At 57.6% G+C, this 57,671-nt stretch carries 52 protein-coding genes (1 of these 52 running past the window's edge); 25 read left to right on the forward strand and 27 right to left on the reverse strand.

Features of this window, described 5'->3' with window-relative positions; all coding sequences use genetic code 11:
* Positions 1–209: 209 nt before the first annotated feature.
* The gene (locus FJ145_00005) at positions 210–1,292 is read left to right on the forward strand and encodes a hypothetical protein (GenBank protein ID MBM4259804.1); all 1,083 of its coding nucleotides are present in this window, start codon (positions 210–212) and stop codon (positions 1,290–1,292) included.
* Positions 1,293–1,498: 206 nt separating this feature from the next.
* On the opposite strand, the gene FJ145_00010 is transcribed toward FJ145_00005, so the two are convergent.
* Positions 1,499–2,350 carry a hypothetical protein gene (locus FJ145_00010; protein ID MBM4259805.1) on the reverse strand — a complete coding sequence of 284 codons (852 nt, stop codon included), beginning with the start codon at positions 2,348–2,350 and terminating at the stop codon, positions 1,499–1,501.
* A 133-nt stretch (positions 2,351–2,483) separates the two neighbouring features.
* Here FJ145_00010 and lspA point away from each other — a divergent pair, with 133 nt between their 5' ends.
* Positions 2,484–2,978, forward strand: a complete 495-nt coding sequence (gene lspA / locus FJ145_00015; GenBank protein ID MBM4259806.1) for a signal peptidase II — start codon at positions 2,484–2,486, stop codon at positions 2,976–2,978.
* 6 nt (positions 2,979–2,984) lie between these two features.
* Here lspA and FJ145_00020 read toward each other — a convergent pair whose 3' ends face one another.
* The 4 genes from FJ145_00020 to FJ145_00035 all read right to left on the reverse strand — a co-directional run bounded on the left by FJ145_00020 (position 2,985) and on the right by FJ145_00035 (position 7,092).
* Positions 2,985–3,329 carry a pentapeptide repeat-containing protein gene (locus FJ145_00020; GenBank protein MBM4259807.1) on the reverse strand — a complete coding sequence of 115 codons (345 nt, stop codon included), beginning with the start codon at positions 3,327–3,329 and terminating at the stop codon, positions 2,985–2,987.
* A gap of 55 nt (positions 3,330–3,384) precedes the next feature.
* Positions 3,385–4,473, reverse strand: a complete 1,089-nt coding sequence (ddlA, locus tag FJ145_00025; protein MBM4259808.1) for a D-alanine--D-alanine ligase — start codon at positions 4,471–4,473, stop codon at positions 3,385–3,387.
* A gap of 118 nt (positions 4,474–4,591) precedes the next feature.
* Positions 4,592–5,728: a branched-chain amino acid ABC transporter substrate-binding protein gene (locus FJ145_00030; GenBank protein MBM4259809.1), complete on the reverse strand. Its 1,137-nt coding sequence runs from the start codon at positions 5,726–5,728 to the stop codon at positions 4,592–4,594.
* 275 nt (positions 5,729–6,003) lie between these two features.
* Positions 6,004–7,092, reverse strand: coding sequence for a zinc-binding dehydrogenase (locus FJ145_00035; protein MBM4259810.1), 1,089 nt, complete (start codon positions 7,090–7,092; stop codon positions 6,004–6,006).
* Positions 7,093–7,332: 240 nt separating this feature from the next.
* On the opposite strand from FJ145_00035, the gene FJ145_00040 reads away from it, so the two are divergent.
* The 13 genes from FJ145_00040 (at position 7,333) to FJ145_00100 (ending at position 21,739) form a co-directional block, all read left to right on the forward strand.
* Entirely contained in the window at positions 7,333–8,292 is a 960-nt protein-coding gene (locus FJ145_00040; protein MBM4259811.1) for an extradiol ring-cleavage dioxygenase, read from the forward strand.
* Between the two features lie 62 nt (positions 8,293–8,354).
* Entirely contained in the window at positions 8,355–9,020 is a 666-nt protein-coding gene (locus tag FJ145_00045) for an RraA family protein (GenBank protein ID MBM4259812.1), read from the forward strand.
* Positions 9,021–9,028: 8 nt separating this feature from the next.
* Positions 9,029–9,676, forward strand: a complete 648-nt coding sequence (locus FJ145_00050) for an RraA family protein (protein ID MBM4259813.1) — start codon at positions 9,029–9,031, stop codon at positions 9,674–9,676.
* Between the two features lie 75 nt (positions 9,677–9,751).
* Entirely contained in the window at positions 9,752–10,378 is a 627-nt protein-coding gene (locus FJ145_00055) for an RraA family protein (protein MBM4259814.1), read from the forward strand.
* Positions 10,379–10,409: 31 nt separating this feature from the next.
* Positions 10,410–11,561 (forward strand): aromatic ring-hydroxylating dioxygenase subunit alpha, encoded by a 1,152-nt coding sequence (locus FJ145_00060; GenBank protein MBM4259815.1) that lies wholly within the window; start codon positions 10,410–10,412, stop codon positions 11,559–11,561.
* Between the two features lie 178 nt (positions 11,562–11,739).
* A complete protein-coding gene (locus FJ145_00065) occupies positions 11,740–12,882 on the forward strand; it encodes an extracellular solute-binding protein (GenBank protein MBM4259816.1) in 1,143 nt (380 codons plus the stop codon).
* Positions 12,883–12,899: 17 nt separating this feature from the next.
* Entirely contained in the window at positions 12,900–14,066 is a 1,167-nt protein-coding gene (locus FJ145_00070) for a Rieske 2Fe-2S domain-containing protein (protein MBM4259817.1), read from the forward strand.
* 137 nt (positions 14,067–14,203) lie between these two features.
* Positions 14,204–14,929 carry a class II aldolase/adducin family protein gene (locus tag FJ145_00075; protein ID MBM4259818.1) on the forward strand — a complete coding sequence of 242 codons (726 nt, stop codon included), beginning with the start codon at positions 14,204–14,206 and terminating at the stop codon, positions 14,927–14,929.
* Positions 14,930–15,136: 207 nt separating this feature from the next.
* Positions 15,137–16,861: an iron ABC transporter permease gene (locus FJ145_00080; GenBank protein ID MBM4259819.1), complete on the forward strand. Its 1,725-nt coding sequence runs from the start codon at positions 15,137–15,139 to the stop codon at positions 16,859–16,861.
* A 139-nt stretch (positions 16,862–17,000) separates the two neighbouring features.
* A complete protein-coding gene (locus tag FJ145_00085; protein ID MBM4259820.1) occupies positions 17,001–18,092 on the forward strand; it encodes an extracellular solute-binding protein in 1,092 nt (363 codons plus the stop codon).
* A 64-nt stretch (positions 18,093–18,156) separates the two neighbouring features.
* A complete protein-coding gene (locus FJ145_00090) occupies positions 18,157–19,089 on the forward strand; it encodes a hypothetical protein (protein ID MBM4259821.1) in 933 nt (310 codons plus the stop codon).
* 122 nt (positions 19,090–19,211) lie between these two features.
* Positions 19,212–20,660, forward strand: a complete 1,449-nt coding sequence (locus FJ145_00095; GenBank protein ID MBM4259822.1) for a biotin carboxyl carrier protein — start codon at positions 19,212–19,214, stop codon at positions 20,658–20,660.
* A 77-nt stretch (positions 20,661–20,737) separates the two neighbouring features.
* Positions 20,738–21,739: a homogentisate 1,2-dioxygenase gene (locus FJ145_00100; GenBank protein MBM4259823.1), complete on the forward strand. Its 1,002-nt coding sequence runs from the start codon at positions 20,738–20,740 to the stop codon at positions 21,737–21,739.
* Between the two features lie 92 nt (positions 21,740–21,831).
* Here FJ145_00100 and FJ145_00105 read toward each other — a convergent pair whose 3' ends face one another.
* Positions 21,832–23,328 (reverse strand): amidase, encoded by a 1,497-nt coding sequence (locus FJ145_00105; protein MBM4259824.1) that lies wholly within the window; start codon positions 23,326–23,328, stop codon positions 21,832–21,834.
* A gap of 459 nt (positions 23,329–23,787) precedes the next feature.
* Here FJ145_00105 and FJ145_00110 point away from each other — a divergent pair, with 459 nt between their 5' ends.
* Positions 23,788–24,960, forward strand: coding sequence for an aminotransferase class I/II-fold pyridoxal phosphate-dependent enzyme (locus tag FJ145_00110; GenBank protein MBM4259825.1), 1,173 nt, complete (start codon positions 23,788–23,790; stop codon positions 24,958–24,960).
* 121 nt (positions 24,961–25,081) lie between these two features.
* Here FJ145_00110 and FJ145_00115 read toward each other — a convergent pair whose 3' ends face one another.
* The 12 genes from FJ145_00115 to FJ145_00170 form a co-directional block, all read right to left on the reverse strand.
* A complete protein-coding gene (locus FJ145_00115) occupies positions 25,082–26,023 on the reverse strand; it encodes a hypothetical protein (GenBank protein ID MBM4259826.1) in 942 nt (313 codons plus the stop codon).
* Between the two features lie 205 nt (positions 26,024–26,228).
* The gene (locus FJ145_00120; GenBank protein ID MBM4259827.1) at positions 26,229–27,263 is read right to left on the reverse strand and encodes an LLM class flavin-dependent oxidoreductase; all 1,035 of its coding nucleotides are present in this window, start codon (positions 27,261–27,263) and stop codon (positions 26,229–26,231) included.
* Positions 27,264–27,351: 88 nt separating this feature from the next.
* Positions 27,352–28,098, reverse strand: coding sequence for an amidotransferase (locus FJ145_00125; GenBank protein ID MBM4259828.1), 747 nt, complete (start codon positions 28,096–28,098; stop codon positions 27,352–27,354).
* An 84-nt stretch (positions 28,099–28,182) separates the two neighbouring features.
* On the reverse strand, positions 28,183–29,280 hold the full coding sequence (locus FJ145_00130) for an amino acid ABC transporter permease (protein MBM4259829.1): 1,098 nt from the start codon (positions 29,278–29,280) through the stop codon (positions 28,183–28,185).
* A complete protein-coding gene (locus FJ145_00135) occupies positions 29,277–30,251 on the reverse strand; it encodes an ABC transporter permease subunit (protein MBM4259830.1) in 975 nt (324 codons plus the stop codon). The genes FJ145_00130 and FJ145_00135 overlap by 4 nt, the downstream gene beginning before the upstream one ends.
* Before the next feature lie 164 nt (positions 30,252–30,415).
* Positions 30,416–31,426, reverse strand: a complete 1,011-nt coding sequence (locus FJ145_00140) for an amino acid ABC transporter substrate-binding protein (protein MBM4259831.1) — start codon at positions 31,424–31,426, stop codon at positions 30,416–30,418.
* A 140-nt stretch (positions 31,427–31,566) separates the two neighbouring features.
* Positions 31,567–32,604, reverse strand: a complete 1,038-nt coding sequence (locus FJ145_00145) for an amidohydrolase (protein MBM4259832.1) — start codon at positions 32,602–32,604, stop codon at positions 31,567–31,569.
* A gap of 156 nt (positions 32,605–32,760) precedes the next feature.
* Positions 32,761–33,780, reverse strand: coding sequence for an amidohydrolase (locus FJ145_00150; GenBank protein MBM4259833.1), 1,020 nt, complete (start codon positions 33,778–33,780; stop codon positions 32,761–32,763).
* Between the two features lie 44 nt (positions 33,781–33,824).
* Positions 33,825–34,793, reverse strand: coding sequence for an SDR family oxidoreductase (locus FJ145_00155; GenBank protein MBM4259834.1), 969 nt, complete (start codon positions 34,791–34,793; stop codon positions 33,825–33,827).
* A complete protein-coding gene (locus FJ145_00160; GenBank protein MBM4259835.1) occupies positions 34,759–35,592 on the reverse strand; it encodes a methyltransferase in 834 nt (277 codons plus the stop codon). Before FJ145_00160 ends, FJ145_00155 begins: the two co-directional genes overlap by 35 nt.
* Before the next feature lie 255 nt (positions 35,593–35,847).
* On the reverse strand, positions 35,848–36,894 hold the full coding sequence (locus tag FJ145_00165; GenBank protein MBM4259836.1) for an extracellular solute-binding protein: 1,047 nt from the start codon (positions 36,892–36,894) through the stop codon (positions 35,848–35,850).
* 19 nt (positions 36,895–36,913) lie between these two features.
* Positions 36,914–39,145, reverse strand: a complete 2,232-nt coding sequence (locus FJ145_00170; GenBank protein ID MBM4259837.1) for a xanthine dehydrogenase family protein molybdopterin-binding subunit — start codon at positions 39,143–39,145, stop codon at positions 36,914–36,916.
* A gap of 377 nt (positions 39,146–39,522) precedes the next feature.
* On the opposite strand from FJ145_00170, the gene FJ145_00175 reads away from it, so the two are divergent.
* Positions 39,523–39,930: a CoA-binding protein gene (locus tag FJ145_00175; protein MBM4259838.1), complete on the forward strand. Its 408-nt coding sequence runs from the start codon at positions 39,523–39,525 to the stop codon at positions 39,928–39,930.
* Positions 39,931–40,112: 182 nt separating this feature from the next.
* Here FJ145_00175 and FJ145_00180 read toward each other — a convergent pair whose 3' ends face one another.
* Positions 40,113–40,964, reverse strand: coding sequence for an alpha/beta hydrolase (locus FJ145_00180; protein ID MBM4259839.1), 852 nt, complete (start codon positions 40,962–40,964; stop codon positions 40,113–40,115).
* Between the two features lie 151 nt (positions 40,965–41,115).
* Complete coding sequence (locus FJ145_00185) at positions 41,116–41,691, reverse strand: methyltransferase domain-containing protein (protein MBM4259840.1); 576 nt, start codon at positions 41,689–41,691, stop codon at positions 41,116–41,118.
* Between the two features lie 348 nt (positions 41,692–42,039).
* On the opposite strand from FJ145_00185, the gene FJ145_00190 reads away from it, so the two are divergent.
* From FJ145_00190 to FJ145_00200, 3 genes are all read left to right on the forward strand, one after another.
* The gene (locus FJ145_00190) at positions 42,040–43,185 is read left to right on the forward strand and encodes an amidohydrolase/deacetylase family metallohydrolase (GenBank protein MBM4259841.1); all 1,146 of its coding nucleotides are present in this window, start codon (positions 42,040–42,042) and stop codon (positions 43,183–43,185) included.
* Positions 43,186–43,393: 208 nt separating this feature from the next.
* Positions 43,394–44,098 carry a dienelactone hydrolase family protein gene (locus FJ145_00195; protein ID MBM4259842.1) on the forward strand — a complete coding sequence of 235 codons (705 nt, stop codon included), beginning with the start codon at positions 43,394–43,396 and terminating at the stop codon, positions 44,096–44,098.
* 270 nt (positions 44,099–44,368) lie between these two features.
* The gene (locus FJ145_00200; GenBank protein ID MBM4259843.1) at positions 44,369–46,015 is read left to right on the forward strand and encodes a hypothetical protein; all 1,647 of its coding nucleotides are present in this window, start codon (positions 44,369–44,371) and stop codon (positions 46,013–46,015) included.
* 64 nt (positions 46,016–46,079) lie between these two features.
* Here FJ145_00200 and ettA read toward each other — a convergent pair whose 3' ends face one another.
* A complete protein-coding gene (ettA, locus tag FJ145_00205; protein MBM4259844.1) occupies positions 46,080–47,759 on the reverse strand; it encodes an energy-dependent translational throttle protein EttA in 1,680 nt (559 codons plus the stop codon).
* Here ettA and FJ145_00210 point away from each other — a divergent pair.
* Positions 47,758–48,492 (forward strand): tetratricopeptide repeat protein, encoded by a 735-nt coding sequence (locus FJ145_00210; GenBank protein ID MBM4259845.1) that lies wholly within the window; start codon positions 47,758–47,760, stop codon positions 48,490–48,492. The genes ettA and FJ145_00210 overlap by 2 nt on opposite strands.
* Positions 48,493–48,584: 92 nt before the next feature.
* Here the strand turns inward: FJ145_00210 and FJ145_00215 are convergent, their stop codons facing one another.
* The 4 genes from FJ145_00215 to FJ145_00230 form a co-directional block, all read right to left on the reverse strand.
* Positions 48,585–49,802: an HD-GYP domain-containing protein gene (locus FJ145_00215; GenBank protein MBM4259846.1), complete on the reverse strand. Its 1,218-nt coding sequence runs from the start codon at positions 49,800–49,802 to the stop codon at positions 48,585–48,587.
* Positions 49,803–49,931: 129 nt separating this feature from the next.
* On the reverse strand, positions 49,932–50,432 hold the full coding sequence (locus FJ145_00220; protein MBM4259847.1) for a hypothetical protein: 501 nt from the start codon (positions 50,430–50,432) through the stop codon (positions 49,932–49,934).
* A 462-nt stretch (positions 50,433–50,894) separates the two neighbouring features.
* Entirely contained in the window at positions 50,895–51,704 is an 810-nt protein-coding gene (locus FJ145_00225) for an enoyl-CoA hydratase/isomerase family protein (GenBank protein MBM4259848.1), read from the reverse strand.
* Positions 51,705–51,764: 60 nt separating this feature from the next.
* Positions 51,765–53,756 carry an amidase gene (locus tag FJ145_00230; GenBank protein ID MBM4259849.1) on the reverse strand — a complete coding sequence of 664 codons (1,992 nt, stop codon included), beginning with the start codon at positions 53,754–53,756 and terminating at the stop codon, positions 51,765–51,767.
* 196 nt (positions 53,757–53,952) lie between these two features.
* On the opposite strand from FJ145_00230, the gene FJ145_00235 reads away from it, so the two are divergent.
* The 3 genes from FJ145_00235 (at position 53,953) to FJ145_00245 (ending at position 56,281) form a co-directional block, all read left to right on the forward strand.
* The gene (locus tag FJ145_00235) at positions 53,953–54,366 is read left to right on the forward strand and encodes a hypothetical protein (protein MBM4259850.1); all 414 of its coding nucleotides are present in this window, start codon (positions 53,953–53,955) and stop codon (positions 54,364–54,366) included.
* Between the two features lie 193 nt (positions 54,367–54,559).
* A complete protein-coding gene (locus FJ145_00240) occupies positions 54,560–55,288 on the forward strand; it encodes a class II aldolase/adducin family protein (protein ID MBM4259851.1) in 729 nt (242 codons plus the stop codon).
* Positions 55,289–55,297: 9 nt separating this feature from the next.
* Positions 55,298–56,281 (forward strand): ABC transporter substrate-binding protein, encoded by a 984-nt coding sequence (locus tag FJ145_00245; protein ID MBM4259852.1) that lies wholly within the window; start codon positions 55,298–55,300, stop codon positions 56,279–56,281.
* A 65-nt stretch (positions 56,282–56,346) separates the two neighbouring features.
* Here FJ145_00245 and mazF read toward each other — a convergent pair whose 3' ends face one another.
* Together mazF and FJ145_00255 are read right to left on the reverse strand one after the other, a co-directional pair.
* Positions 56,347–56,694, reverse strand: coding sequence for an endoribonuclease MazF (mazF, locus tag FJ145_00250; protein ID MBM4259853.1), 348 nt, complete (start codon positions 56,692–56,694; stop codon positions 56,347–56,349).
* On the reverse strand, positions 56,694–56,936 hold the full coding sequence (locus FJ145_00255; protein ID MBM4259854.1) for an AbrB/MazE/SpoVT family DNA-binding domain-containing protein: 243 nt from the start codon (positions 56,934–56,936) through the stop codon (positions 56,694–56,696). Before FJ145_00255 ends, mazF begins: the two co-directional genes overlap by 1 nt.
* 154 nt (positions 56,937–57,090) lie before the next feature.
* Here FJ145_00255 and FJ145_00260 point away from each other — a divergent pair, with 154 nt between their 5' ends.
* Positions 57,091–57,671, forward strand: the 5' portion of a protein-coding gene (locus tag FJ145_00260) for a formylglycine-generating enzyme family protein (protein ID MBM4259855.1). Its footprint extends 271 nt past the window's final position; the window shows 581 of its 852 coding nt (coding positions 1–581); its start codon is at positions 57,091–57,093; the stop codon falls past the right edge of the window.

A 57,671-nucleotide genomic window follows, 5' to 3' on the forward strand; every position in this document is an offset into this window, starting at 1 on the left:
ACTGAACGCACCACAGCTTGTCGGAAAAGTAGCGCGCGGGACGAAGTATGACAATGGCAAAGAGATGAGGGTCGCCGCCTAGTATCTTTTTACACACCTATTGACAACGGCTCCGAGTGCGAGACAATAGGTCTTAGTATCAAGCTGGGTAAAGCGACGTGCGTTTACGCTAAACACTAGACGCTAAACGCCAGACGAAGGAGGTTTTTATGGGATGGGTAGACGCTGACGCGCATGTTATTGAAAGTCCGCTGACGTGGGACTACCTGACGCCATCGGAGAAAAAGTTTCGTCCCGGTCTCTACACCCAGGAGGGTGTAACCGACGTGCAATATTGGGTCATCGACGGCAAGATTCAGGGCTTGAATCGATTTGTCTTCACCACGGAGGCGCTGGCGCAGCGTTCGGCGGACACCGGACGCGATATGACCACCACCATGGCGTCGCGCGACCTGGCCGACATCTCGGCGCGCATCAAGCATATGGACGAGCTGGGCATCGACGTCCAGATTCTCTACACCAGCATCTTTCTCGACCAGGTCACCGAGCGGCCCGATACCGAGGTCGCTCTATGCGGCGCCTACAATCGCTGGATGTCGCATGTGTGGAAAGAGAGCAAAGGGCGGCTGCGCTGGATGGCGTGTCTGCCGCTCCTGAGCATGCCCGACGCGCTCGATCAGTTGAAGTTCGCCAAGGAAAACGGCGGCTGCGGCGTGTTTATGCGTCCCCTCGAGGGCAAGCGGCAGATCAGCGATCCGTACTTCTTTCCAATGTATGAGGCGGCGGAAAAGCTTGATTTTTGCATCGGCCTGCACCAATCGAACGGCAGCCAAGCCGCCGTCGACATGATGGTCAACCCCGACGGCACGCGCGACTTCTTCAACCAGTATCGGCTGTTCAATGTCGGCGCCATGTTCCGGATTTTTAATTGCGGCCTTCCGGAAAAATTTCCCAAGCTGCGCTTCGGCTTCATCGAAACCGCGGCCTCGTGGGTGCCGTGGGTGATCTACGAGCTGCGCCGCCGATTAGAGAAAGTCAAAAAGAAACTGCCCGACGATTTATTGGAGCGCTCCGGCGTGTTCGTCACCTGCCAGATCGGCGACGACGTGCCGTACTTGATCAAGAGCTGCATGGGCGAGAACACGTTGATGATCGGCACCGACTACGGCCATGCCGACTCGTCGACGGAGCTCGATGCGCTGACAACTTTGAAAAACAGCGGCGGTATCAGCGGTGACATGCACCGCAAAATCGTCGAAGACAACCCGCGGGTCTTCTACGGACTGAATTGAAATCGGATTATTTAACCGCAAAGAACGCAAAGTACGCAAAAAAGCAATCCTGTTTTTTAAACTTTGCGTTCTCTGGGTTCTTTGCGGTTAATCGTTCTGAATCTTTTTCCTATCTTAGTTGAAAAATCTCTTTCCACATTTTTTCGTATTTCGGGAACTCGTCGATTTCATTCTCGCCCACCGGGTAGATCGCAAAAGATTCGAGATCAACCGCGGGGTTTATAGTCTGCCGCATCTTTGATCGTCGCCAAACAGTGCTCGGCGATCTCGCGATAGGTCGGCTGCCAGATTTCGCTGCGGTGCCGATTGACGAGCTTGATCATGTTCTCAAATCCCACCGCCATGTAGGGCCGGCCGCCGAGCTCGGCGTGGACCAAACCGTCGATCATGCCAGGTCTGCCGCGCTGCGCTTCGTCGTAGACGAAATCGAAGCCTTCTTTGAAACCGGTGAAAAAGGTCGCACCGTTCGACGCGCCCTCGCCCCACGCACGCCAATCATTGGCGTACCAAGATTTCGGGATGATGCAGATGCGCTTGCCGTTCACTTTGACGACGTAAGGCACATCATCGTCGCACAGGTCGGCGGACCATTGATAGCCTTCGTCGACGAGCAGGCCCAGGGTCTCTTCGGTGTGCAGTCCGCCGGGGCCGAACCAGCCCACCGGCCGTGTGCCGATGGTGTCCTGAATGATTTTGGTGCTGGCGCGAATCTCCTCAAGCTGCTGTGCTGGCGTCAGATCGGTCATGTCGATGTCGTTGGTTATGCCGTGGCCGGCGATCTCGTGGCCGGCTTTGTGCAATGCGCGCACCGCGTCGGGCCACTTCTGCACCGCCAGTCCATTGGCCAAAATCATCGCCCGGACATTGTGGCGCTCGAGCATTTCCAGCAGCCGCCAAATGCCGGCGTTGCCGCCGTAGTTGGCGTGCGAGATTGAGCACAGGTTAACGGGGATTTTCGGATCGCGCTTGAAGCGGCCGCTTTTGCGAAACGCTTCCAGCGCAATGGTAAAGGTGCACGCCAGCAGTTTGTTTCCCGGCCATTGGATCGAGCGCCGCATGGGACTATTTCACCTCCGGTCACTAGGCGTTTGGCTACGCGAGCTATGCCGGAAACCGTGCAGGCGAGTCAAGCGAAAAATTGCAGCAACGCTGGGTTGTAAGCGGCGGCCAGAAACGCTACGAAAACTTAAGATGAAGTTCGTATTGATTCTAGCGATTCTCACCAGCTGCATCGGCTGCGACCAGGCGACCAAGTTGGTCGCCAAGCGACAACTGGTGCCGGGGGAAATTCTCTCATACGCGGGCGATACCTTCCGCTTGCAGTACGCCGAAAACAGCGGCGCGTTTCTGAGCCTGGGCGCCTCGCTTCCCCATCATTGGCGCCAGTGGCTTTTTACGATTCTAACGGGGGTTTTCTTGGTGGGTCTGCTGATTTACTTGTTGGTGAGCAAGTCTCTCACGCGATTGTCCCTGATTTGCCTTTCGCTGGTGTGCGCCGGCGGCATCGGCAACCTGATCGATCGCATCGCCTACGACGGCCGGGTCGTCGACTTTCTCAACGTCGGCATCGGCCCGCTGCGCACGGGGATTTTCAACGTCGCCGATATGGCGATTACTTTTGGCGCGTTGGCGTTGCTGCTGGAGAGTCTGCGCAAGCCTAAGGAAACCGCGCCGCCGGGAGATTGAGAGTCGTTAACGCTTGTGGCGCATGCGTGTGCCGTACTGCACGGAGAGAAAGATTTCGTTGGCGCTCAACTCTGCGGGAAAGTAGGCGCCGGAGACTTTTGCGTCGTTGAGGCTGGCGCCTTCGAGCTTTGCCTTGGAAAAATCGACGCCGCGCAGGTTGGCGGTGCGAAAATAGCTGTGACTGAAGTCTAGGTCTGCGGCATCGAGGCCGCGGAGATCTAAGCTGCGGAAATCGCAATGGGTCAAATCACAGCGCTCACCGGCGGCTTTACGCCGGTTGAACTCTTTGACCTCGCCGTCGCGCAGCAGCTGATAGAGCGGCTCTTGATAGGTTAATGGTTTGAGTGCCATTTGCGGTTCCCAATCAGCAGAGCTTGCACCCTGCCCATGATTGAGAAATCGGCAGCTAACGTGTGGTTCTTAATCTTTGTTCGCGGCGGAATCGTTCCAAGGCCAACTGAATCAGCCGGTCGATGAGCGCGCTGTAGGAAATACCCGTGGCCTCCCACATTTTCGGGTACATACTAATCTTGGTGAAGCCGGGGATGGTGTTGATCTCGTTGACCAAAACGCGGCCGTCGGCCTGCACGAAAAAATCGACCCGCGCCATGCCTTCGCAGCAAAGCGCCTGATAGGCGCGCACCGCCATGGCGCGTAAATTTTTTGACACCGACGCCGGCAGTTTCGCGGGAATCTGTAAACGCGCCCCCTCGGCGTCGAGATACTTGGCGTCGTAGGAATAGAAATCGCGGTTGACGATGATCTCGCCGGGCAACGAGGCGATCGGCTTTTCATTGCCGAGCACGGAACACTCAATCTCGCGGGCGGCAATGAACTCTTCGATGACGACCTTGTTGTCGTAGCGAAATGCTTCGCGCAGCGCGCCGGCGAATTCACTGGGCCTGCTGACTTTGCTGATACCGACCGACGAACCGAGGTTGGCCGGCTTGACGAAAAGCGGCATGCCGAGAGTTTTCTTGACGGCAGCGAAGCTGATCCTGTCGGTGCGCCCGAAGACGAGAAACTTGCCGATGGGAATCTTGGCGTCGCGCAGCAGGCGCTTCATGACGTCCTTATCCATGCCGACTGCGGAACCGAGCACGCCTGCGCCGACGAACGGCAAGTTGGCCAGTTTCAACAAGCCTTGCACGGTGCCGTCCTCGCCGAACGGCCCGTGCAGCACCGGGAACACGACATCGACGGTGCCGATGCCGCCGCCTTTGGTGGATCGTGTTATTGGCGCCGTCGTCGCACCGGGCAGCACTGCGGCCAAATCCGCCGAGCTGGCGTCGGCGACTTTGTCGACGGCAACATCGCGCAGTAGCTTTGCGCCCTGATCCAACGACCAGCGGCCCTGTTTGTCGATGCCGATGGCGACCACTTGGTATTTTTTTGGGTTCATCGCCGCGGTGATATTGCGCGCGGAGATGAGCGAAATTTCATGCTCGGCGGATTTGCCGCCGAAGAGGAGAGCGACGCGGAGTCTTTTCTTCATCAAACTTGGTGCGGGTAGGAGAGAAGTCGAGGATAGAGGGTGGAAGATGGAGGATCGCGGCAGACGATGGTCTTGCCATCCTCTGTTCTCGATCCTCCATTCTCAAATCTGACTGAAATTAAGCTTTCTTAGCGACCGCCGCGGGCGCCTGCTGCTCAATGACCTTCACCACCTTGCCGGGATAGCTCTGCTTTTCAAATTGCAAAACGAAATATTTCGCTTTGACCGGATCGCCTTTGTTGTCGAACTCAATGGCGCCGGTGACGCCTTTGAAGCCTTTCAGTTTGCGCACCGCCGTAGAAACATCGGCGCGGCTCGGTTTTTTGCCGGGGTTGGCTTTGAACCATTGCTCAAGGGCTTTGATGCCGACCATGGTCGCGTCGTAGCCGTAAAGACCGAAGGACTCAACTTCTTTGTTGAAGCGGGCTTTGAATTTTTTCGCGAACGCGGCGGTCTCTGGATAGGCTTCCGGCGGGCCGGCGACGCTGGTGTAGTAGCTGCCGACGGACGAGGTGCCGGCGATCTTGACCATCTCCGCTGAGTCCAGGCCGTCCGGTCCCATGAACTTGGCGTTGACGCCTTTTTCACGGAGCTGCTTTAACAATAGGCCGCCCTGATGATAGATGCCGCCGAAGTAAACCAGGTCAGGATTTTTGGCTTTGAGCGGAATGATCATCGGCGAGAAGTTGGCACGCTCTTCGGTGCCTTCGAAGCCCAGCACGTTGAGGCCGAGTTTCTTGGCTTCGTTGCGAAAGTTCTCCGCCACGCCTTGGCCGTAGAGTGTCTTGTCGTGGATGATGTAGACCGATTTGGCTTTCAATTGCTGCGCGGCGAAGCGCGCGCCGACGGGGCCCTGCACGTCGTCACGGCCGCAGACGCGATTGACGTTGGGATAGCCGCGGTCGGTGATCTCCGTGGCCGTGTTGGCCGGCGAGATCATTGCCAGCATGGCGTCTTTGTAAACCTCAGAGGCGGGCAGCGCCACGCCGGAATTGAAATGGCCGACGAGCACTAACACGTCGGGGTCGGCGACCATGTTGCGCGCGTTGGCGACGCCGACTTCGGGCTTGGCTTGGTCGTCCTGCGGCACGAGCTCCAAATCATAGCCGAGCGCTTTGATCGCCTTGACCGATTCTTCGACCGCGAGCTGGGCGCCGAGCTTGATATGTTCGCCCAACGCCGCCTGCTCGCCGGAGAGCGGCGCTTGCACGGCGATCTTGATCTTGCCTTTTTGCGCCCAGGCGGTCAGCGGGATAGCCGGTAACAGAGCCAACAAAAAAACCGATAGGATTTTTCGCAGCACGGGGGTCTCCTCCTAAGCTAGATTGTGATGGAAGTTACGCGAAGCCGGCGGCTCAGTCAAACATTCGTTGCTATCCATATGCTGCAAAACTCGTAAGAATGCTTCGACAGGTCTCAGCATGAACGGATTTTCCCAACGGCTAGACCTATGATCCGTTTGCCCCTTCGGCAGGCTCAGGGCGGCTCTGAGCTCAATCGAAGGGCTCCGAAGAGTTTCTCAGCACTTTGCTAAGGTTTGATCAACGCCTTTACCGGATAAAGCCCTTCGATTTCACCGCCGACGGCGCGGATGCATTTTTCGGTTTCTTCAAGGGGAAACGTGTGCGTGACCATTTGCTGCACGGGAAACTTCGCCGCTTGGATCGCGTTCATGGCGATCTCGGTGGCGTCGTTGTCGGTGGTGAAGGCGCCCTGAAAACGAATTTGCCGGCGCACGATCAGGTTTACGTTGAGTGGCACATCGATGCCGTCGCGGGTAAGACCGCCGACCACCAGGGTGCCGAGGACGCGCACACATTCGACCGAAGTTTTGATTGCGTTTACGTTACCCGAAACATCGACGGCAACGTCGACCAGCTCGCCATCGGTTTCGGTTTTGATGACGTCAAGAACATTTTCCTTTTCGACATTGATGGTGCGCGTGGCGCCGAATTTTTTTGCCACTTCCAAGCGCTCGGCGTCGCGGCCCATGCCGGTGACAAAGATTTTTGCCGCCCCGGCGGTCTTGGACGCGAAGGTGCAGGCGAGCCCTTGCTGGCCCGGGCCTTGGATTAAGACCGAATCGCCCATTTTGACGCCGCCCTGGCGGATCGCCCATTGGAATCCGTTCGCCATCACGGCGCCGATTAACACCGCGGCTGCGGCGGGCAGGTCGTTGGTCACCTTGGTGACGAGTATGTCGGGAACGAGATAGAGATAGTCGGCGAAGCCACCGAATAGGTGCGGTGGGTTGGCACAAGTCGTTTGGCCGCCGTAGCCAATGCGCGCCTTGCAGAAGCGCGCCGCGCCACGCCGGCAATGGCCGCAGCGGCCGCAGCCTTTGGCGCCTTTCATAATGATGCGGTCGCCTTCTTTGATGCCGTGAATCGCCGCGGCTTCTTTACCGAGCTTTTCGACGCGGCCTAAAATTTCATGGCCGAGAATAAGCGGATAGGGCAAGCCGTTTTTGCCGCCGTGGAGATATTTAAAATCCGACCCGCAGACGCCGCCCATCTCGACTTTGACGAGCCCGCCATCGGATGGAACGTCGGGAATCGGGTATTCGCGAATCTCCAACTTATCGGGTCCAAGCAGAGTCGCACCGCGGCTGGTGGCCATAAACACCTCCGGTTTTTTGCCGACGTTATGGCAAGCGTCCTATGATCGTCAAGCGGGATGGGCGCAATGCATTGCGCCCCTACGACAGATCAAACCCACACTCATCCATCGATTTCTTCGACCTCGCTGCAGCGGATCTTATGGAGGGGCGCGATTCATCGCGCCCGCTTTGCTTGACAGCCGTGGAACTTTGCCTGTAGACCATCTTGTGCGCCGCGAAATTTTTAGAGGGAGAATGCTATGGCAAAAGTCGTAATCGGCATCGGCACTTCGCATAGCCCGCAGCTAAGCATTCGCGCCAAAGATTGGGCGCAGCTGCTCGGCGACAAAGATAAAACCGATCCGCGGTTGAATTATGACGCGCTGCTCAAGAAGGCCAAGCCGGGCATCGAGTCGGAGTTAACGCTGGAAAAATTTGAACAGCGCGATCAGGCCTGCCTGAAAGGCGTCGCAACTTTGGGGGATGCGCTGCGCCAGGCCAACGCGGACGTTGTTGTGGTTTTTGGCGACGATCAGCAAGAGCAATTCCACGACGAGAACATGCCGACGTTTGCGATCTATCACGGCAAAAGCGTGCCGGTGGTGAAAGACCACGGGCTGCGTCCCTCCGGCTGGAAGGATGCCGAGCGGCGCGGTTGGGCGGAGACCGAGCCGGAGTATGAGAACGCGCAGGAGCTTGCCAATCATCTAATCCGAGGTTTGAACGATGCTGAGTTCGACATCGCCCGCTGCAGCAAGTTGCGCGCCGAGATCGGCGTCGGGCATGCGTTTAGTTTTCTCTACCGGCGCGTGCTGCCCGGCAGCAAGGTGCCGATCGTGCCGGTGATGGTCAACACCTATTATCCGCCGAACCAACCGACGCCGAAACGCTGCTACGCTTTCGGTCAGGCGGTGCGCAAGGCGATCGATTCATGGAACAGCGATGCGCGCGTGGCGCTGCTCGCTTCGGGCGGCCTGAGCCACGTCGTCATCGACGAAGAGATCGATGCCATGACCATCGACGGTTTGAAAAACAAAAAGCCGGATGTGTTATTTCGCCTGCCGCGCGAACGGTTGAAGGCCGGCACGTCGGAGATTTTGAATTGGGTGGCGCTCGCGGGTGCGATGGAAGATCGCGATTTGAAATATCTAGAATACGTGACGACCTATCGCTCGCCGGCGGGCACCGGCTGCGGGATGGGCTTTGCGTATTGGCAGTGAATGATCGTTTCGAGTTCCGCGTTTCGGGTTCAAAGATCGGATGAAGATTTTCAGGAGTTTGCATGGCAAGGGAAGCGATTATTGAGAGGCTGTTGAAGCTCGACACTTGTTCGGTGTCGGATGGCATGGATAGTTTGGGCGTCAAAGGTGCTACGTGGGGCGTGCGGCCGCAATGGCAGTGCCCGCGCATTGCGGGGCGCGCGGTGACGATGAAGATCAAACCGCAAGGCTTACAGCAGCCGACGCAGCATCTCGGCACCACGGCCATCGAAGTGGCGAGCCCTGGCGACATTATCGTCATCGACAACGGCGGCCAGCCGCAATTTTCTTGCTGGGGTGGATTGCTCTCGCTGTCGGCCAAACTAAAAGGCGTCAGCGGCGTGGTGATCGACGGCGCCTGCCGCGATATCGATGAAGCGCGCGATTTGGCGTTTCCCGTCTATGCGCGCGGCGTCGTGCCGATGACAGCGCGCGGCCGGGTGATGCAGGAATCGTTCAATCAAGAAATCGAGTTTGCCGGCGTGCAATGCCATCCCGGCGACCTCGTGCTGGCCGACGGCAGCGGCATCATCATTATTCCGCGAGAGAAAGAAAACGAAATCCTTGTCGCCGCGGAGGCGGTCTTTGCCAAGGAACAGGAAATGGCCGCGGGCATTCGCAAGGGCTATTCGGGTTTGGAAATGTTGGAAAAGCTCGGCTACGAGCAGATGCTGAATAAGAAGTCTTAGGAGAAGCAATGGATTCGGTAGTTGAAGGGTTCAGAAAACTTTCCGTCGCGGGCGTCTCGGACGCCATGGACCGGCTCGGCATTGTCGGTCAGTGCTTGGGCATTCAATCGATCAACCAGGGCAACCGCATGGCCGGGCGCGCGTTTACCATCAAATATATTCCCTGCGGCACCGTGAAGGGCACCGTCGGCGACTACATCGACGATGTGCCGCCGGGCGACGTCGTTGTGCTCGACAACGCCGGCCGCTTAGACTGCACGGTGTGGGGCGATATTTTGACTGCCGTGGCGCACAAGCGCGGCGTCGGCGGCACGGTGGTGCACGGCGTCTGCCGCGACGTGGCGCGCAGCTTCGAATTGAAATATCCGATCTTCAGCCGCGCCAAGTATATGCGCACGGGTAAAGACCGCGTCGAAGTCGATGGCATGAACGTGCCGGTGTCGATGGGCGAAGTGCAGGTGAAGCCGGGCGACATCATGCTCGGCAGCGACGACGGTGTGCTGGTGGTGCCGAAGGACAAAGAGCAGGAGATTCTCGCCTTGGCGCAATCGATCTCAGAGGCGGAAGACAAGATTCTCAAATCGGCCCTGAGCGGCATGCGCCTCGACGAAGCGCGCAAGGTGCACAAGTACCACGAGTTGCAACGGAAGATCTGACTCACCACGAAGGCACGAAGGACACAAAGCTCGGTGTCCTTCGTGTCTTCGTGGTGAAAAAATTCTTATCTAGATATGACCACAATCGATTCCACGACGATTCAACGCGCGGCCAAATTTGGCGCCGCGACGATTCACGAAGCGATGGGCAAGAAGGGCGCGCTGCCCTACGGCATCAAGCCGATCGCGTCGAATATGAAACTCTGCGGGCCGGCGGTGACTGTGAGCTCGCCGGCGGGCGATAACCTGATGTTGCACCAGGCGCTCTATGTCGCGCAGCCGGGGTCGATCATGGTCGTCGAAGTCAGCGGCGGCTACGAGTACGGCTATTGGGGCGAGATCATGACCATCGCGGCGCAGGAGCGAAAGATTGCTGGGCTAGTGATCGATGGCTGCGTGCGCGACGCCGACTTGATCGAGGAGTTTGGCTTTCCCGTGTTTGCCCGCGGCCTGTCGATTCGCGGCACGGGCAAAGACGCCGGCGGGTCGATCAACCAAGCGATCAAGATCGGCGATGTGACGATCAACGCCGGCGATTTGATCGTCGGCGATCGCGATGGTCTAGTAGTGATCGCGGCGGCGGATATTCAATCGGCGCTCGATGCGTCGCAGAAGCGCGAAGATAAGGAAGACCAGATTATGAAGGATCTGCGCGCCGGCAAAAGCACGTTGGAAATTTACGGCTGGCCGTCTGCTCCCTAGCGCTCGCAATCTCAGATTTCAGAGAACTCCAATGCTGACCACCGATGAGAACTTGTTCATTACCCAAGTTAGCAAGGGCACGCCTTGCGGCGAGCTGCTGCGCCGTTATTGGCATCCGGTGGCGGCGGCGGCGGAGTTGACCGACGAGAAGCCGATCAAAACAGTCAAGATTCTCAACGAAAAGTTGGTGGTCTATCGCGATAGGTCGGGCAAGTACGGTCTTGTCGGCGAGCGGTGTCCGCATCGACTCGCTTCGCTTGCCTACGGACGTGTCGATCACGAAGGCATTCGCTGCCCCTATCACGGTTGGAAGTTCAACGGCGCTGGGAAGTGTCTGGAGCAGCCGGCCGAGCCTGCGGACAGCACCTTTAAAGAGCGCATCAAGCATGTTGCTTATCCGGTCGAGTATCTCGGCGGCCTGATCTACGCTTACCTCGGCCCGGCGCCGGCGCCGCTGTTACCGCGCTGGGATGTGCTGGTGTGGGAGCGCGGCAAGCGCTGGATCGTCAAAGACTCGCTGATCGACTGCAACTGGCTGCAAGCGATGGAGAACAGCGTCGATCCGGCGCATCTGTTCTGGCTGCACGGCGACACGGCGCACTTGGCGCCGCGGGTCAAAAAATATTCCGAGAAGCATGAGTTCATCCGCTTCGAGTACGGCATCAAAAAACGGCGCACGACATTGCCGCTGGCAACCGGTGGCAAGCCTGAAGTCGACGAGCACCCGTTGCTATTTCCAAGCGTGCTGCGCCATGTAGCGCGGTTCAAAGGCGGCCATCGGCACAATCTGCAAATCCGTGTGCCGGTGGACGATACCCACACGCAAGTTTTCCGCGTGAGCTTTTTGCCGACGGCGACCGACCACTCACCCGCGGACATGGATGTGCCGTTTCGTTGCGAGCAGCTCAAAACCGGCAGCCGCGAATACGACATGAGCTTGGTTTCGGCGCAGGATTCGATGGCCTGGGAAACCCAAGGCCCGGTGATGGATCGATCGCAAGAGCATCTCGGCGTCGCAGACGAGGGGATTATTGAGCTGCGCAAAATGCTGCGTGAACAGATTGAGCACGTGCAGCAAGGGTTTGATCCGTTGGGAGTGATCCGCGACCCGGCGAAAAATCGGCTCATCGATCTCGGTGTGATCAACGAGCGCATTGGCCTGCATGCCGCGAAAGCGGCGTAGCGTACAATGCGTTTTCGGATTGCTATTCTCGCGAAATCGAGAAAACCCAGGCGCGTGTTCCCCCCTGCCGAATCGTTAATACCTAAAAATTCCATGCATCGTATAACTACCTGATTTTAAAGAGCTTTGTTGCTATTTCTCTTGCTGTCGGGGACGCGATGCTTTACTATCTGGCGATATGTGGCAGGCGAAATTGGCAATTCTTAGCAGCACTGCGCGCATTTGCGCTTTTGCGCTGCTTTTTCTAAGCATCTCAACCCTCCAGGTCTCCGCTGCTGCCGCGCCAAGTTGGCAAGCCGAATGGGAAAAGACTCTAGCCGCTGCCGAAAAAGAAGGCCAAGTCACTGTCTATGGCCCGCCGGGCATCAACTACCAGGACGCGATTGGCTCGTTCCAAAACTCGTTTCCCAAGATCAAACTCGTTTACGTGGCTGGTTCGGGCACGGTGAACGCGCAGAGGCTCGTGACTGAACGCCGGGCCGGAAAATTTCTCGCCGACGCTTTTATCGGCGGCTCCGGATCGATCATCGATGTGTTGTTCGACGGCAACATGCTCGAACCGATTCCGCCCATGCTTGTCCTTCCCGAAGTGCGCGATCAGTCGCTATGGTTCAACAAGACCCACATCTACGCCGATGCCAAAGGTCAACATGTCTTCATGATGATGGGGAATGTGAACTCGAACATCGCCGCCTATAACACTAAGATTACCAAGCCCGAGGGGCTCAAGTCGCACTTGGATCTGCTGCATCCCAAATGGAAGGGAAAGATAGTTGCCTACGATCCACGGGCGCGCGGCCATATTCAAAACGTGCGGGCGCTTTATCACAACCCAAAACTGGGCGGCGAGTTCTTTCGGCGTTTCTTTTCCGAGACCGACGTGACGCTAAGCCGCGACCAACGGCTGATGATCGACTGGGTAGCGCAGGGCAAATATGAGCTGTCGGTTTTCTCCTCGAACAATGATGTCTTCGACGCCAAGAGAAAGGGTCTGCCGATCGATATCATAGACGCGCCGGACGACGAATCCTACATGTCCGGGGGCTTCGGCCATGTCGGTATCGTCAACAAAACGCCGCATCCCGCGGCGGCGAAAATCTTTCTCAACTGGCTGCTCTCCAAGGAGGGCCAGCTCAGGTGGCAGGAAAAGGCCAACGATAACTCGCTGCGGACCGACATTCCCAAACATATGCTGTCGGACCAAGCGATGATTCCCAAAGAAAAGGGCCGATATATGAATACGAGCTTGCCGCAATATCAGGACATCGATGTGGCGTTGAAGATCGTCGATGACGCCTTGGCAAAAGCCGGCAAGAAATAGCTTCGGAGGCACCAAGTATGTTGACCAAAGAAGAAAATGAGATGTTAACCCGAGTGGGGCCTGGCACACCGGCGGGCGAATTGCTGCGCCGCTATTGGCTGCCGGTGGGCGTCGCCAAAGAGTTGACGCCGGAGAATCCGACTCAGGTTGTGCAAATACTCGGTGAAACCCTGGTGCTCTTCCGTGACAAAAAAGGCAACGCCGGTTTGATCAACGACCGCTGCCCGCACCGCGGCGTGTCGCTTTCCTACGGCCGCTGTGAAGAGCGCGGCATCTCCTGCGCCTATCACGGCTGGTTGTTCGATACCAAGGGCAATTGCCTTGAAACTCCCGCAGAGCCGGCGGAAAGCAAGTTCCATTTGACAGTAAAACAGAAGACCTATCCGATACAGCAATTATGCGGTTTGTATTGGACCTACATGGGCCCAGGCGCCGCGCCGTTGATCCCCAACTTTGATATCTGGTTTCGCAAAGACGGTCGGCGCCAGATTTTCATCCAGCCGCAACTCGACGCCAACTGGTTCCAGCCCATGGAGAACTCCATGGATCCGGCGCATTTGCAGATTCTTCATCAAGAAACGGCCGGTCGTGGCCGCGCCATTGCGGACTCGACGCGCGGGTTGACCGACGACGTCGCCGGCTTCGATTTTTACGAAACTCACTACGGCCTGATGAAAAAGCGCACCTACAAAAACGGCATGGTCGACGAGCATCCGGTGATCTTCCCGAACATTTTGCGCCAGGGCAACGTCGGTCAGATTCGTGTGCCGATGGACGACACGCACACGAAGATTTATTTTGTCCGTTTTTTCCCGAGCGAGAAGGGCGAAATCATCGAGAACGACGATCCGCCGGTGGAGTACATCAAGCCGTACAAGAACCCGCCGGATCAACTGCACCCATTCACTCGTTTCCGCATGGATTTGGTCCAGTCGCAAGATCATATGGCTTGGGAAACCCAGGGGCCGATTTGCGACCGCACGAACGAACGCCTAACCAGCTCGGATCGCGGCGTCATCTTGCTGCGCGAAGTAATGTTCCGCGAAATGAAGAAAGTCCAGCAGGGCCAAGATCCAATGGGCGTGGTTCGCGACCCGGCGAACAATCCGTTGATCGATACCCATCTGATGGAATCCATCGAACAAAGCACTATGGATCGCGCGCCGCGCGCCGTTAACCAATAACGGCGCGACTGGTGCTCCGGGCCCCCTCTGTTGCCTCCGGAGGCGGCCTTTTTTTTTCGCCTTGTTGCTTCCCTTGCCTTAGTTTTTCGACACGATTATGATTCGGCGAACTCTTCAAGCAGAATGGAAGCTTAGCTATGGCCGATCTATCGAAACTCCGTGAGTTGGTCTCGCAGTCCTGCCGTATTCTCGGCAAGCTCAACCTAACCAAAGAGCCCAGCGGTCACGTCAGCGCCCGTGTGCCGGGCGAAGACAAGGTTCTGATCAAAGCGCGTGGACCGGAGGAGTCCGGTCTGCGCTTCGTCAGCGCGCGCGACATCATCACCGTTGACTTCAATGGCAAGAAAGTCGCCGGCGACGACGGCCTCGACGTGCCCCAGGAAGTCTTCATTCACACCTGGTTGTACAAGACGCAACCGAAGGTCGAGTGCGTCGTGCACGTGCATCCGCTGCACGTGGTCTTGTTCACAATCTGCAACAAGCCGATTCAGCCGCTCTACGGCGCCTACGATCCGTCAGGTCTGCGCTTGTTGGTCGATGGTTTGGCGACTTACCCGCGCAGCATCACGGTCTCCAACGAAAAACTCGGCGAAGAGTTCGCCAAAGCGATGGGCGACAAACAAGCATGCCTGATGCGCGGCCACGGCATCACCAGCGCCGGGCCTAACGTGCAGGATGCGACGCTGACCGCAATCAAGTTGAACGACGCGGCGGTGATCAACTATCAAGCCAATCTGCTCGGCGTGCCCCAGCCGATCCCGCAAGAAGATATCGACATCATGGTCGGCAAATCCCGCGGCCCAAGCGCGGTGCATGCCGGCTCGAACTGGCGCTATTACTGCAAGCTGTTGGACGAGGAATAGAACTGAGCGAGCGCTGGAAGAGCGGGTTGGGTGGCCGGCCTTACCGCGTGTATCGGCGCTTGGGCGATTTTACTCAGTCACTGAGTATTTTTACTCAATGACTGAGTAATGTCTGCAGATAGTTCGTAGCGCTTCGGGGAGCGGTTTTTGATAAGCCGCGATTAACACGTTGAAATACAGAAGAAGGTCGGTCTAGACTCCACAGTAATGAAATCCGAAGCCGCGGAGGCATCTTCGCTCACCGCACAGTGGCGCGTCACGCCGATACGCGTCGCGGAGTTTTCGCTGCTTATCTTTCTGGCGGTCGCCATGGGGTTACCGCTGCTGTTCTTGTTGAACGGCAGTTTCAACCTCGCGGCGCCTGGCAAAGACGCGGTGTATGGACTGGCCAATTGGGTCCGTGCCTTTTCCGACCCGACGACGTTGAGCGCTTTGTGGATGAGTTTCTTGCTTTCCGTCGTTCGCTTGCTTCCGGCGATGCTTATCTCGGTGATCTTTGCCTGGCTGATCGCGCGCACGGACATGCCGGGCGGTAAGTTCATCGAGTCGGTTTGTTGGATCGCTTATTTCGTGCCGGATTTTCCTCTGGTGCTGGCATGGATTCTCCTGCTCGATCCGAACTTCGGTTTTCTCAACGGTTTGGCAAAACCATTCGTTGAAGGTCCGCTGTTCAACCCTTACAGCTTTTGGGGCATCGTCTGGGTGCACACTTCCACAGGAGGCATTTGGTTCAAAGTGATGCTGTTGGTGCCGGTGTCTCGCCGGCTCGGCGCGGCGCTGGAAGAAGCGGCGCGGGTCTCCGGCGCATCGACCGTGATGATGCTCCGGAGGATTACTTTGCCGGTGCTGGCGCCGATGATTCTTGCAGTCTCCGTTTTGAGCTTTATCCGTGGCCTCCAATCGTTCAACACCGAGCTTTTGCTCGGCACACCGGCGGGTATCTACGTTTACTCCACGAAAATCTACGACTATCTCCATCGCGAACCACGGGCCTATGGCGAAGCGACCGCGCTGGGGTCGGTGTTCTTGGTTGTGCTGGCGATTCTGCTGTTCTTTTACTGGAAATACCTGAGCGGCAATCGCAAATTCACCGTTGTGACCGGACAGGGTTACTCAACCATGCGCGTGAAGCTCGGCAAGTGGCGCTTCGCCGCTTTGGGTGGATGCTTGCTCTATGTCGCGGTCATGATGTTTTTGCCGCTGGTGTTTTTGGTCCTTGGCTCCTTCATGCGCCGCTACGGTTTTTTCAACATTGCGTCACCCTATACGCTGGCGCACTGGCAGAACCTTTTCACCGATGCGATTTTTCTCGAGGCGCTGAAGAACAGTTTGATCATCGCCAGCGTGACGGCGCTGGGCGGTATCTTGCTTTATTCTGCAATTGCTTACTTATTGGTTTCCAAACGGACAATCACCGCGCCGCTGCTCGAAAGCCTCTGTTGGATTCCCCACGTGCTGCCGGGCATTCTTCTGGGACTCGGCATTCTCTGGCTATTTTTGGCGACGCCGCTGCGTTACTTTTTCTACGGCACAGTATGGGGCATCGCGCTGGCGCTGATTCTCGCTGATAGCCCAGTGACAACGCAGGCGTTCAAAGCGGGGCTGTTGCAATTGGGCAACGAGCTCGAAGAGGCGGCGCGGGTGAGCGGTGCGTCGTGGTCTTACACCTACGGGCGGATTCTCCTGCCGCTGCTCGCGCCGATTGCTGCCGCCGTCGGCTTGATGAACTTTGGCAGCGCGTTGACGAGCATTAGCACACCGATCTTGCTCTACAGCCATCAATCGCGCCCGTTGGCGATCTTGCTGCTTGAATATAGCTTCACGGGTGAGTTAGAAAGATCAGCGGCTCTCGGCCTGTTGATCACCGTGATCATCGGCGTGATGATGCTGGTCGGCAGGAGGTTTGGGTTGAAGCTGGCTGGCTCGGAATGATGCGGATTACCTCGCGCGGAGACGCAGAGGACGCAAAGTTCGGATAGGAATTAACACGAAGACGCGAAGGGCACGAAGCTGAAAGAATTTTTATGGCGCGATTTATTACGCCCGCGTTCTCGATAGGGGAAGGAGCGACATGAAAAGTATCTTCACATTTTTATTCATCGTTCTTTTCAGCGGCTCCGCCGCGGCCCAAACCAAAGGCGAGAAAGAATGGCAAGACGTCATTGCCGCCGCGAAAAAAGAAGGCAAAGTTGTGGTCGCCGGTTCGCCCGACCCGGTGATGCGCAACGAGGTGATTCCCAAGTTCACTTCGCGCTTTGGCATACCCGTGGAGTTTGTCGCGGGCCGGTCGAGCCAGATCGTCGCTCGGGTTGAGACGGAGCGGGCGTCGGGCATTTACACGATCGATGTCTTTCTCGCGGGGCCGGATACTTCGGCGAACGAGCTTTACAAGGACAAGATGATCGATCCGCTGAAGCCTTTGCTCGCGATGCCCGAAGTGGTCGACGGGTCTAAATGGAAAAACGGCAAAGTTTGGTTTGCCGACCCGCAGGAGCAGTTCGTCGTGCGTGCGTTCAGCAGCGTGGCCACGCTGTTATTTATCAACACTGAGCATGTCAAGCCGGAAGAGATGCGTGACATGAAGGACCTGCTCAATCCCAAATGGCGCGGCAAGATCGCCGCCGAGGATCCGACCACGACCGGCGCTGGCGCCAACAAGGCAGCGCGCTTTCATCACGATCTCGGCGAAGAATTCGTCAAGAAGCTCTACATCGAACAGAAGCCGGTGCGCACGCGCGATCGGCGCCAGATGACCGATTGGCTGGCGCGCGGCACCCAGCCGATCTGCCTCGATTGCCGCGAGGATGACGTCCGGCCCTTGCTCAAGGATGGATTTAAGATTCTCGAAATTTTCGAGCTGAACGGCGCGGCGCCGACGATCAACGGCTCGCCCTGGATGTTGTCGCTGGCCAACAAAGCGCCGCATCCGAAGGCCGCGCAAGTTTTTGCCAATTGGATTCTCTCGAAAGAGGGGCTGGAGACCTACGGCCGCGGCTATGGCTCGGCGACGCTGCGCACCGATATCGACGAGTCCTATCTGAAGCCCGGTAATCTGCCCAAGAAAGGCGTGAAGTATTTTGACGATACCGAGTGGAAGTGGGTCGTCACGGGCAGGCAAGAACATCGCGATAAAGTTTGGCAGCTCTTGAAGGCAGCGCGCTGACGGGCCGTTGGCGCGCGCAAACCGTTAGATAGCAATACGTCAAACAGAGAAAGGATCGACTATCATGGCTAAGAAAATGAAGATATTTTATCGGGCGCCGAGTCACGTGCCGCTTTGGAAGGTGATGGAAGAAGGCGGCTTTCTCGCCAAGCAGGGCATTGAGATGGAGATGGGTTCGCTCGAAGGGCAGCGTAAACGTGCCGCCGAAGGGTTGAGAGCCGGCGAGCTCGATATCGTTTCTGGCAATCATCACAACTTATACGTTCGCAAAGCCTTGCACGGCGACCCGTACGTGCACATCGGCCAGAGCAATAACTCTTGGCGCGAGACCTTTCTGGTCTGTGGCAAGGGCGTCAATGGCGTGCAGGATTTGAAAGGCAAAAAAGTCGTCATGGATGATTTCGACGGCCATACCGGGCTAAACGTCTGGCTCTATCTGCACAAACATGGCCTGGAAGAAGGGCGCGATGTCGAGCTGGTGCAAAACGGCAAGAAAGGCGAAGAGCGTGCCCGTGACGTGATGGCCGGTCTGTTCGACGCGACGTTCATCCGCGCCGTCGACCGGCTGCGCGCGCTCAAGTTCGGCGCCAAGATCATCGAAGTCTCGCCGATGGCGATGATCGAAGGCGTGACGCTGACGACGACGACCACTTATGTGAAAAATCACGAAGACGAGTGCCGCTCACTGATCAAAGCCATGGTCGATGGCACGCATTTCTTCAAAACCAACAAAGCCGACACTCTGAAGATTGTCCAGAAGCACTGCTCCGACCTGCTCAAGATTCGCGGCGATGAAGAATGGGAATGCTTTTACGACAATCAGGTGCAGACCCTCGAAAGCGCGCCTTACCCGTCTTTGGAGGCGGTGCAAAACGTATTCGCCCTGGCGGTTAAGCGCAATCCAGAAATCAAAGAGTACAATCCGCTGGCGCTGTGGGACTTGCACTACGTCAAAGAGCTCGACGACAGCGGCTATATCCGGAACTTGTATAAGTAACTCGCAAGCTCGTCACTTGCGTAGAAAGCCCGGTGCAGATGTTCTTCACCGGGCTTTCTCGCTTATGCGCGTTTCAATGGCGACTCGCCTAGCAGCCCGCAATTGTGGTATGGCTCGGGCATATGGAAGAAGTAAAAATCGTCGACACCACCCTGCGCGATGGCGACATCAGCCTGTGGGCCTATGGCATGACTACGGGCATGATGCTGCCGACGTTGCCTCACCTGGACGAAGCGGGTTTTGACTCGATGGAGTTCTTTCTAAACTTGCGGCTGAAAAAATTCGTCCGCGAGCACAAGGAAGATCCTTTCGATTGGCTGCGTCTGGGCACCAAGCAAGTGAAGAAGACGCGGCTGCGTTACCACGGCGGACTGCACAGCGGTTTTGAGTTCATTCCGTACTGCATTCGCGAGCTGTTGATCAAAACCGTCGTCAAATACGGTATCGATCTGACCCGCTCATCGAACGCTTGGAACAACTACGAGCTCCTGGGCAAAGAGGCGATCGAGCTGAAGAAGCTCGGCATGGAGATGGTGATGAATCTGATCTATGCCGTCTCGCCGCGCCACACCGACGAATACTATGCACAGAAAGCACGCGACGCCGCGGCGTTGAAACCCTATCGGCTTTGTTTCAAAGACGTCGGCGGCATGCTGACGCCCGAGCGCACACGGACGCTGGTGCGACTGATCAAGCAAAACATTGGCGATACGCCGTTAGAATTTCACGCCCACTGCAACAACGGCTTGGCGCCGTTCAATCTGCTTGAAGCGGTCAAAGAAGGCGTGCGCATCGTCCACACGGCGATACCGCCGCTCGCCAATGGCTCGTCGCAGCCATCGGTTTTCAACGTCGCCAGCAACCTGCGAGCGCTCGGCTACAAGCCGTTGGTCAATACCGACGTGCTGCTGCCGGTGAGCGAACATTTCAGTCGCGTCGCCAAGGAAGCCGGCCTGCCCGTGGGAACACCGCGTGAGTATGATCAAGCCTGGTACGGCCATCAAGTTCCCGGCGGTATGATTTCCAATCTGCGCCATCAACTGAAGCTCATGGGCAAAGAAGACAAGATGGCGGAAGTGCTAGAAGAGATTTCCCGCGTGCGCGCCGAGCTGGGCTATCCGATCATGGTGACGCCATTCGCTCAGTTCGTCGGCAGCCAGGCGGCGATCAACGTCATGCTCGGTGAGCGCTACAAAGAGGTCACCGACCAGGTGATCCAATACGCGCTGGGCCTTTGGGGTAAAGAAGGCAGCGATTACATGGATAAGGAAGTCAAAGCGAAGATTCTTAACCGAGCGCGCGCCCGTGAAATTGAAAAGACCGTCTATCCTGAACCGTCGTTGGCTGAAGTGCGCAAACAGTACGGCGGGCCGCACTTGTCCGATGAAGATTTGCTGCTGCGCTTCTACGCCGGGCCGGAGTTTGTCGACGCGCTGAAAAATGCCCCGCCGCGCAAAGAATATCTCGACGCGCGCAAGCCGTTGGTTCGTTTGGTCGAGGAGTTGGGCAAAAAGAAATTGGCCCATGTGTACATTCGCAAGGGGGATTTTTCGCTAACCATCGCGCGCTAGCGCGCGCGCTTAGTATTCCAGATTCCAGATTAGCTCGGACAAACAATTTGGAATCTGGAATTTCCAAGGAGGTCCTTATGGCCAAAGTGGAACCGTACACCGAGCACTGGGGTCGCGAAGGGTTCTACGGCGATGGTATCAATGTGCTGCGGGCGCAGCATGTGCCGGATTTTCTCCGAGTGAGCGGCCCGCACGCGCCGCACCGATTCAACATCGCGGATGTGAACTTGGCCGATCGCGCGGATGCCGGTGCTTTGCCAACGCCGGTTATGTTGAGCCGCACCGGCGCGCAGCTTTGCGTGTCGGTGCGTGAGCGGCCGATGCCGTTTGTGATTGCCAACGTCGAAGCCGATGAGGTGCATTTCATTCAGCAAGGTGAGGTCCGTTTCGCCACGGCCTACGGAAACATTACCGGTGGTGCCGGCGACTTTGTTTTTATCCCGCGCGCGGTGCCCTATCGCATCGAAACAGAAAGAGGGCCGACGTTGTCGCTGATCGTAGAAACTCCCGGGGCGACGAAGTTCGCTGCGGCGCCACAATTCGAGCCGCAGATCGAAAGCGCTGTCATCGAGAGTCGTCCGGCGCAGAGCGTCGAGACGACGGTGTTGCTAAAATCGTTCGACGGCGTGACGCGCTACGTCAAGCCCTACGATCCATTTGCGATGGTCTCGGTCAGCGGCGGCAACAATCCGGTGTGGAAAATCAATCTGAAAAATATCCCGGTCAACGAAGCAGGCCATCCGCGGCAGTTCGCCGCCTCGCCAAACAATGACGAACTGTTCTACACGTTAAGTGCGCGGCGCCGGCGCCGGCCGCCGATGCACTACAACGCCGACTACGACGAAATGATTTTCTACTTCACTGGGCCGGGCGCCTACGGCGCGGTGAAAGAGCCCGGCACACTGACGTGGGTACCCAAGGGTGTGCCACACCATGGGCCGACTGAAGATGTGCCCGAGGGATATCTAGCCTGGATGCTGGAGTCGCGCCCGACGCTGCGGCTCAGCGACGCTGGCCAAAAGGTCGCGCAGTTGATGGAAACCGACCTCTACGGCCCGCACCCGTCGGGTCGGAGATAAGAAATATCTCGCGCAAAGGCGCAAAGGACGCAAAGGTCTCGGGAAAATTCTTTCTTTGCGTCCTTTGCGCCTTTGCGCGAGGGATATCCGGCTCATAACCCTGTCGTGCTTGCCGGTGGTTTTCGGTGGTGCGTCGCCTGCTCGTAGGCGTAGGCGAACTTGATCATGTTGCCGTCATCGTAGGGCCGGCCGATGAAGCATAGGCCGGCTGGAAGATTATCCCGCGTGAAACCGGCGGGCACGGTGATCGTCGGCACCCAGATTAAAAAAGTATTCAACGTCGGCGCGCCCTTCTGATCGACGTAGGGCGGTGCGATGCCGTCTTTGATGAACGTCGGTTGATGCTCGACAGTTTTGTGCACGATGGCATCGAGCTTGTTGTCGGCCATCACCTTTAAGAACAGCGTCATCAGCTCGTCCTGCGCGCGCAGAAATTCGTAATGTTTGGCGGCGTCGGGGCTGCGCTTGAATCGTTCCTGTGAATGTTTGACAACTTTGGCGAAGTCCGGCGCGGCGATGACGTCTTGGGCGGTTTTGAATGGCGCCTTGGCGCTGCGGCCGTAGTAATTCTTGAACGATTGATCGGTGTCGCCCGGGCCGCCCGATCGTTTCGCCAGCAGCTCTTTGATTTTCGGAATGGCAATCGGATCGACCAACACGGCGCCGGCGGCTTTGAGATCAGCGATTGCCTTGTCGAAAACGTCGGAAATCTTTTTGAAGTCTTCGGATTCCGGTTCGGCGTGCAAACCGATGGACTCGCGCATCACACCGATGCGCGCGCCCTTGAGTCCATCTTTGTTCAAGAACTTAGTGAACGTATCGGGCAGATTGCCAACGCCCCGCGCGGTGATCGGATCTTCCGGATCATAGCCGGCCATGACATCGAGCAGAATCGATAAGTCTTTCACTGTGCGCGCCATTGGGCCGAGTGAACCGAACAATTCCGGCCAGCAGCCGAAGACGCCGCCGCGGCTGACGATCCCTGCCGACGGCCGCATGCCAGCGATACCATTCCAAGTGGATGGCCGGCGGATCGACGCCAACCCTTCTTGACCGACGGCAACCGTAGAAAAATTCGCCGACACGGCAGCTGCCGATCCACCCGATGAACCGCCAACGGTGCGCTCGGTGTCATAGGGATTTCTTGTCGAACCGAACAGCGAGCCATGGGTGTCGCCGCCGCCCAATTCACCGAGCGTCGCTTTGGCGAGAATCACCGCGCCGGCTTTGCGCAATTTCTCGGCGACGAAACAATCGCGATCGGGAAAAAATTCCTTGAAAAGAACCGACCCCAACGTTGTCGGCATGCCTTTGACGTCGGCTTGATCTTTGACGATGACCGGAATGCCGTGCAGGGGTCCCGTGGGCCCGGAGGTTTTATAGGCGGCATCGAGGCGATCCGCTTCCTTGAGAGCATCGTTATTCAACGAGATGATCGCGTTGATGTTCGGGCCCTTCTGGTCGAACGCTTCGATGCGATCCAAATACATTTGCACCACTTGCCGGCAAGTGACCTGGCCGGATTTGTAAGCAGCGTGGATGTCATCGACGGTCGCTTCAACGACGTTGAAATTATTTGCTTGTGCCATGAAAGTTCTCCTCCAGGTGGGATCATTCCTTTGATATTCCAAAGGGGTGCGCTGTGTCTAGCTGCAGAGCAAAAAACTTCGCTGAAAGATTTGTGCGAAAAATGTTTTTCACTGCGAACTTTCAAGCAAAAATCACCCAGTCCACAGAAACTGTTGATAACTCTGTGGATAACTTTCGCTACCCCCTGGGGAAGCGGCGGTGGGATGCCTAGCCGAGCCCTTTGCATATAATTTTGGCTCAAAAAGTTGCGCAAATTCAGGAAGTTGAATCACCGACCTGTTTTCTAGTTTGGCGCTGTGGCAAGGCCGCTGAAAGATCGCTCCAGCGAACCAAAAAACTGCCGCGACTTGAGAGTTATCAACAGATTGTGTGTTCATCTTTGTACTCGTTGTCAGTGCCAGAAGTGATTGTTATAGAAGAATTTTTGCCTCAATATCGTCATCAACCGAGGAGAATTCATGGCAGTCATGTCGCAACGCGTCGCCGGTTTCGGCACGACCATCTTCAGCGATATCAATGCGCTCGCCCTAGAACACAAAGCCGTGAACTTGGGGCAAGGAGCGCCCGATTTCGATGGCCCGCCCGAAGTTTTGGCCGCTGCCGTGCGCGCGGTCAACAGCGCGCTCAATCAATATGCGCCGGGAGCGGGAATGAAAACCGCGCGCGAAGCGATCGCGCGTCACGCGGAACGTTTTTACGAACAAAAACTAAATCCCGACAACGAAGTCTTGATCACCACCGGCGCCACTGAAGGAATGTTCGCCGCGATTCTCGGACTTGCCGATCCCGGCGACGAAGTCATCGTTTTTCAACCGGTGTATGACACTTACGTACCCAACATGGTGATGGGCGGCGTGATGCCGCGCTACGTCACGCTGCGCGGCGATGGTTGGAATTTCGACCCCGACGAATTGGCCAAAGCGTTCACCTCGCGCACGCGCGCGATCATCGTCAACACGCCGCACAACCCGACGGGAAAAGTCTATGCGCGCGAGGAGCTGCGCATCATCGCCGATCTCTGCGTCAAGCATGATGTCGTCGCCATCACCGACGAAGTCTACGAACATATCGTCTATGACGACGCCATGCACACGCGCCTGGCGACGTTAGCCGGCATGCAAGATCGCACCGTGACGATCAGCAGCTTGGGAAAAACCTTCAGCGTCACAGGTTGGAAAATCGGTTGGGCGACCGGGGCCGCTCCATTGGTCCACGCGGTCAATCAGGCGCACCAATTCATTACGTTTGCGGTTGCGTCGCCGTTGCAAGCCGCGGCGGCCGCGGCGCTCGACTTGCCGTTTAGCTTTTACGAGAACTTACAGGCAACCTACCAGGCGCGCCGCGACCGCATGGTCGAAGTATTGAAAAAGGCAGGATTCAAAGTGCTAAAATCCCAGGGCAGCTATTTCATCATGGTCGACTGGCGCAATGTGGCGCCGGCGCATGTGGAAAATGACATGCAGTTTGCCCAATGGCTGATCAAAGAGATCGGCGTTGCCTGTATTCCCGCCAGCCCGTTTTACCGGGACGCCGACAAGCCGCTGGCGAAGAACTTTGCCCGCTTTGCGGTGTGTAAGAAAGATGAAACGCTTGACGGGGCGGCGGAGCGACTGCTGAAACTGGCGGGTTGATCGTACTTCGATGGGGAAAACTTTCACCACGAAGGCACGAAGGACACGAAGGCAAGAAAAGAAACTCAAAACGCTTTTTTCGAATTTCGTGTACTTCGCGTCTTCGTGGTGAGTCCGAATCTTACAGTTTCGAGAGATCGGTGATCTTGCCGCGCCGGCCCGCATGGTAGAAGTTGGGCCACTCTTCGACTTGTGCGTCGTGGTATTTTTCTCGGTACCACTGGGCCACTTCACCGGCGGTGGCGAACCACACCTTGGGATGTTTCTTGGCGTAGCGGATGAATTCGCGCAGCAAGAACGCCCGGAACGGCCGGCCGCCGACAAACGGATGATTGCCCCACATCATGAACTTGGGGTCGCGCGCGCCCTCTTCGTAGAGGCAATCGAAGGTGTCTTTCCACATTTGCAATAAATCGCGCGGCGTTCTGCCGGCGCGTTGATAGCTGGAATAGTCGTTCAAGTCCTGGAAGTACGACAGCACGGTTAATTCTTTTTTCCCGACTTTGAGCGTGTAGGGCGTTTCTTGATGCTGCGGGTCCATCCAATAGGTGTAGCCGCATTCGAGAATTACTTCGGGCGTCGAGAAGCTGGGCGCGACACCGGTGGAGAGATAGCCGACCGGCGCCTTGCCAACGACATTTTTCACGGCGTCGACGGTCTTGAGCAAATCCTTTTTCTCCTGCGCCCGTTTTTTCATGTAGCTGTAATCATGAATCCAGGTCTCGGTGCCGATTTCGTGGCCATAGCGCGCCGAGTCTTGAAAAATTTCCGGATAGTTTTGCACCGTGATGCCGGTGGGGAAAAAACTCGTGCGAATCTTTTCGCTTTCGAAGACTTCGAGCATGCGGTAAATACCGACGCGCTCGCCGAACTCGCGGTCGGTGATGATCGCCAGGTTGCGCTTGGTGTCGGCGTTGCGCGGAAAGCTGCGGCGGTTTTCTTGCTGCAACGTGTCCGGGCCGCCCAGGTCCTCCGGCCAGGTTTCAAAGGCAACGCAGGGCGTGATCGCGATGCGCGCGCCATTGGGCCATTTGATCGGCTGACGTTTCGGTTTAACTCTCATGCTGCCTCCTTACCGTTCAATCAAAAAATTTTTCTACTCATGCCACAGTTCGACATCGTTGCCAACCGAGTTTGTCAAAATCTTCGGAGAGCGGTCTCGCGCAAAGCTCGCAAGAACGCCAAGCAAAAAGAAAGGGCGGGTCTCAGACCCGCCCCGACAACCGTTCCGATCTTTGCGACCTTTGCGCCTTTGCGCGAGGTGAATCTTATTTGAATTTCGGCATGACCTTCTCGGCGAACAACCGAATGTTCTTCATTGCCATCTCCTGCGGCATGCCGCCGAAGTGAAACGTGCCGGAAATCGTTGTCAGCCCATTGGGCTCGGCCCATTTGCGAATCGTGTCGGCGACGCGCTCCGGGTCGCCGGCCAGGACGAAACCCTCTTTGATCTGCGTCTCGGCATCGCGCTGCACCAACAGGCCGACCTCTTTGCGGTCGGTGTCGGCGGCGTGGTGCACGTCGACGTAGCGCGCCAAATAGGGCGCGGCTTCCTCGACCGCTTTGTCCAAACTGCTCGATACATAAATGTGAAACTTGCCGAGAATGTCGCGCTGACTGGCGTCATGGCCGGCTTTGGCCAGGTTGTCGCGATAGACCTTGAGAAACTGCGGCAGCGCGCCGGCTTCGCGGTAGAGATAAGGCAGCGTCATCAAGTGAAAACCGTGCTCGCCGGCCCAGCGAAAAGTATCTTCACTGCGCGCGCAGCCGACCCAGAAACGCGGGTGTGGCCGCTGCACGGGTTTCGGATACACCGGCACGCCTTCATAATGGAAGAATTCGCCTTTGTGATTAACTGGTTTGTCGGACCACGCCTGCAGCATCACCTCGACGCCTTCGTACATGCGGCCGGTGGCTTCCTTTTGATCGACACGAAATTTTTTGTATTCGTGGGATTCGCTGCCTTTGCCGACGCCAAAATCCAACCGGCCGTTGGAAATCACGTCCACCATGGCATAGGACTCGGCCAAATCGATCGGGTTGTGCAGCGGCGATACGCTGATAGCCACGCCGAGCCGAATTTGCTTGGTGGTGCGGGCGATTGCCGACATAAAGGTCGGCGGGTGCGGCAGATCGCCGCCGTAATGAGCGAAATGATGCTCGGTCACCCAGATATGATCGTAGTTAAGCCGATCCATCTCCTCCATTTGCGAAAACATTTTTTGATAGAACTGATTGATCGGCCCATCGAGATCGGGCACGTAAGTTGGCAAATAATGCGAGCCAAATTTCGTCACAGCCATGTCTGATCAAACCTCCAGAAATGTTCTTTAAGATATAGGTTGGCGAGCCGGGCGAAGTCAACGGCGCACGCGGCGCAGTCGGGCGGCTTTACCTCGGCACCATGCGCCGCCGCGCCGTGTCGGCGCCAAACAGATTGATAAACTCGCCAAATACGTGCTCGCTGAGCTCGTGCAGCCGTTCAATGTAATGGGCGGTTTCGCGGTGAATCTGATCGGGATCGATGTCGCCGTGCAGGCTCTGAATCTCTCTGCGGTTTTCCGGCACCTTGAGCCAGCGCAGGATCATCGGCTCGTCGACTTCGAGATGAAATTGGAAGGCGTAAACTTTTTCAGCGTAACGAAACGCCTGATTGGCGCAGGCCATCGACGAGGCAAGGTGCACCGAACCCGCCGGTATTTCGAACGTGTCGCCGTGCCATTGAAAGATCTTCTCGACCGCCTCGAATTCGCCGATCAACGGGTCCTCTCCCGCATGGGCCGTCGGATGAACATTGTACCAGCCTATCTCTTTTGTATGGTTCGCGAAGACGCGCGCGCCGAGCGTGCGCGCGATCAACTGCGCGCCCAGGCAGATGCCCAAGATCGGCAAATTGCGCTGCAGCGCCGCTTCGATCAATTTCATCTCGATTTTCAGATGCGGTAGGCGCTCGTCGTCGTAGGCGCTCATCGGCCCGCCGAGCACGACTAATCCGTCGTAGCCGTCCAGAGTTGGCTGTGCATCGGGGTGGCGGCCGAAATTCACATAGCGAATGCGAAAGCCGGCCTGCTTAAGCAGCGGGTTCAGGGTGCCGAGAATCTCGTGCGGCACATGTTGGCAGACTAAAAGTTTCTTCATAGCGAAGTGGTGGAGACACGTCGCGCCTTGTCCCCACGAAAACTCGAATGCTAGTTTATCAAAGTGGCACAGCGACCCCAACAATCAAGGGGCAACCGACTCGGAACCCGAAACGCGAAACCCGGAACCGCCGCCGGCTTCGAGGCGGCGGCTAAAGCGCGACATCGGCAAACAAAAAACAAAATAACCAAAAGCCGCAAACAGGTAGGCCTCCACCCCAAAGCCGCTCCACGCCGGCTCCGAGAGGGCCACTTTGATGGTCGTCAAGAAATCGAACAAACCGATAATCACGACCAGAGAGGTGTCTTTGAAAAAGCCGATGAAGGTATTGACCAGCGGCGGAATCGCGATGCGCAGCGCCTGCGGCAAAACAATGTAGCCGGTGCGCTGCCAGTAGCTGTGGCCGAGCGCCAGCGCTGCTTCCTCCTGCTGGCGTGGGACCGCCTGCAGGCCGCCGCGCACCACTTCGGCGAGATACGCCGCGGCAAAAAGAATCATCGCCAGCTGGGCGCGCAGCAGCTTGTCGATTGACATACCGGTGGGCAAAAACAACGGCAGCATCACCGACGCCATGAACAAGACGGAGATCAGCGGCACGCCACGGATCAACTCGATATAGCTGATGGCAAACCAGCGGATCAGCGGCAGCTCGGAGCGGCGCCCAAGCGCGAGCAGAACCCCGAGGGGAAACGCGAATGCCAAACCGATGGTTGCCAGCAAGAGCGTCAGGGTGAGCCCACCCCAGCGTTCGTTCTCGACGTAAGATAATCCAAACAGCCCGCCCCACATGAGCACGCCGATGACGCCAAGCCCGGCGAGCCAAGCGCAGGCAAGGCGCGGTGGTATGCCGCGCTGCCGCGCGCTCCACGCGTATAGAGCCATCAATAACAAAATGACCAAGGCCGGGCGCCACTGTTGGTCGGCGGGGTAGGTGCCGAACAAGATGAAGCGATACTTGTCGGCGACAAACGCCCAGCAGGCGCCGTAGCCTTGGGCCCGGCAAAGGGCGCCGTCTTGCGGCGCCCACACGGCACGCAACAGCGCCCAATCGATAAACGGCGGCACGAGCCACAGCGTCAGCGCAAATAAAAACAGCGTCACCGCCGCGTTTGGCCGACTTGAGAACAAGCGGCTCCGCAGCCACGCACGGAGCGTTGTGGTTGGCTCGGCCACACCGTTCATGCGCTGACACCTCGCAGCGCCGCATGGCGGTTGTACCAGTTCATCAGCGCGGCGATGGACAGGCTGATGGTCAGGTAGACCAGCATGATGATGGCAATGCCTTCAATGGCCTGGCCGGTTTGATTGATGGTGGTGTTGGCGATGGACACGAGATCGGGGTAACCGATGGCGACGGCCAGGGAGCTATTCTTTGTGCAATTAAGATATTGGCTGGTCACCGGAGGCACAACGACGCGCAGCGCCTGCGGCAGGATGACCGAGCGCATGGTTTGGCGCTGTGACAAGCCGAGCGACTGCGCCGCTTCGAATTGCCCGCGAGGAACCGAGAGAATGCCGGCGCGCACGATCTCGCCGATGAACGCCGCGGTGTAAAGCGCCAAGCCGAAAAACAACGCGGTAAATTCCGGCGAGAGCGTGGCGCCGCCCGCAAAGTTAAAACCGTTCAGCACCGGAAAATTGACGAACGGCGCTTCTGCGCGCAGTGTCGGGAAGGCCAAACCGCGGTTACTGAGATAGAGGCCGGGCAGTGGGTGCAGGGCATCCGCCGGCGCCGGGAAACTCTCTGTGATGACGGCGTACCAGAAGAAAAGCTGCACGACCAGCGGCACGTTGCGCAGCACTTCGACATAAGCGGCGGCGAGTTTGGCGAGCAGCCAGTTGGGCGAAAGCCGGGCCAAACCGATAAAAAGACCGATCAATGTCGAGAAGACAATCGCCAGCAGCGCGACGCGCGCGGTGTTGAACAATCCGACCAACAAAGCTTTGAGATAAGTATCCGCCGCGCTGTACGAGACGAGGGCGCTCTCGCCGATTTCAAAGCCGGCTTCACGGGCCAAGAAGCCAAAGCCGCTGGCAATGCGGCGCGCGTGCAGGTTGCCGATGACATTGGAGAGAAAATACCAGGCCGCGAGCAAGATCGCGGCGGCAAATAGCGCTTGATAGAGGATCGCTCGGGTCTTTGCCTGGGTCATTGCAGAAGTCTACTGGAACTACTGTCACGGTGGGAGAAGTTGCATGTTATCCCCCTTTGAAAAAGGGGGACCAAGGGGGATTTAGCCTCGGCTAAGGTGAGAAAATCCCCCCTTCTCCCCTTTGTGAAAGGGGGGTAAGAAAAAATTCTGAAGCCCAGGAAATCTCATCGCAGCGGTGGCGCGTACATCAGCCCGCCTTGATTCCACAGTTTATTCAAGCCGCGCTCCAAACCCAACGGGGTGAGATGGCGCTCGAAGCTTTCGCCGTAGTTGCCGACTTGCTTGACGATGTTGTAGGCCCAGGCATTATCCAGGCCGAGCATCTTGCCGAACTCACCGGTGGCGCCGATAAACCGCTGAATCACCGGACTCGCACTCTTCGCCTGCTGGTCGATGTTCTTTGACGTTAAGCCCAACTCCTCGGCTTCGATGCCGGCAAACATCGTCCACTTGACGATGTCGAACCAGCGATCGTCGCCGTGGCGCACCGCCGGGCCGAAAGGTTCCTTGGAGATCACCTCCGGCAGAATCACGTGCTCGGCGCCCGCCGTGGTGCGCGACGCGCGCACGGCGATGAGCCCAGAGACGTCGGTGGTATAGACGTCGCAGCGGCCGGAAAAATAGGCGTTGACGACCTCTTCGAGTTTTTCGATGACGACGGGTTTGAACTTCATCTTCTGGGCGCGAAAATAGTCGGCCAGGTTCAATTCGGTAGTCGTGCCCGGCTGCACGCAGACGGCTGCGCCGTCGAGCTGTTTAGCGTTTTTAATATTGCGTTTCTTCGGCACCATGAAGCCCTGGCCGTCGTAGAAATTGATCCCGACAAAATTTAGCCCAAGGCTGGTGTCGCGCGTCAGCGTCCAGGTCGTGTTGCGCGAGAGCACATCGACTTCGCCTGATTGCAGCGCAGTGAAGCGCTGCTGGGCCGTGAGCGGCGTGTAGCGGACTTTGTTGGCGTCGCCGAACATGGCCGCCGCCACGGCGCGGCAGAGGTCGACGTCGATGCCGCGCCATTCGCCTTTGCTGTCCGGCTGCGAAAAGCCGGCTAGGCCGGAGTTGACGCCGCACTGGACAAAGCCCTTTTTGGCGACCGCGTCTACGGTGGATGCCGCTTTTATACTTTCTACACTGCCGGCGCCAAGCAGCGCGGCGAGCAAAACTATCAATCTACTCATATTGAATTCTCGTTCTCATCGTAGCTTCGACTGCGCTCAGGGCGAACGGATCGGAGGTGAAAATCGTTGGGGAGAATCCGTTCATGCTGAGCCTGTCGAGGCATTCTAAAGGGTTTTACCGCATTCTGCCAGGCTGGGGCCTAGTCGCCTTCGAGTCCGTAGAACTTCGCCGGATTGTCCCAGAGAATCTTGTCGATCACTTTGGGGGCGATGTCGCTGCTTTCCTTCAACTTCGCCAGCGCTAGCAATTCACTGGCGTTGTCGGCATGGCCGTAGTCGGAGCCGATCATCAAGCAATTTTCGCCGGCATATTTGAGCACGTAGGGCAGATCGTCGTCGGTCTGGCAGGCGACGAAGAGCTGTTTGCTGCCGGTGAGCACGTCGGGGCAGGCTGTTTTCCCTTCCAATTTGGGGAAGCGCAGGTTCAAGTCATGCACGATATAGGGCACCCACTGTGCTGCCACTTCGATGGCGCCGATGCGCAGCTTGGGAAATTTGTCCGGAATGCCGTTCAAGATCAGCGAGTGAAAACCGCCGATGGCGATCAACTTAGCAACTCGAAAGGGCTCGGCGCCGAGCATGTCGTTGATGGTAAAATTGCCGATGCCGGAGTGAATGCCGATGGGCATGTTCAAGCGGCTGGCTTCTTCATAGAGCGGAAAAAAGTAGGGATCGTGCAAGGTGTGACGGGTCTCAACGCCGCGCACGAACACCGCACAGGCGCCGTTGCCCTTGGACCAGCGTAGCTCGTCCAACGCTTTGTCCATCGTCAGGAGCGGTAGCTGCACCGCCCAGCGCATGCGGCGCTTTTCCTTCGACCAGATATCCGCCATCCAGCGGTTGTAGGACTTGCACAGAGCGAGCTCGACGCGCGGATTGTCGGTCACCGGGCGCAGAAACAGGGTCGGATAGAGCACTTGGATGTCGGTGCCAATTTCATCCATGTGCTTCAAGCGCGAGTCGATGTTGGCCATCTCGCGGGATTCTTTCGAAGTATCCTGGCCGATGTTATCGCGCCCGCCGATCAGCCGGCCGCCGATGATCCAGAAATTGCTTTTCTTGCCGCTCGGCATGTCGACCTGGATCGGCACCGGCCGGTAGCGTTTGTCTTCGCCTTCCAAGTAATCCCAAGTCTTGTCGCACTCGATAACATGGGCGTCGGCGTCGATACTGCGCATAGTAAACCTCCGAATGGATCTTCTCGAATACCTTTTCACCACGAAGGCGCGAAGGACACGAAGTTTCGAAAAAAGGAATTTTGCTGTCGGTCGTTCCGAAACGCTTTTAGTTTCTTCCTTCGTGCTCTTCGTGACTTCGTGGTGACTCTTATATTCTCACAGGCCGTAAAATGCCGTTGGGTTGTCTTGCAAAATTTTGTCGACCAGCCGGGCGCTGATTTTGCCGTCGCTGCGCAGCTTGCGCAGCGCTTCGATTTCCGCGGCGTTGTCGGCGTGGCCGTAGTCGGTGCCGATGATCAGGTTATCTTCACCGGCGTATTGAATCACATGGTCGAGATCGTCATCGGTCTGGCAGGTGATGTAAATGCGATTCTCTTTCAACGCGTTTTTGGGGAACGGTATGCCGCGGCGGGCGAAGCGGCGCGATAAATCGTGCACCGCGTAGGACAGCCATTGGGCGCTGACTTCGACGATGCCGATTTTCAATTTGGGAAAGCGCTGGGGAATCCCATGAAAAACGTAGGAGTGAAACGCGCCGATAACGGCCAATTTGAATTTGGAAAAACCCGGGTCGCTGGCAAAAAAATCGTAGGTGGTAAAGGCCCCGTTGGCCGAATGCACACAGATCGGCAGATCGAGCGCGCTCGCCTGTTCGTACAATGAATAAAAATAGGGGTCGCTCAAGCTGCGCTCGGCCTCCAGGCCGCGCAGGTAGACGCCGCAGGCGCCGTTTTGTTTGCCGAATTTAAGCTCTTCGCTAACGTGTTCGGTGCTCTGCAGCGGTGGCACGACGACCCAGCGAAAACGATCAGGTTGCTTCTTGACGATGTCCGCCATCCAGCGGTTGTAGCTGCGCGAGACGGCGAGATCGACGTCGGGACGCCGGCTCACCGGCGTAATAAAAAACGTCGGATAGATCACCTGGAAGTCGATGCCCAACTCGTCCATGTGCTGGATGCGCGCCGAGAGATCGCTCATTTCGCGCGAGGCCACGGGTAAGTCGCGCCCGACGTTGTTGCGGGGAATCACCCTTCCATCGACCATCCAATAGTCAAACGGGTCTTTGCCGCTCGTTCCGGCAACGACTCGCGGCTTGAAAGCCTTCTCCGACTCAAGCATGTAGTCCCAAGTCGACTCGTTCTCGATCACATGCGCATCTGCATCGATAACCTTCATCTTCACTCCGAAACTGTTGCCGGCTGCCTCGCGCCAGTGGCCTGCTAATCCCGCGGCTCTTCTAAAACCAGCTTGCCGTTGTCAAACGCAAAGCATTTGCCGCTCTGTTCCATCGGTAACTCGGCACAGAGCACGAATCCGGTCCCCAAGACCTCCGGCCCGGGCAGGCGCGAGCGCGCCTCCGAAGGCGCGGTCTCCGTGGCGATGGGCACGCGCGGCGAGAACGTCACGACGCAGATGTTCGCGTCGCGCACCTCTTCGGCAACGTAGCGTGAAAAGGTGCGAATGCCGTCCTTGGTGACCATGTAGGTGCCGGCGCCGCCGGGCTTGACGCCGCCGCCGCCGTAAAGATTGATGATATGGCCGGACTTTCTTTTCGCCATGTGCGGAATGACATGCTTGGTGCCGAAGAAAGTGCCGTAGAGATTGGTTTGCACGACGCGATTCCAGAAATCGAGGGGCATGTCGGCGATCAGCGGCCAGCGCGGGATGTTCCAGGCGAAATGCGGCACAATCGCGGCGTTGTTCATCATCACGTCGATCTGCCCGAAGCGGGCGATGACCGCGTCGACCATTTTCTTCACGCTGCTTTCGTCGCGCACGTCGCAGACCGCCGCCATGGTTTCGGTCGTCTGGCCGATTTCGGCGGCGCTGCTTTTCGCCAATTCCGCATTGAAATCGGCGATCACCACCTTGGCTTTTTCCTGCGCAAAGGTCTTCGCCGCGTGCTTGCCGATGCCTTGGCCGCTGCCGGTGATGACGACGACTTTGTCTTTGAGCACGGGTTGTCCTCCGAAAAACGAGCACAAGTATACTAGCAGCGAATATCGCAAAGCTGCGACTGAATCAACGAGGGAGATTCGGTTGATCCTCGCGCAAGGCACGTACGGAGCGGGGCGGTGTCGAGGGGCGCAAAGTTTAGAGAGTCGACGCCTCTTTGCGCGATTAGCGTCTTTGCGGGAATGTGCCGAGAAATTCTCAGGACGAGAAAAACGCCAGCGTGCGCATCTCAATGCTCTCGCGCGCCGGGGCGTTGGCGGGACTGGTGGGGTCGTCGAAGGCGGCGTGGGCCGACCAGCGCGAGCGGCCGTCTTTCATAGAGTCGTAACACTTAAACACAATCGCTTCGTCGGGCTGCATGTTGGGGAAATAGTACCATCTGTGATCGGGGCTATATTTGAGATGATAGATTTCACCGACGCGGTCGGGATAGCGCCGCTCAGTTCCTACGAGATCTTTCGCGGCGATGCTTTGCGAATCGGCGATCGCTAGCGGCGCTGTGACAACCGGATGACGCACAGGGCGCCAAACCTGAATGACTTCGAAGCGATGCTTGAGCAACTGTTCCGCCTCTTCTTTGGGCAAGAGATCGCGCACGCGCTGCGGGCCGGACCATTCCGTATAATCGTTGTGCACGCTGCGCACCGGGCGGCTGGCAAATTTCTCTTCGCGCACGTCGTCGTTTTCGGCTCGCAACGTGTAGTCGAACACCAGCACCCGATCGGCACCGGTCATGCGCTTTACCAGCTCTTCGATTTCGGGATAATAAATCGCCTTGACCTCGGCCTCGCTGTAAAAGTCTTGCACTTTGGTTTCATGGCGCACCAAGACAAAGCCTTCGCGCTCCAATGAAAAGACGCCGTCGTGCAGACGGCCGTTCCCGATCGTCACCTCGCGCGCTTCGTACTTGCCGGTATTCTCCGTCTTGCGCACTTGCCCCGGCGAGTTGGAGGCGGTCACGGGCTTATCGCCGCTGTCGATAATGTAGTTGAGAGTGGAGCGGACGGATTTGTGTTGGTGAGTCTGCAACATGACGGCCTCCTAGAAAAGACCTTTCACCACGAAGGCACGAAGGACACGAAGTTCGGAAAGTTCTTCCGCTTCCCTTGCACTCGTTGTGTTGAAAGTCCCCTCCGAACCTTTGCGTTCTCTGCGTTCTTTGCGGTTAGTAACTCCGAATCCGAACCGGGCGCGACAAATCGCGCCCCTACATCCCTAATTCTGTTTTTGCGCTCTTTGCGGTTAAATGCTTCTCCGATTCGGTGGTGGCTGCGCGAGCCCATTGTTTTATTTCCGTCCAAGCTCGCGTAACTGCTTTTGCCACTTGGTTGCTTCTCTATCATATTGATCGGTGTTCAAACCAGCCTCAGGATACCAGCGTTTGAAGCCGAAATCTTTTGACGGGCTGCCGAACTGTAAATCTTCGAGAATCTTTTGTCCCTCAGGGCTGAGAATGTAGTCGGCCATGAGCACGGCGCCATGCGGGTGCGGTGCCTGGTAGACGATCGCGGTGGCGCCGGCGTTGGTGGGCACGCCTTCCATTGCTACCCAATTGATCGGCGCTCCTTTGAGCTTGGACTCCATGGCGTGATCGCGAAAGATCGACGGCGACAGCGGCACTTCGCCGGAGATCGCCATGTCGGCCATGGCGCGGCCGGACACCGAGTGCAGCGCGACCTCCTGGGCTTTGAGTTTGCGGACGAACTCTTCGCCTTTGAACTTGAGCATGGCGCCCATCATGCGCACGCCGGTGTCGCTGGTGGTCATGCCCAATTTGCCCTTGAGCTGTGGGTTGAGCAGGCCGTCAAAATTCTTCGGTACCGCGCTCACCGGAATCAGGCTGGGATTAAAACCCACGCCGATGAAGCTCTCACGATTGACGCCCCAATAATAGAGCCCGTTGCCGGCTTTTTCTTTGGCGTGGGCGGGGTACTTCATCAGGTGCGGCGAGGTGTACACGGCCAACAGCCCATCTTCGCGCAGACTCTTGAGTAGCGGCAGCGTCGTCTCGATGGTGTCGACAAGGTATTGCCGTGCCTTCGCCTCCGCGCTGATGCGCGCCATCAGCTCGCTGCTCGCGGCGCGATAGACGTCGACTTTAACGCCGTATTTCTTCTCGAAACCTTGCGCGAGCTCCTTGTACGAGCTACCGGCCAGCGACGTGTACCAGGTCACTTTGCCTTCAGCCTTGGCGCCGGCGATGAGAATCTGCTCGCGGTCCGCGCCGGTGTAGGCTACGAGTTCAGAAAGTGTGCTGGGCTTTTTGCCCTGGGCGATGGCTATGCTTAAAAAAAACAAAACCCATAGAATGCTAAGCAAAGAACGAACGATCACGCGGCCTCCTCTTTTTCTCTCAAAGCTTCTCCCGCAACGCTTGGTAAACGTTTTCCGCCTTCACCGGCAGCTCAAACAACCGCACGCTCACGGCATCGGCGATGGCATTGGCGATGGCCGCCGGTGGGGCGTTGTTGGCGAACTCGCCGATGGGTTTGGAATCGAGCGGTCCGACCCCGCCCGTGGTTTTTACCAATACCGTTTTCAGTTCCGGAATGTCTTTCACCGACGGCAACTTGTAGTCGCCCAGATTGTTGTTGGTGACTTTGCCATTGTCCATCACCATCTCTTCCATGATGCCTTGACCCATGCCCATGATCGTGGCGCCGTCGATCTGTCCCTGATGGGCAATTGGGTTGATGATCGTGCCGACGTCGTGGGCGCTGATGACGCGGTGGACTTTCACGGCGCCGGTGTGGGGATCGACTTCCACATCCGCCACTTGGGCGCAGATGTAGGAGATGTCTTCCGGATAGGGATAATCTTTATACACGGTGGCGTGCAGCGGCACCGGCGATTGTGCGACCACGCGGCGCAGCGGCACCTGTTGGCCGGGCTCGCCGCGCAGGAAGAATTTACTGCCGTCGAATTCGACGTCTTCGGCGCGGCTTTCCAATGTCCGCGCCGCTTGTGCCAGCATGAGTGCGTGCAATTCTTCGCACGCCTGCATCATCGCCTGACCGGCGACGTAGGTCATCCGGCTGGCGCGCATGCCGCTGTCGCGCGGTGCGGTGTCGGTGTCGCCGATGACGACATTCACCTGTTCAATCGGTACCTTCATGAAGTCGGCGACGAGTTGGCGCAAGATTGTGTGCGTGCCCGAGCCCTGATCGATGCTTGGACTGACGATCGTAAACGTGCCGTCGGCCTCCACGCTCAAGATGACACCGGTGTCGCCGCCGCTAATGTGGCGGCCTGATAGCGCGATGCCGAGACCGCGATTTTTCTTCTTGGGCTTCTTCCAGCCGGCGGCGTCGAGGGCGCCCTGCAGCACTTCGCGAAAGCGCACGTGATGGAGCTCGTGGCCCACCGCGTCGGCTTCGCCTTCGCGGAGAAAGGTTTTCAGGCGAAACTCCGCCGGGTCCATGCCCAACTCTTTGGCGAGAATGTCGGTATGCGAGTCGACCGCAAATGCCGTCGCCACCGCGCCGGGGCTGCGATAATAGCCGCCGGGAACCGTGTTGGTATAAATCTGCGCGAAGGCGATGTCGGCATTGTCGATGCGATACTGCCCGCCGGCGTAGTGCCAGGTGGCAAGCGAGGTGTTCGACTTCAACGCGCCGTAGGCGCCGCTCGCATGATAAGCACGGATCTTGCGCGCCGTGATTCGACCGTCGCGCTTCACGCCGCTCTTTATCGTAATGATAGTCGGGTGCGCTGGATTGCTCGCCAGCAATTCTTCGGCGTAACTCAACACGAGCTTTACCGGGCAACCGGTGCGCTGCGCGAGAAAATAGAGAATCGGCAAGTTAACGCCGTCGCCCTTGCCGCCGAACTCGCCGCCGACGTTGACGACGTTCATACGGATGCGCGAATCTTCAATTTTCAAGCACTTCGCCAATTGGGTGCGCACGTTGAACGGATTTTTCACCGACGCCCACACTTGAATCCGTCCATCGGCGTCGATGGCGACTGTGTCGGCGTGGGGCTCGAGATAGCCCTGGTGGCGCGCCGGAATCTGGAAGGTATGCTCCATGACGATGTCGGCGTCGCGAAAACCTTGCTCGATGTCGCCCTTCGTCCAGGCCAGTTGCGTCAAGCCATTGTGAATTTCGGCGGCGAGAATTTTCGCCGGCGCGCCGTCGTAGCCGGCAACGTCGGGGTGCAGCTTGGGCGCCGACGATTTCATCGCTTCGATGGGGTCGAAGACCGCCGGTAAAATTTCGTAGTCGACGCTGATACGTTCCACTGCTTCTTCCGCTGCGTCCGCGGATTCCGCCGCGACGGCAGCGACGCGATCGCCGACGAAGCGCACCATGTCCCAACAGAGCACGGGCAGGTCGCGTATCTGCTTGCCAATCAGATAACCGCGCACATCGGCGCCGCTGACGATCGCTTTGACTCCCGGCACCTTGAGCGCGGCGGAAGTGTCGATGCCGCGAATGCGCGCATGGGGATGTGGACTGCGAAGAATCTTGCACCAGAGCAGGTTTGGCAACGCTACATCGGCCGCATAGACCGTCTGCCCGCTGACTTTATTGCTCCCCTCGCCGCGTGGAATCGCCGCACCGACCGCTTTGTGCTCAGCCATAATGTTGCACCTTCGAATGAGATTGTGGTGGAGTTATTGGCTAGTTAGTACGGCGGGGCGGCGAAGGTCAAGCGGCAGGGACGGTAAGGGACGCGAGTCGGCCCGAGGCCCAGGTGCGGACTCACACCGATTGCTAAACTAACCCTGGCTTCGAAGTTTGAAGGTAGTCAAAACCCACTCCGATCTCTGCGCTAAGCTAAACATCGCTCGCTCACCTACTCTACCGGTTAAGTTATCCGGGTTCCGAATCCGGGCGCGCAGCGCCTCTTGTGATTTCTTGTGGTCTTTGTGGTTCTACTCTCTTAATCCGAGTTTCGGTTGCGGCTTTGCCGCGCTGTGCTCTTTGTAGTTAAACCTTCTGCTGTTAGAATCATTTAATGACCTGGCAAGACAAGCTACTGACCACCAACGAACAGGTTCGCGACCTGATTTTACAGACCAAGCGCATCGCCGTGCTCGGCATCAAGACCGACGCGCAGGCTGACCAGCCTTCGGTCTACGTGCCTGCCTATATGCAGAAGGCTGGTTTCGAGATCGTGCCGGTGCCAGTGTATTATCCTGACGCAACGGTGATCCTTGGCGAAAAAATTTATCGCAGGCTTGCGGATATCCCCGGCGATATCGACATGGTGGATGTCTTTCGCCGGCCCAGCGATATCACCGGCCACCTGGAAGACATTCTCGCCAGGAAACCCCAGTCAGTCTGGTTTCAATCCGGCATCCGCAATGACAAAGCGGCGGAGATCTTCGCTCAGGCCGGCATCAAAGTCGTGCAGGACCGTTGACTGATGGTCGATCACCGGCGGTTCGTCGGGGTGAAATAGTTTCGGGTTTCGAGTTTGGCGTTCCGGGTTGGTCAGAGGCTCTCAGTTGAAGATACCCCAAATTGATAGCTGTACGGGAGTCGCCGCATTAATCGAGCGTAAAGACGGGCGGGCAAAAACCCGAAATGCGAAACAGCGCGCCGTTAGCGCGCCCCACCCAGCTGCTTGGCAATAAATGTCTTAACCATTTCGTGGGCGCGAGTGGTCATGGGGCCTGGCTCGCGTATCCACAAATGTTCGCAGCCAGGAAACAGCTCGTACTGACAGGGGCCGCCGGCGGCGCGGTACGCGTTGGCGAATTTTTCTTGCACCGCGGGCCGCACGTTGTCGTCCAACTCGCCCTGCATGATCAAGAGCGGCGGCAGCGTGACCGATTCTTTGCGGTCGAGGATTTCCTGGGGGTTGCCTTCGTGGATGGCTTCCCACGGATTGAAATAGTTCTTGCTGTTTTGGACCATCTCGGTGCGCTCAAGCTTCTCAGCATTCAAAAAACGCGCGTAGGGGTCGCTCACCGGCGAGCGCGTCGCCACGTATTTGACCGTTGCGTCGAGGTTGGGCGCTTCGGCCAACACATGAGCGCAGTAGCGCGGGTCGCGCGGCCGTAGAGCGACCAATTGAACTTCGTGGCCACCGCTGGAACTGCCGAGCGCACCCACTGTCGCCGCATCGCCGTTCCATTCGTTGGCCTTGGCCTTAAGCCAGCGCACACCGTAGTTGGCATCTTGCACCGAAGCAGGGTAGGGCGCCTCGGTGGCGCGCGTCAGATCGATGGCGACCACTAAAATTCCGCTTTGCGCCAAGGCTTCGTCCATCATCGCGTTGGCCGTGCGATCTTGATTGTTCCACGCACCGCCGTGCAGATCGAGCAGCGCCGGGAACGGCCCGCTGTCCTGCGGCTGATAGACGCGCGCCATCAGCATTCGTTTAGGCGCGCGGCGGAACTCAACGTCCCAAGTTTTGATGGCGAACTTTGCCGAAGGATTGTACGCGGTCATGGAACCACCTCGCTATGCCGAGCTTAGCCCAGGGAGGTCAAAAACCGCAACCTAAAGTTGCGGCGGGTCTTAAGTGAATGCGAAGAAAGGAGATGTGGCGGCGACCGGCTAGTCGCCCTCCGGATTGGCCGCGCGAAGACGATGAAAAAAACTATTTCGCCTCTGCCGTCTTCTCCATGCCGACCTTCCACAGATAGAGCGTGCGGCCCTCGGAATAGTCCTCGGCGTTGCTATCGGCAGCGCGGATGTATTCGACCTTGGTTGGCTTCCATTCGTCGATGTCGAAGTCGTGGGCCACTACGCGGGCGCCGGTTTTAAGTCTTTGCAGTTTGGGACGTAGCTGATTGTTGAACCATTTGAACATGTATAGCGTCACCACCGTCGCCTCGGAAATATCGACAGTGAGGCCGTCCTGAGCGCGGAACTCGACAAGATGGGTGACGCCTTCGTTGGCGGCGTTCTCGCGGGCCTTGGCGACCAGCTCGGGGTTTAAGTCAATGCCGACGCCTTTGACGCCGTAGCGCTTCGCCGCTTCGATCACGATGCGTCCGTCGCCGCTGCCCATGTCATAGAGCACATCGCCCTTTTTTACTTCGGCCAACTCCAGCATCTTTTCGACGACGTACATCGGCGACGGCACGAAAGGGATAGTGTCCTGGGCGAGGGATAAAGTGGGGCAAGACAATACCAACATAGCAACGAAGTAAAGTCTTTGCAGTAGTCTCACGACAACCTCCGCTTGACGATTTACCAAACAGCTGAAGTCTTGCGCGGCTTGCGTTGGTTGTCAATCAGTCAAAAGTCACAGAAACGCGCTAGGCAAATTTTCCCTCCTGTGGTAGAGGAGCGGTGATAGTTGAAGGCGCTCGCAAGAAGGCTTTCGCGACTGGTAGAGGGAATATTCACCACGAAGGTCACGAAGAGCACGAAGGCAAGAGAAGAAATCAAAAATTGTCTCCGAACTTCGTGTCCTTCGTGCGCTTCGTGGTGAGATTGGAAATTTCGTTCACAGCAAGATTCATCGCAACTTGCGAATAACTTCGACCACGCAGCGCAAGAGTTCGAAAGAGGAAACATGGCTGACATATACGATCTATTGTTGGTCGGCGGCACGGTGCTGAACCCAGCCACCAACGTGAACCAGAAACTCGACGTGGCGGTGAAAGACAAGCGGGTGGTCGCTATGCAAGCCGACATTCCGCGCGTGAGTGTCGGTCGTGTCATCGACGCCACCGGTTGCTACGTGACTCCGGGGCTGATCGATTTTCACGTGCACAGTTACTGGGGCGTCAATCCCTACGGCTGCGATCTTGACGAAGTGTGTCTTGCCACCGGTGTGACGACAACGTTGGATGCCGGCTCGGCTGGTCCAATAAATCTGCTCGGCTTTCGCAAACTGGTCTACGAGCGGTCGAAGACGCGCATGATCGGCTTGGTCGCGCTGGCGCAGCACGGCGTGCTGAACGAACCGGGCGAATTGTTGAATTTAGGCTTTGCCGACCGCGACGGCTCGGCGCAGGCGGTCATCGACAACCGCGATATCAGCGTCGGCATCAAAGTGCGCTTACATAAGAAGTCCATCGGCGACAACAGCCGCGAAGCGCTGCGCCTGGCGATCAAAGCGGGTGAAGCGTCAGGCACGCCGATCATGGTGCACGTCGGCAGCACGGCGATCGGCATGGACGAGATTGCCGACACGCTGCGCCCGGGCGATATCATCACGCACTGTTACACGCCGCAGCGGCCATCGATCATCGACGAAAAGGGCAAGCTGTTGCCGCTGGTGCGTAAGGCCAAAGAGCGCGGTGTCATCTTCGACGTCGGCCACGCCAGCGGCCACTTCGATTTCGATCTGGTCGAGCGGGCCATGGGCGAGGGAATCATTCCCGACATCATAAGCTCGGATTTGCACGGCAAGATGAAACAGCCGGGCTTCGGTATTGTGCACGACTTGCCGACGACGCTGACGAAGTTTTTGCCGATGGGTTTGAGTTTCGAGAAAATTATTCGGAGCTGCACGGTTGACGCGGCGAAGGCGATCGGCTGGCAGGATCGGATTGGCAGCCTGGAAGTCGGCCGCGAAGCGGATATCGCCGTGCTGCAGATCGTCGATGACTCGATCATGCTGCAAGACTCCGTCGGCGCAGAGCGCGAGCATAAGAAACGGATTGCGGCGAAGTGGACGGTTCGCGCGGGCGAAGTGTTTCAGGGACAGGGCTAGGAGCCCGAATGCCTCGCGCAGAGACGCTGAGAACGCAAAGTTTTGGAGGGAGTGAACCACGAAAAACACGAAACACACGAAATTAGGAATCGCGTAGTTTCTTTATTTCGTGCCTTTCGTGTGTTTCGTGGTGATCTCTTTTTTTCGAACTTCGTGTACTTCGTGCCTTCGTGGTGAGTCAATCAACAAGTAGAATTCTGGAGGGGCTATGAGCGCGAGCTGGGAAAACATTAAATTCGACAACGCCAACATGCGCGCCTATGTTGGGGTGCCAGAAATTTCCGGCCGCAGTTCGGCTATTGTCGTCGTACAAGGCCAGACCGGCGTACAGGACTTTCAGGAGTTCTGTCGCTTAGCGGCGAGTGAAGGCATTGTCGCGGCGGCGCCGGATCTCTATCATCGCGATCCGCCGGATTGCAAAGACGACCCACCGACGCGGCGCATGCGGCTCACCGACGCGACGGTGATCGCTGACGTCAACGCGACGGTGAATTATCTCAAGTCACACAGCGCCGTTGCGGCGAACCGCATCGGCATCATCGGTTTCTGCATGGGTGGCCGTGCGGTCTATCTCATGTCAGCGGTGAACCGGGACATCAAAGCCGGGGTGATGTATTACGGCGGCGATACGTTTTCGCCTTGGGGCGCCGGCCCGTCCCCGTTCGAGCGCAGTAAAGATATTCACTGCCCGATCATGGGCCACTTCGGCGAGGACGATAAGAATCCCTCGCCGCAAGACATGCGCAAGCTCGACGCCGAGCTGACGCGTCTCGGCAAAGTGCATGAGTTCTTTTCCTATCCCAATGCGGCGCACGCCTTCGCCAATTTCGGCTCGCCGGCGTACCGCGAGCACGCGGCGACGGCGTCATGGCCGCGGACGTTTCGGTTTTTTAGAAAACAGCTGCACGCATAGCTCGACGGTTTTTATCCAGGAGTGTTTCGCAGCGCTGTCTCCGGTGAGAGGCCGCGGAATGCGGACATTCTCTCGGTTTAGGGTCACGAGACTCTGGAGCACTCCAAGGGTGGTGCGTTTTGGGCCAAATCTGAAGGCCGCCAAAAAACCGGTCCCGTGACTTGCGATTAAGAGCAATTCCGCCTATGTGTTAATGTTGTTCCCACGCTCCAGCGATCCGAACAAGCATTTGTCACCTCAGGAAAGGTTTTTAGTCTAAACGCGTCAAAAATGTCGAAAGTCCATTTTCTCATCGATCATTTGTCTTCCGAAACGGTCAGCTCCGATCAGGCAGTGGTTGCGCTGCTGCCGGAGGCCAAACAACCCACCGTGGTGCCCATCTACAGTGCCCAGCTACACGAAGGCTCCCAAACGTTAGTGCGGCTCAGCAGTGCGAAAAATATTTTCACCGCGCATTTCTTGCCCCTCATTGGCGCCGTCGATAAGAACGCGCTCGCGGCGAAGCGGCGCGAGCTTGACTCGACCCGCATCGAAATCGAAAAATTTAGCGGCGATGCCACCAAGCGCGCTGGAATTTTCATTAACTATCTGACCGCCAACAAATTAATTGACCGCAAACTCTATCCAGTCGTGGAGAAACTCAAGCGCGACGTCAGCCTGTCGAACAAGGATCTGACGCCGTTGGTCGATGCGGTCTATACTAGTTTGCGCAAAGGCGCCGGGGCGACCTCAGCGCACAAAGACAAGATTCGCATTTATTTGCAAAATGGCGAATACGACGGCGCGTTGATCGATTGGTTCCAACGTTTTCTCGACCCCCGCTTCGGCATGTTTCAACAAGCCGCCCGGCTGACCAGCGAAGTGGAAGAATCCGAAAAGAGCAACCGTGTAACCGCCGATCCGGCCTTGATGCGCGACTTCTGCGCGGTGGTTGACGAACTCGGCGCAGGCAAGTCGAGCGACGCTGAAATCCAAGGCGTGGCGCTGCAGCCATGGCTCGAAGAGCTGGTGGGCTGTAAAGTTGAGCAGTACTTTTTCGCGCCGGTGCGTTTGGTGAAAAATGGCGTGAATAATGCGGGTTGTTTGCGTATCGAGTCCCTCAAGGGCGCCAATGAGTTGGGCGATGCGTTGCCCACGCTGCTTTCTCTGGAAAACTTCTCGCGTATCGTCACCGCTTTCGACCGGGCGCTTTCCGCTCTGGTAATGGATTATGCCAACGCCGATCCCGAGATGAAGGCGCTCTACGGGGATCATGCGATGCATTCGGGCTTGCTGATTCGCGCGCTGCTTGGCGAACCCGACGCGATACGGACGCTTTATCCGAAAAATGTCGTCGGCATATCCAGCAAACCCGAGCTGGACGACGCGCTGGTCGCCAAGACCCGCGACGCTTTTGAGAGCGGTCTGATGGCGCAGTTATGTGCCAAAGCGTACGATTTGGACGAGCATACACTGCAACTTTGTGTGGAAAGGTGCGTGGCGATTCAACGGCAGCTAATGCCTCTCCTTCCAGCGGAGATTTATAGCCTCATCGACGTCACTGAGACCGGCTCGCGGTTGAAAAAAATGTTGGAAAAGTTAGAAGCCGCGGGCAGCCAACATACCAATCAAGCGCAGCAGCGTGCCTTGCGCATCAGCATCAACGCGCAAAACTCGCGCGGCCAACAGATTTCCAGGCGGCTAAAAGCCGACTTCCGCGCCGATCTCGGCAACCTTTTTTCACTCGATGAATTGTTGGTCGACGAGGTGGTGGAACTCTTTGGCAGCGAGCTGGGTTGCCTGCGCGGCATCCTGGCGCGTTATTTTAAGAAGGAAGAAGAAGAGAAAGAAGCAGGCGCAACTGCCGCCGAAGGGGCCGCTACGGAAGCGGCCGCGGAAGAGACCGACGTGGTTAAAAGCGCCGAGGTCGTCAGTTGATCTTAGTTAACTACCGAACCAGCCCCGCCCATCGCAGTTACCTCAAACCTCGCAGCACTGTCTCTCAAGCACGCGTCAGCGGCCGATATTTGATTCGATGCGGTTGTTCCGCCGCGGCACCCAGGCGCGCTTTGCGATCGGCTTCGTACTCTGAATAGTTGCCGTCGAACCAGACGACCTTACTATCGCCTTCGAAGGCGAGAATGTGAGTAGCAATGCGATCGAGGAACCATCGGTCGTGGGAGATCACCACGGCACAGCCGGCGAAGTTCTCCAATGCTTCTTCGAGCGCGCGCAGCGTGTTGACGTCCAGGTCGTTGGTCGGCTCGTCGAGCAAAAGAACGTTGGCGCCTTCTTTCAACATCTTCGCCAAGTGAACCCGGTTGCGCTCGCCGCCGGACAGGCTGCCGACTTTTTTCTGCTGGTCGGTGCCGGAAAAATTGAAGCGCGCCACATAGGCGCGCGAGTTAACGTCACGGTTGCCGATCTTGATCTGGTCAGTGCCGCCGGAGATTTCTTCCCAGATATTCTTTTGTGCATCGAGCGTGCGGCTTTGGTCGACGTAACCGAGGACGACCGTTTCACCGGTGCGAAAGGAGCCACTGTCCGGCTTTCCCTTGCCGGTGACCATGCGAAACAACGTCGTTTTGCCCGCACCGTTGGGACCGATGACACCGACGATGCCACCGGGCGGCAGTTTAAAGGTCATGCCCTCGACGAGTAAGCGATCGCCGTACGCCTTCGATACTTTGTCGGCTTCGATGACCACGCTGCCCAAGCGCGGGCCGGCTGGAATAGGAATTTCTAAATCTTCGCGGCGCTTGTCAGCGTCGTTGCCCAACAACGATTCATAGGCCGAGATGCGCGCTTTGCCCTTGGCCTGGCGCGCTTTGGGCGACATGCGAATCCATTCCAATTCGCGTTGTAGCGTCTTCTGCCGGTCGCTTTCGGATTTTTCTTCTTGGCGCAAGCGTTCCTGTTTTTGTTCGAGCCAAGAGGAATAGTTGCCCTTGAACGGAATGCCGTGGCCGCGGTCCAGTTCGAGTATCCAGCCGGCGACGTTGTCGAGAAAATAACGGTCGTGGGTCACTGCGATGACCGTGCCAGCGTAGCTTTGCAAGTGTTGTTCGAGCCAGGCCACCGACTCGGCATCGAGGTGGTTGGTCGGCTCGTCGAGTAGAAGAATATCGGGTTTTTTTAGCAGCAGACGGCACAGTGCGACGCGGCGCCGCTCGCCGCCCGATAAAACTTTCACCGAGGTGTCGGACGGCGGGCAGCGCAGGGCGTCCATCGCCATTTCCAAGCGCGCGTCTAAATCCCATGCGTCGAGGTGATCGAGCTTCTCCTGGACTTCACCCTGCCGTTCGAGCAGCTTGTTCATTTCGTCGTCGGACATCTCTTCGGCGAACTTGGCGTTGATCGCCTCGAACTCTTTCAAGAGATCGACGGTTTCCTGGGCGCCTTCTTCGACCACTTGGCGCACCGTGCGCGCGTCGTCGAGCAGCGGTTCCTGTTCCAAATAGCCGACGGTGTAGCCGGGCGAGAGCACCGCTTCGCCGACAAACTCCTTGTCGACGCCCGCCATGATTTTTAACAATGACGATTTCCCCGAGCCATTGAGACCGATGACGCCGATCTTGGCGCCGTAGAAATAGGACAGATAGATGTCTTTCAGAACGGCGCGCTTGTCATAGTTCTTGCCGACGCCGACCATCGAATAGATAATTTTGTTGGGTTCAGCCATGAATGGTAATTCTTACCTCTTGTGGGATCCCTCAACGCTAGCGTGGACGGGTGAATTCTGCAAGGAAAGAAGGGCGCCAACAACTTTGTTTCGCCCGACTCGATGCTATAGTGAAGCACTTGGGGGGATTCTAGGAATGCCGATCATAGGTAAATTGCTGTTGGCGCTAAGTGCCTTGATCTTGTCTGGCTGCACGAGTCTACAGAGCGACCAACGTATTCAGGAGGGCCGGACAGCCTTGATCACCGGCCGGCCCAACGACGCCGTCGAAGTCTTCCGCCGAGTGGCCGCGGATGAACCCAACTACAAAACTTCCTATGCGATTGCCGAAAGCGTTTGGACCTACCTCGGTCGAGCGCACTACGAAACCGGGAACTACGGTGCCGCGCGCGACGCCTTGGACAAAGCCCTTGCGCTGGATGTGAACGACTCGATGGCGCGGCTCTACCGCGGCATGACGCTCACGCGGACCAACGAACGTGAGCGCGGCCTGGCGGAAATGCAAGCATCTCTGAAATATATTCATCGATGGCTTGATGAAAAGCCGACGGACAATCCGGCGGGAAATTTCTGGGACCCCGGCCGGCAGATTCGTAAATTGATCGAAACCGGTCTTGCCGGCAGCCCAAGCGCCATCGAGTTGGTGGTCACCGCGCAGCGCGTTGGGAAACTGCTCGAAGAAGAGATCGATCGCGACCGGCGCGACCGCGCCCGGGCATCGACGCGATACTAGGCCGGTCTATCACTGGAAATCTTCTAAGCTGTGTGGTTTACGGGAAGATCGCGAATTTGATGGTCCAGATGCTAGTGCGGCGAAGATTAGATTCAGAACAGAAACCGTATGGGATCGGCTTTGAGCCGTTCGCTCGATTCGCAGTGGACGATGTCATATCCGTCGCTGCCCGCGGCATCCAATGATAGATCAACTTCCGAAGCGTCGTTTACCCGGCGATTGAAACGGTCAAAGATAATGCGCACCACGGGCCGCAGCAGACTCTGTTCGCCGTGGCGCAACACCACGCCGACTTCGCCGCTGCGCATGCGCACCAGCGACCCGATCGGATAGACGCCGATGTGGGCGATAAATTGTTCCACTAGGTAGCGATTGAGATAGGTGTCGCTCCACTCGTAGATCTTGCGCAGTGCTCCGGTGGGGGGCAGTGGCACGTTGTAGCAGCGCGTCGAGGTGAGCGCGTCATAGATATCGGCGATGGCCGCAACTTGGCCGAACAGACCGATCTCGTCGCCGCGCAGGCCTTTTGGATAGCCGGTGCCGTCCAGCCGTTCGTGATGTTGAGCAATGATGCTGGCGGATGCTGCGCTCAGCCGGCCGGTCTGCCTGACGATTTCGATGCCGCGCGCGACGTGTTGCTGCATGATCCCGTATTCGTCGTCGGTGAGTGGCCCGGGCTTATTGAGGATGCGGCTGGGAGTTCGTACTTCGCCAATGTCATGGAGCAAGCCGCCCATGCCGAGGTCGCGAACCTGCTCGGCATCGAAGCTCATCGACTGGGCAAACGAGATGCAAAGCGCGGCGACGGACAAAGAATGCAGGTAGCTATACTCATTGCGCCGCTTGTTGCGCAGCAGACAAACGAGCGCGTTGCCGTCATCCAACACCTGTGCGGTTACGTTGTCGATCATTGAGGCAAGTTCCGCGGTATCGATGGGTTGGCCGAACTTCACCCCGTCGAGCAGGCATTGGGTTGTGAACTTGCTCTCAATGATCAGTGTTTTCGATTGATCGACGCGCTCGGCAAGGGGCACGCTCGCAGGCTTCGAAGGTATGGCAGGCGTTAGCGCTTCGAGCTCATTGTCGATGGCTTGGTCGACTTCTTCTTGGGTCGGCGCATCATCGAGGTCCAGGCCTGCGTCCGTGTCGATATAAACTTCGTGGATGCCGCGAGCGACGATCTTCTCGATATCTTTGTCGCTCTTGAGCATCATGCGGTTTTTGAAGAACGGATGGTTCAGCCAACCGCAGTTGAAGTCGTGGACGAAGAAGCCTGGCTTGAGGCGTTCGACTTTGATTTTCTTGATCATAGCTGCCGCACAAACAAGTGCGTCCAAAAGTTGTCATCGGCGCAGCGGATGGAAAGTTTAGAAGATTACCGACGGTCTACGCAGCTTTTGTCAAAACTTAGACAGGGGACCGATTTCCATTGAGGCGAGTCAATCGTCTAGCTCGGCGCGAGTGCGACGCACGACTTGGACGTGCCGTTTCGCCGTGGCCAGCGGAGGATACTGCTCGGGGAGGCTTTGCCATATGACGGCACAGTCGTAGGTGTCCGGGCCAAAGCCAACTTCGCGCGACTCGTAGGGAACTTTTTCCGCCGACCATCTGGCAAAACACGAAGAAGTGTCGACTACGTCGGCATAGACTGGATTGCTATAGATAAAGAACACATGCTCGGCGGTCTCTCCGAGTCGGCGTTCCAGGTTTTTGATAAACGCCTCCAGCGTCTCTCGCCCAAATGCGTGGTAGTAGAAACATATGGTGCGCTCGGCCGCTGGTTTGTAGGAAACCGCGTTCTCAGCGACGATGTTGATTCTGGTGCGGTCGGGAAAGCGCCGCCGGATGATCGTGGCGTTGCGTGCAGCGTATTCGGCGAGCACCGGCGACATTTCGACGCCGATGATGTCCTTGAATGGAAATTCCGATGCAACTAGCAAGGGTCTTCCTTTACCGCAGCCGTTATCAACGAAGGTGTATCGGTGTGGGTCGTGAAGCCGCGTGAGAACCTTGCGAACGATACTCGGCTGCGTGCCGAGGTAGGCCTGGCTTTGGCTGGCGACTGCGGGGTCCGAGTAGAGGCGATCCGGAGTTACATACCCGCGGGTATCGGTGCCGTGCATCCTGTCGTAGGGATGCACAAGGATCTCAAAGGTACGATACTTTTTGCCGATAACCGGTGCTTTACTTAGCAGTTATTGCTTGAAGTCATACGGAATGTGGCGTCTCAGCAACGTTGGTTTCACGAAGCCTCCGTGCAGCAGTGTCTGTCTGTCATAGCAGTCGTAACCAAAAGAAGCCCGTAACCGAGTCTGCGTTGACCGTATGACTCTATCGTTGCGCGTAGAGTGGGTCAAACGATTGTCTTGCGGTCTCACTCTAGGCTATGGCGCTCAAGCTATTCACGACTCCGAATCGGAGCGCTTGTAGGCGACGTTGGGACCGCCTTTTTGCGACCGGAGATATTCTTCGACCTTGCCGAGGGGGTCGACCATCAAGCGCTGCCGGGATGCGACGAGCTGATCGAGACGCATGGCGTCGGGCAGCGAGAGATTGCGTCCCATCTGCACGGCGATTTTAGCGCATGACAAGACTCCTGGATTGCGCGAGGCGATCTCTTGGGCGACCTTCATCGTGGTGCTTTCGAGTTCGCCAGGTTCGACGGCCGTAGAAACTAACCCGAGCTTGTCTGCCTCGGCGCCGGAGAGGTTTCGGCCGAGCAGTTGGATTAACGCGGCCTTTTTCATCGGCACGCCGGAATGAAACAGCGTGCTCGTCGCCATCTGGCCGAAGCTGCCGCGCAGAATTTCCGGCATGCCGATTTGCGCGTCGTTGGCGGCGATGACGAGGTCATGCGAATTCATCAAGGCCAAGGCGCCGCCGAGACAGTAGCCGTGCACTTGGGCAATAGTCACCTTGGGGAAATTCCGCACCGCCTCGAACATGATCGCAGTGGGACTGAACTTATCCCAATCCGTCGGCGCCCCTTCGCTCTGCGCCCGCAGGTAGTAAAGATCCAGTCCTGAGCTGTAAACCGGCCCGCTGCCTTTGGTGACGACCGCATTGATGTGCGGGTCGGCGCGGATCTCTTCCAACGCTTGCATGAAGTCGGTGACCAACTGGGCGTTCATGGCGTTGCGCCGCTCGGGCCGATTTAAGATAATTTTGGCAACTCCGGTTCCGGGAACTTTTTCCAAGATGACGGCTTCCATAAATTTCCTCCCTGGCTGATCATTAGGTAGGTGCTTTTAACGTCGCGGGCTTTTCCATCATCATTGCGAAGACTTCACGAGCCTTCCATTTCTTGCTTCCAAGGGACCGAACTCCGGCGGTGACATGCGATGGCGCGTAGCCCGCTCGTAGGCTGAAGCGACGCGAAACAGCAGCGGTTCGCTAAAGGGCATGGCGAGAAAATCGATGCCGACGGGAAGTTTTGCCGGCACCGGGCCGACCAGGCGGGTGTCGCCAGGGGTGCTAGCGTCGCGCACGCGATCGAAGACATGGGTGGTGAATCCCGCCGGAACTGTGATCGCGGGAAAACCCATGGTGCCGAGCATGGTCCAGGCCTGGTGCGAGCGGCCGTTGACGTCGGGCTCCACCGGCGCTTTGATCAGCGCCGCGGGCACGTTGCCGGTGGGATAGGTGACCGCGTCAAGATTGAGCGATGCCATGCATTGCATCACGGTTTGCTGAATCGCAGCGCGATTGGCGTCGCGATCGCGCACGTCCAAGGTGGTCGGTTTGTTGGCCTCCTGCAAAACTGACTTGACGTCGCGGAAACGGGTGTCGCGGCCGAAAGTGTCTATATAGTAGCGGGACTTGTTGATCAGATCGGTCAAGTCTTTGATGTTCGCGTCGCCGCGCTTCTTGAGATAGCGATTGAAGTAGTACTTCGCTTCGCCGCGGTTTTGCGCGCTGGTCTTAAAGTCTCGAATCGTTGGTTTCGACGGCGCTGACTTTGGCTCGATGTACATGTCGCGCAACACGGCGATGTGGTCGGTTTCAGCGGGGAAAAGAGTCTGATTGGCGCGGATAAACAGCGCATGCAGGTTGCGCGGTGCGTGCTGGTCGATGCACTTTTGAAACAGCTCGCCCTCGGCGCCGGGATCGACAATCGTCGCGCCGAGCTTGCGCAAATCGCCGATGGCGCGCTCGACGATGTCGATGCTTTCGTGATCTGCCTGCGTGAACAGACGCTTGTCCATGTATTCGCGCAGCACGCCGATGCGGATCCCTTTGAGGCTGGTCTCCTTGGCAAAACTCGCATAGCCCGTTTTGGGCATGCGGCCGATGCTATACACCGTCAAGTCGTCCGCCGGATCGTAGCCGGCTATGACATCGAGCACCTTGGCGACGTCTTCGACCGTGCGGCAGGCCGCGCCATTGCGGTCGTTGAGTGGGCCGCCGCCGATCATGCCCTCGCGACTGACCAGCCCTTGCGACTGCGACAAACCGACGCCGTTGTTGAGTCGAGAGGGCATGCGGATGGACGGACCGCCTTCCTCGGAGATGGTGCAGGTGACTAGGTTTGCGGCTACCGAAGACGCCGAACCGCCGCTGGAGCCGCCGACGTCGCGGTCAGTGGCGTAGGGGTTGCACATGGTGCCGCCGAAAGCGCTGCGGCTGCCGGAGGCGTATTCGCCGAGATTGGCTTTGGCCAAGATGATCGCGCCCGCGTCGCGCAGCCGTTTGACCAGCGTCGCGTCCCGCGGCGGGCGGTCGTTGGCATAGTCGGCGTCGGCGCCGCTGGTGGTGCGCATGTCGTAGGTATCCAACATGTCTTTGATGCTGAACACGACGCCGTGCAGCGGCCCAACCAATTTTCCGGTCTTGGCGAACTTTTCATCGAGCGCAGCGGCGACCTCCAGCGCATCGGGCAGGTTCGAATCGTTGTCGGTCGCATCGGTCAGGCTGCGCGCCTTGCGCTCGTCGAAGCCCCATTTTTTGCGCGCCGCCGGGCGCAGATTCAACGTCATCAGCGCATTGATCGCTCCGGCATTCGCTATCGGCGCCACCGGTCCGAGAATACCTTGGGGCTCGTTGACGCAGGTGCCGTTGTAGGCTTTGATGCGGGCCAGATACATGTTGACCAACTGCGTTGCTGTGAGCCGTCTGGCTTTGATTGCCTTGTGAATATCAGCAATCGTTGCCTCGACGATCTGAAAACTTCCTTTTGCGTTAGTTGGCTGGGCCTGTGCGACATCGCTCAGGCAGATCGCAGATGCTAATGCTAAGCCGCAGAGTTTCGTCTGTCTTCGGTGCATGGTTTTTTCCTTCGTGGGTAATGAGTGGTTGCCTTCCTGTACAACGGGCGATTTGAAGCTGTCAAACTGACTGAAGCCTTCGCTGATTTCCCCGGGCCGCTGATGGGGCTTTTTCAACGCTTTCATCGTATTGCTGCGCTGCATAGGAGTTGCATTGCGGAATGCAATACCGGAGTCTACCATCGAGGCGTGAATTTTGAATTCGTACCTGGAAAGCTCACCCATCCTCACCGCGTTTGGTTATCAGCGTGTGTTTCACACAGAAAACGTCTCACAGTATCAACACAGCGACGCCGCATGGGGCTCGGTGGATTTCCTTCATGCCTTCCGGAGCGTTTCCTTGGCGATGTTAGAGCGTGCGAAAAAATATCCGATTTTTGGCGGCAAGCGAAATCCTCCGACTCTTGATCCCGAGGATGTAATTGGGCTAAAAGTCCAAGCGATGGCAAACGACCCGGCACGCATTGCCAGAGAGCGCAGCGACATTGAAGGGCTGGCGCAGCACTACGGCGCCAACCTTGATTGGGACCGCATCGAAGAATACTACGCAGTGTTTGATCTGCGCCACGAAGCCAAGAAGCTTAGAGAAACATTCAGCCGTGCTGACTGAGCAGCAAAAAGCAGAATTGCGGGAAATGGTGGCGTCCGAATCGCTCCGCGAGGAGTTCCGAACGCTCGCCAGATCCTAAACATGCTTGACCAGCAGAGGCCGAGCTGCTTTAGAACCTTTACCATGCCGCGGCAATGCCCGCGTAAAACCTCAGTAAACGAAAGCACATTACTAACCACGAAGGAGCACCGCTATGGCGACTGGAACCATTTCCGATGAAGAACGGGAGCTACGCGTTAACTTGGCCGCCGGCTACCGTCTCGCCGACAAGTACGGCATGTCCGAGCTGATCTACACCCATATTTCTCTGCGTGTGCCGGGGCCAACGCCAGCTTACTTGCTCAACCCGCACGGCCTGCTCTTCAACCAGATCACCGCGTCGAGCTTGGTGAAAGTCGGGCTTGACGGTAAGCTCGTGGAGCCCAGCGAATGGCCGGTGAATCGCGCCGGCGTCGCGATCCATGGCGCGATTTTGGCGGCGCGCCCGGATGTCAATTGCGTGTTCCACACCCACATGCCCTACACGACGGCGGTCTCGTCGCTGCAATGCGGGCTCTTGCCGATGTCGCAGCCGGCGCTGCGGTTTCAGGGGCAGACGGCGTATCACGACTATGGGCGGGCGGCGACGGATCCGGCCGAATGCGCGCGTCTGGCGCGGGACATGGGCGATAAATCGGTCGTGCTGCTGCGCAATCACGGTGGCATCACGACGGGCAAGACCGTGTTGGAGGCGTTCATCAGTTCTTTCTATCTTGAGAAGGCGTGTCAATTTCAGATCCTGGCGCAGTCAGCCGGTGTGCCGTTGACCATGCCTGCCGATGATATCATTGCCGCATCCGGCGGCCGCCCCGCCGGCGACGAGCGTGCTTGGCCGAGCCTCCTGCGCGAGCTTGACCGTGACGATCCTTCGTATCGGGACTAAGCTTTACCTATGCTACGCATGACACTAGCCGCAGGGCACTATGATCGGACCGAAGCGATCCGCGATGGTCGGGTGCGCGCCGAGGGCATCGATTTGACCTACATTATGCTGCGCGTCGAGGAGATCTTCTGGCGCATGGCGCAGCACCGCGAGTTCGACGCCTCGGAGTTCTCTCTGGGCGGATATGTTGTACGCCGTGGGCGCGGCGCCGACGATCTCATCGCGATCCCGGTGTTTCCGTCGCGCTTCTTCCGGCAGTCGTGCATCTTCGTTCACGACGGCTCAGGCGTCCGCAAGCCAGAGGATCTTCGCGGCAAGCGCGTCGGTGTACCTGAGTATCAGATGACTGCCGCGGTGTGGGCGCGCGGCATTCTCGCTGACGACTACGGCGTGCGCGCAGCCGACGTTGAGTGGGTGCAAGGTGGGCTCGAAGAGCCCGGGCGCCTGCCTTTCGAGCCCGCCGAACCGTCGGGAGTCAAGGTTGGCTTCGCGCCGGCGGACCGCTCGCTGGCGCAAATGCTCGGGAACGGAGAAATCGACGCCCTGGTCACGGCTAGGACACCGTCGACGTTTCGTCGCGGCAGCGGAACTGTGCGGCGGCTCTTCGAGAAGCCGTTCGAGGTCGAGCGCGACTATTTCCGCCGCACTGGAATTTTTCCGATCATGCACACGCTGGTGGTCAAGAGAGAGATTCTCGATGCCAATCCCTGGGTCGCGTTCACGCTGTTCAAAGCTTTTTCGGAAGCGAAGGATTTAGCGATGGCCGATTTAACGCAGACCAGCGCGCTGCCTCTGAGTCTACCCTTCCTAGTGGAGCACGCCTACCAAACGATGGACCTGATGGGCGAGGACTTCTGGCCCTACGGCCTTGAAAACAATCGCAAGACGCTGGGAACCTTCGTGCGCTACATGCACGAGCAAGGACTCATCCCTGAAACGATGGCGATTGAAACGCTATTCCCTGATAGCACGCAGCGGACGTTTAGGGTGTGAGGCGTAATAAACCGGCCGTACCCAGTGTTTGCAGCCCGACGCTGGCCAAGTGACCTTGCTGCGCGCTAATTTGTGTCTATCAACAGCGTGCCGAGCTTGTCTAAAACTTCCGCGGTCGTTTCCGCCGGCAGCTTGCAGAAGAATTCTGCTTTTCGAAAACGCCAGTCTAAACTCTTTGCCTGATCAGCGAGCACAGCGCCGGCTAGTTTTGATCCCGTAGGTATCACCACTTCCCATGGGTACCCCTTTATTTGGCTCGTGATCGGACAGAGGATGGCGAGGCCGACTTTGCCGTTGTAGGAGGAAGGTGTGAGGACCAGTGCCGGCCGACGACCGGATTGCTCGTGCCCGACTTGAGGTTTGAACGTAATCCAGATCACGTCGCCACGAGCGGGCACGTAGCGCCGAGCCATCACCAGATCTCGCGTCCAACCGGTTTGCCGGTATCAATCTCAGCGTGGCGATTTTTTTTCGTCACTCTCGATAGAAGCTGATCGAGGGTCAACTTCTTTCGTTGGACAGGCGTTGCGACAACTTTGCCATCCGAGACGGCGAGGTTCAGGACTGTTCCTTCGGTTACGTCGGCATCTTTCGCAAGCGGCTTGGGAATTCGCACCGCAAGACTATTGCCCCATTTTTGAACCCGAACCTGCATGGATTCTTCCTCCTGGCCTCGTATCTACAAAGAAGATACAGCGCTAAAGCCAGCGTCGTCAACAGCTATAGGCCCGCGATACGCTCTGTGACGCTTTTGTTAACGAAGGAATTGCCGCTTGCCATCCAACATTTCGCCGTGTTAGAGCGCAGCCATGGCTACGAACCTGCGCAAGCTAAGGGTTTTCACGATTTTGTTTATGTTCCATGCGATGATCGCTGCGCGGGAAATCCGCGCCGCCGCGGCGGTCGAGCCACAAGGGGGAAAGTTCGCTGGAATGGTCATGATCCCAGCCGGGGAGTTTACGATGGGGCGAGAGGGTGGTCCGAGAGACGAAGCGCCGGCGCACAAATTGTTTCTCCCCGCCTTCTACATCGATCGCAATCTGGTTACCGCTAGAGAGTGCGCGAGGTTCATTCAGGAAAAGGGTCCCACCGGGCCCAAGGGCGAAATGTATTTGGATGTCGCCGATCCCGACGTCCTGGTCCACAATCGAGACGGCAAATGGCTGCCCAAGGAAGGTTTTGAGAATCATCCCGTGGGAGAGCTGAGCCGCTACGGCGCCGCTGCCTATTGCGCGTGGGCCGGTAAGCGGCTTCCCAGCGAAGCGGAGTGGGAGAAAGCCGCGCGTGGCACCGACGGACGGCTCTATCCTTGGGGAAATGACATGCCTCGCCCTGACCTGGCTTTTATCGGCGGCTATCGCGGTCAAACCGTTCCGGTTGGGCGGTTTCC

This window comes from Deltaproteobacteria bacterium (genome assembly GCA_016874755.1).
Taxonomy (GTDB): domain Bacteria; phylum Desulfobacterota; class Binatia; order UBA9968; family UBA9968; genus DP-20.

Coding starts and splice junctions, on each gene's coding strand:
- FJ145_00060 (MBM4259815.1), top strand. CDS start 10,410: ATGCTGACCACCGATGAGAACTTGTTCATTACCCAAGTTAGCAAGGGC.
- FJ145_00085 (MBM4259820.1), top strand. CDS start 17,001: ATGAAAAGTATCTTCACATTTTTATTCATCGTTCTTTTCAGCGGCTCC.
- FJ145_00140 (MBM4259831.1), bottom strand. CDS start 31,426: ATGAGTAGATTGATAGTTTTGCTCGCCGCGCTGCTTGGCGCCGGCAGT.
- FJ145_00105 (MBM4259824.1), bottom strand. CDS start 23,328: ATGGCACAAGCAAATAATTTCAACGTCGTTGAAGCGACCGTCGATGAC.
- FJ145_00100 (MBM4259823.1), top strand. CDS start 20,738: ATGGCCAAAGTGGAACCGTACACCGAGCACTGGGGTCGCGAAGGGTTC.
- FJ145_00010 (MBM4259805.1), bottom strand. CDS start 2,350: ATGCGGCGCTCGATCCAATGGCCGGGAAACAAACTGCTGGCGTGCACC.
- FJ145_00075 (MBM4259818.1), top strand. CDS start 14,204: ATGGCCGATCTATCGAAACTCCGTGAGTTGGTCTCGCAGTCCTGCCGT.
- ddlA (MBM4259808.1), bottom strand. CDS start 4,473: ATGAAGAAAAGACTCCGCGTCGCTCTCCTCTTCGGCGGCAAATCCGCC.
- FJ145_00050 (MBM4259813.1), top strand. CDS start 9,029: ATGGATTCGGTAGTTGAAGGGTTCAGAAAACTTTCCGTCGCGGGCGTC.
- lspA (MBM4259806.1), top strand. CDS start 2,484: ATGAAGTTCGTATTGATTCTAGCGATTCTCACCAGCTGCATCGGCTGC.
- FJ145_00145 (MBM4259832.1), bottom strand. CDS start 32,604: ATGCGCAGTATCGACGCCGACGCCCATGTTATCGAGTGCGACAAGACT.
- FJ145_00080 (MBM4259819.1), top strand. CDS start 15,137: ATGAAATCCGAAGCCGCGGAGGCATCTTCGCTCACCGCACAGTGGCGC.
- FJ145_00125 (MBM4259828.1), bottom strand. CDS start 28,098: ATGAAGAAACTTTTAGTCTGCCAACATGTGCCGCACGAGATTCTCGGC.
- mazF (MBM4259853.1), bottom strand. CDS start 56,694: ATGGCTCGGCGCTACGTGCCCGCTCGTGGCGACGTGATCTGGATTACG.
- FJ145_00230 (MBM4259849.1), bottom strand. CDS start 53,756: ATGCACCGAAGACAGACGAAACTCTGCGGCTTAGCATTAGCATCTGCG.
- FJ145_00110 (MBM4259825.1), top strand. CDS start 23,788: ATGGCAGTCATGTCGCAACGCGTCGCCGGTTTCGGCACGACCATCTTC.
- FJ145_00175 (MBM4259838.1), top strand. CDS start 39,523: ATGACCTGGCAAGACAAGCTACTGACCACCAACGAACAGGTTCGCGAC.
- FJ145_00210 (MBM4259845.1), top strand. CDS start 47,758: ATGAATGGTAATTCTTACCTCTTGTGGGATCCCTCAACGCTAGCGTGG.
- FJ145_00240 (MBM4259851.1), top strand. CDS start 54,560: ATGGCGACTGGAACCATTTCCGATGAAGAACGGGAGCTACGCGTTAAC.
- FJ145_00090 (MBM4259821.1), top strand. CDS start 18,157: ATGGCTAAGAAAATGAAGATATTTTATCGGGCGCCGAGTCACGTGCCG.
- FJ145_00135 (MBM4259830.1), bottom strand. CDS start 30,251: ATGACCCAGGCAAAGACCCGAGCGATCCTCTATCAAGCGCTATTTGCC.
- FJ145_00190 (MBM4259841.1), top strand. CDS start 42,040: ATGGCTGACATATACGATCTATTGTTGGTCGGCGGCACGGTGCTGAAC.
- FJ145_00005 (MBM4259804.1), top strand. CDS start 210: ATGGGATGGGTAGACGCTGACGCGCATGTTATTGAAAGTCCGCTGACG.
- FJ145_00065 (MBM4259816.1), top strand. CDS start 11,740: ATGTGGCAGGCGAAATTGGCAATTCTTAGCAGCACTGCGCGCATTTGC.
- FJ145_00120 (MBM4259827.1), bottom strand. CDS start 27,263: ATGGCTGTGACGAAATTTGGCTCGCATTATTTGCCAACTTACGTGCCC.
- FJ145_00070 (MBM4259817.1), top strand. CDS start 12,900: ATGTTGACCAAAGAAGAAAATGAGATGTTAACCCGAGTGGGGCCTGGC.
- FJ145_00095 (MBM4259822.1), top strand. CDS start 19,212: ATGGAAGAAGTAAAAATCGTCGACACCACCCTGCGCGATGGCGACATC.
- FJ145_00200 (MBM4259843.1), top strand. CDS start 44,369: ATGTCGAAAGTCCATTTTCTCATCGATCATTTGTCTTCCGAAACGGTC.
- FJ145_00170 (MBM4259837.1), bottom strand. CDS start 39,145: ATGGCTGAGCACAAAGCGGTCGGTGCGGCGATTCCACGCGGCGAGGGG.
- FJ145_00225 (MBM4259848.1), bottom strand. CDS start 51,704: ATGGAAGCCGTCATCTTGGAAAAAGTTCCCGGAACCGGAGTTGCCAAA.
- FJ145_00045 (MBM4259812.1), top strand. CDS start 8,355: ATGGCAAGGGAAGCGATTATTGAGAGGCTGTTGAAGCTCGACACTTGT.
- FJ145_00215 (MBM4259846.1), bottom strand. CDS start 49,802: ATGATCAAGAAAATCAAAGTCGAACGCCTCAAGCCAGGCTTCTTCGTC.
- FJ145_00255 (MBM4259854.1), bottom strand. CDS start 56,936: ATGCAGGTTCGGGTTCAAAAATGGGGCAATAGTCTTGCGGTGCGAATT.
- FJ145_00195 (MBM4259842.1), top strand. CDS start 43,394: ATGAGCGCGAGCTGGGAAAACATTAAATTCGACAACGCCAACATGCGC.
- FJ145_00115 (MBM4259826.1), bottom strand. CDS start 26,023: ATGAGAGTTAAACCGAAACGTCAGCCGATCAAATGGCCCAATGGCGCG.
- FJ145_00035 (MBM4259810.1), bottom strand. CDS start 7,092: ATGGCCACCAGCCGCGGTGCGACTCTGCTTGGACCCGATAAGTTGGAG.
- FJ145_00020 (MBM4259807.1), bottom strand. CDS start 3,329: ATGGCACTCAAACCATTAACCTATCAAGAGCCGCTCTATCAGCTGCTG.
- ettA (MBM4259844.1), bottom strand. CDS start 47,759: ATGGCTGAACCCAACAAAATTATCTATTCGATGGTCGGCGTCGGCAAG.
- FJ145_00040 (MBM4259811.1), top strand. CDS start 7,333: ATGGCAAAAGTCGTAATCGGCATCGGCACTTCGCATAGCCCGCAGCTA.
- FJ145_00160 (MBM4259835.1), bottom strand. CDS start 35,592: ATGTTGCAGACTCACCAACACAAATCCGTCCGCTCCACTCTCAACTAC.
- FJ145_00055 (MBM4259814.1), top strand. CDS start 9,752: ATGACCACAATCGATTCCACGACGATTCAACGCGCGGCCAAATTTGGC.
- FJ145_00130 (MBM4259829.1), bottom strand. CDS start 29,280: ATGAACGGTGTGGCCGAGCCAACCACAACGCTCCGTGCGTGGCTGCGG.
- FJ145_00180 (MBM4259839.1), bottom strand. CDS start 40,964: ATGACCGCGTACAATCCTTCGGCAAAGTTCGCCATCAAAACTTGGGAC.
- FJ145_00245 (MBM4259852.1), top strand. CDS start 55,298: ATGCTACGCATGACACTAGCCGCAGGGCACTATGATCGGACCGAAGCG.
- FJ145_00150 (MBM4259833.1), bottom strand. CDS start 33,780: ATGAAGGTTATCGATGCAGATGCGCATGTGATCGAGAACGAGTCGACT.